The organism is Amycolatopsis ponsaeliensis (assembly GCF_030182635.1).
In the GTDB taxonomy this organism is placed as follows: Bacteria; Actinomycetota; Actinomycetes; order Mycobacteriales; family Pseudonocardiaceae; genus Amycolatopsis; species Amycolatopsis ponsaeliensis.
In genome coordinates, this window is the sequence record NZ_JAPZLD010000014.1 from 167,375 (window position 1) to 225,045 (window position 57,671).

52 protein-coding genes (2 of these 52 running past the window's edge) are annotated in these 57,671 nt (G+C 69.3%); 27 read left to right on the forward strand and 25 right to left on the reverse strand.

All coding sequences use genetic code 11. From position 1 onward, the window contains the following. Positions 1 to 432, reverse strand: partial view of a (2Fe-2S)-binding protein gene (locus QQ657_RS22205; RefSeq protein WP_284744121.1) — the 5' portion only. The gene continues 21 nt to the left of window position 1, outside the view; the window shows 432 of its 453 coding nt (coding positions 1-432); the start codon lies at positions 430 to 432; its stop codon lies beyond the left edge, outside the window. Between the two features lie 193 nt (positions 433 to 625). Here QQ657_RS22205 and QQ657_RS22210 point away from each other — a divergent pair, with 193 nt between their 5' ends. Then, positions 626 to 1,192 (forward strand): TetR/AcrR family transcriptional regulator, encoded by a 567-nt coding sequence (locus tag QQ657_RS22210; protein WP_284744122.1) that lies wholly within the window; start codon positions 626 to 628, stop codon positions 1,190 to 1,192. Here QQ657_RS22210 and QQ657_RS22215 read toward each other — a convergent pair. From QQ657_RS22215 to QQ657_RS22225, 3 genes are all read right to left on the reverse strand, one after another. After that, the gene (locus tag QQ657_RS22215; protein WP_284744123.1) at positions 1,189 to 1,560 is read right to left on the reverse strand and encodes a hypothetical protein; all 372 of its coding nucleotides are present in this window, start codon (positions 1,558 to 1,560) and stop codon (positions 1,189 to 1,191) included. The genes QQ657_RS22210 and QQ657_RS22215 overlap by 4 nt on opposite strands. 275 nt (positions 1,561 to 1,835) lie before the next feature. Next, positions 1,836 to 3,329: a CoA-acylating methylmalonate-semialdehyde dehydrogenase gene (locus QQ657_RS22220; RefSeq protein ID WP_284744124.1), complete on the reverse strand. Its 1,494-nt coding sequence runs from the start codon at positions 3,327 to 3,329 to the stop codon at positions 1,836 to 1,838. A gap of 29 nt (positions 3,330 to 3,358) precedes the next feature. Further along, a complete protein-coding gene (locus QQ657_RS22225) occupies positions 3,359 to 4,228 on the reverse strand; it encodes a Cgl0159 family (beta/alpha)8-fold protein (protein ID WP_284744125.1) in 870 nt (289 codons plus the stop codon). A gap of 86 nt (positions 4,229 to 4,314) precedes the next feature. On the opposite strand from QQ657_RS22225, the gene QQ657_RS22230 reads away from it, so the two are divergent. From QQ657_RS22230 to QQ657_RS22310, 17 genes are all read left to right on the forward strand, one after another. Further along, complete coding sequence (locus QQ657_RS22230) at positions 4,315 to 5,109, forward strand: GntR family transcriptional regulator (RefSeq protein ID WP_284744126.1); 795 nt, start codon at positions 4,315 to 4,317, stop codon at positions 5,107 to 5,109. 33 nt (positions 5,110 to 5,142) lie between these two features. Next, positions 5,143 to 6,453 carry a hypothetical protein gene (locus QQ657_RS22235; protein ID WP_284744127.1) on the forward strand — a complete coding sequence of 437 codons (1,311 nt, stop codon included), beginning with the start codon at positions 5,143 to 5,145 and terminating at the stop codon, positions 6,451 to 6,453. Continuing rightward, positions 6,450 to 7,460, forward strand: a complete 1,011-nt coding sequence (locus QQ657_RS22240; RefSeq protein WP_284744128.1) for a hypothetical protein — start codon at positions 6,450 to 6,452, stop codon at positions 7,458 to 7,460. Before QQ657_RS22235 ends, QQ657_RS22240 begins: the two co-directional genes overlap by 4 nt. Position 7,461: 1 nt before the next feature. Next, positions 7,462 to 10,437 (forward strand): hypothetical protein, encoded by a 2,976-nt coding sequence (locus QQ657_RS22245; RefSeq protein WP_284744129.1) that lies wholly within the window; start codon positions 7,462 to 7,464, stop codon positions 10,435 to 10,437. A 52-nt stretch (positions 10,438 to 10,489) separates the two neighbouring features. Further along, the gene (locus tag QQ657_RS22250; protein ID WP_284744130.1) at positions 10,490 to 11,017 is read left to right on the forward strand and encodes a hypothetical protein; all 528 of its coding nucleotides are present in this window, start codon (positions 10,490 to 10,492) and stop codon (positions 11,015 to 11,017) included. A 9-nt stretch (positions 11,018 to 11,026) separates the two neighbouring features. After that, on the forward strand, positions 11,027 to 11,836 hold the full coding sequence (locus QQ657_RS22255) for a DUF3592 domain-containing protein (protein WP_284744131.1): 810 nt from the start codon (positions 11,027 to 11,029) through the stop codon (positions 11,834 to 11,836). Positions 11,837 to 11,959: 123 nt separating this feature from the next. Then, complete coding sequence (locus QQ657_RS22260; protein ID WP_284744132.1) at positions 11,960 to 13,141, forward strand: lipid-transfer protein; 1,182 nt, start codon at positions 11,960 to 11,962, stop codon at positions 13,139 to 13,141. Between the two features lies 1 nt (position 13,142). Further along, positions 13,143 to 13,604 carry a MaoC family dehydratase N-terminal domain-containing protein gene (locus tag QQ657_RS22265; RefSeq protein WP_284744133.1) on the forward strand — a complete coding sequence of 154 codons (462 nt, stop codon included), beginning with the start codon at positions 13,143 to 13,145 and terminating at the stop codon, positions 13,602 to 13,604. After that, on the forward strand, positions 13,601 to 14,005 hold the full coding sequence (locus tag QQ657_RS22270; RefSeq protein ID WP_284744134.1) for a MaoC/PaaZ C-terminal domain-containing protein: 405 nt from the start codon (positions 13,601 to 13,603) through the stop codon (positions 14,003 to 14,005). Before QQ657_RS22265 ends, QQ657_RS22270 begins: the two co-directional genes overlap by 4 nt. A 14-nt stretch (positions 14,006 to 14,019) precedes the next feature. Continuing rightward, a complete protein-coding gene (locus QQ657_RS22275) occupies positions 14,020 to 14,847 on the forward strand; it encodes an SDR family NAD(P)-dependent oxidoreductase (RefSeq protein ID WP_284744135.1) in 828 nt (275 codons plus the stop codon). Between the two features lie 40 nt (positions 14,848 to 14,887). After that, entirely contained in the window at positions 14,888 to 16,420 is a 1,533-nt protein-coding gene (locus QQ657_RS22280; RefSeq protein WP_284744136.1) for a long-chain-fatty-acid--CoA ligase, read from the forward strand. After that, the gene (locus tag QQ657_RS22285) at positions 16,417 to 17,577 is read left to right on the forward strand and encodes a TetR/AcrR family transcriptional regulator (protein WP_284744137.1); all 1,161 of its coding nucleotides are present in this window, start codon (positions 16,417 to 16,419) and stop codon (positions 17,575 to 17,577) included. The genes QQ657_RS22280 and QQ657_RS22285 overlap by 4 nt, the downstream gene beginning before the upstream one ends. Then, a complete protein-coding gene (locus QQ657_RS22290; RefSeq protein ID WP_284744138.1) occupies positions 17,565 to 18,383 on the forward strand; it encodes an alpha/beta fold hydrolase in 819 nt (272 codons plus the stop codon). Before QQ657_RS22285 ends, QQ657_RS22290 begins: the two co-directional genes overlap by 13 nt. Before the next feature lie 9 nt (positions 18,384 to 18,392). Continuing rightward, a complete protein-coding gene (locus tag QQ657_RS22295) occupies positions 18,393 to 18,977 on the forward strand; it encodes a TetR/AcrR family transcriptional regulator (protein ID WP_284744139.1) in 585 nt (194 codons plus the stop codon). 45 nt (positions 18,978 to 19,022) lie between these two features. Then, positions 19,023 to 20,516, forward strand: a complete 1,494-nt coding sequence (locus tag QQ657_RS22300; RefSeq protein WP_284744140.1) for a carboxylesterase/lipase family protein — start codon at positions 19,023 to 19,025, stop codon at positions 20,514 to 20,516. 87 nt (positions 20,517 to 20,603) lie between these two features. Further along, the gene (locus QQ657_RS22305) at positions 20,604 to 22,976 is read left to right on the forward strand and encodes a penicillin acylase family protein (RefSeq protein WP_284744141.1); all 2,373 of its coding nucleotides are present in this window, start codon (positions 20,604 to 20,606) and stop codon (positions 22,974 to 22,976) included. A gap of 141 nt (positions 22,977 to 23,117) precedes the next feature. Then, positions 23,118 to 23,888 carry a DUF2637 domain-containing protein gene (locus tag QQ657_RS22310; protein ID WP_284744142.1) on the forward strand — a complete coding sequence of 257 codons (771 nt, stop codon included), beginning with the start codon at positions 23,118 to 23,120 and terminating at the stop codon, positions 23,886 to 23,888. 253 nt (positions 23,889 to 24,141) lie between these two features. Here the strand turns inward: QQ657_RS22310 and QQ657_RS22315 are convergent, their stop codons facing one another. Beyond that, complete coding sequence (locus QQ657_RS22315; protein ID WP_284744143.1) at positions 24,142 to 24,900, reverse strand: DUF6283 family protein; 759 nt, start codon at positions 24,898 to 24,900, stop codon at positions 24,142 to 24,144. 125 nt (positions 24,901 to 25,025) lie between these two features. Next, the gene (locus QQ657_RS22320; RefSeq protein ID WP_284744144.1) at positions 25,026 to 25,265 is read right to left on the reverse strand and encodes a hypothetical protein; all 240 of its coding nucleotides are present in this window, start codon (positions 25,263 to 25,265) and stop codon (positions 25,026 to 25,028) included. Between the two features lie 131 nt (positions 25,266 to 25,396). On the opposite strand from QQ657_RS22320, the gene QQ657_RS22325 reads away from it, so the two are divergent. After that, entirely contained in the window at positions 25,397 to 26,587 is a 1,191-nt protein-coding gene (locus QQ657_RS22325) for a pentapeptide repeat-containing protein (protein ID WP_284744145.1), read from the forward strand. 1,081 nt (positions 26,588 to 27,668) lie between these two features. Here the strand turns inward: QQ657_RS22325 and QQ657_RS22330 are convergent. The 3 genes from QQ657_RS22330 to QQ657_RS22345 all read right to left on the reverse strand — a co-directional run bounded on the left by QQ657_RS22330 (position 27,669) and on the right by QQ657_RS22345 (position 29,762). Further along, positions 27,669 to 28,088 carry a hypothetical protein gene (locus tag QQ657_RS22330; protein ID WP_284744146.1) on the reverse strand — a complete coding sequence of 140 codons (420 nt, stop codon included), beginning with the start codon at positions 28,086 to 28,088 and terminating at the stop codon, positions 27,669 to 27,671. Continuing rightward, positions 28,085 to 28,834 carry an anti-sigma factor family protein gene (locus QQ657_RS22335; protein ID WP_284744147.1) on the reverse strand — a complete coding sequence of 250 codons (750 nt, stop codon included), beginning with the start codon at positions 28,832 to 28,834 and terminating at the stop codon, positions 28,085 to 28,087. Before QQ657_RS22335 ends, QQ657_RS22330 begins: the two co-directional genes overlap by 4 nt. Before the next feature lie 685 nt (positions 28,835 to 29,519). After that, entirely contained in the window at positions 29,520 to 29,762 is a 243-nt protein-coding gene (locus tag QQ657_RS22345; protein ID WP_284744148.1) for a hypothetical protein, read from the reverse strand. A gap of 468 nt (positions 29,763 to 30,230) precedes the next feature. Between QQ657_RS22345 and QQ657_RS22350 the strand changes: the two genes are divergently transcribed. Beyond that, positions 30,231 to 30,716, forward strand: a complete 486-nt coding sequence (locus tag QQ657_RS22350) for a hypothetical protein (protein ID WP_284744149.1) — start codon at positions 30,231 to 30,233, stop codon at positions 30,714 to 30,716. 433 nt (positions 30,717 to 31,149) lie between these two features. On the opposite strand, the gene QQ657_RS57065 is transcribed toward QQ657_RS22350, so the two are convergent. The 9 genes from QQ657_RS57065 to QQ657_RS22395 all read right to left on the reverse strand — a co-directional run bounded on the left by QQ657_RS57065 (position 31,150) and on the right by QQ657_RS22395 (position 42,749). Next, on the reverse strand, positions 31,150 to 31,629 hold the full coding sequence (locus QQ657_RS57065; RefSeq protein WP_491047355.1) for a PA0049 family protein: 480 nt from the start codon (positions 31,627 to 31,629) through the stop codon (positions 31,150 to 31,152). A 116-nt stretch (positions 31,630 to 31,745) separates the two neighbouring features. Next, the gene (locus tag QQ657_RS22360; protein WP_284744151.1) at positions 31,746 to 32,591 is read right to left on the reverse strand and encodes a YncE family protein; all 846 of its coding nucleotides are present in this window, start codon (positions 32,589 to 32,591) and stop codon (positions 31,746 to 31,748) included. 584 nt (positions 32,592 to 33,175) lie between these two features. Next, positions 33,176 to 35,032 carry a UvrD-helicase domain-containing protein gene (locus tag QQ657_RS22365; RefSeq protein ID WP_284744152.1) on the reverse strand — a complete coding sequence of 619 codons (1,857 nt, stop codon included), beginning with the start codon at positions 35,030 to 35,032 and terminating at the stop codon, positions 33,176 to 33,178. Next, a complete protein-coding gene (locus QQ657_RS22370; protein WP_284744153.1) occupies positions 35,029 to 36,957 on the reverse strand; it encodes an ATP-dependent nuclease in 1,929 nt (642 codons plus the stop codon). Before QQ657_RS22370 ends, QQ657_RS22365 begins: the two co-directional genes overlap by 4 nt. Before the next feature lie 285 nt (positions 36,958 to 37,242). After that, positions 37,243 to 37,785, reverse strand: a complete 543-nt coding sequence (locus QQ657_RS22375; RefSeq protein ID WP_284744154.1) for a hypothetical protein — start codon at positions 37,783 to 37,785, stop codon at positions 37,243 to 37,245. 251 nt (positions 37,786 to 38,036) lie between these two features. Next, positions 38,037 to 40,430, reverse strand: coding sequence for a tetratricopeptide repeat protein (locus QQ657_RS22380; protein WP_284744155.1), 2,394 nt, complete (start codon positions 40,428 to 40,430; stop codon positions 38,037 to 38,039). Continuing rightward, a complete protein-coding gene (locus tag QQ657_RS22385) occupies positions 40,421 to 41,059 on the reverse strand; it encodes a hypothetical protein (RefSeq protein ID WP_284744156.1) in 639 nt (212 codons plus the stop codon). The genes QQ657_RS22380 and QQ657_RS22385 overlap by 10 nt, the downstream gene beginning before the upstream one ends. Further along, complete coding sequence (locus QQ657_RS22390; RefSeq protein WP_284744157.1) at positions 41,056 to 41,409, reverse strand: hypothetical protein; 354 nt, start codon at positions 41,407 to 41,409, stop codon at positions 41,056 to 41,058. The genes QQ657_RS22385 and QQ657_RS22390 overlap by 4 nt, the downstream gene beginning before the upstream one ends. A 38-nt stretch (positions 41,410 to 41,447) precedes the next feature. Further along, positions 41,448 to 42,749, reverse strand: a complete 1,302-nt coding sequence (locus tag QQ657_RS22395) for a CHAT domain-containing protein (protein ID WP_284744158.1) — start codon at positions 42,747 to 42,749, stop codon at positions 41,448 to 41,450. 111 nt (positions 42,750 to 42,860) lie between these two features. Between QQ657_RS22395 and QQ657_RS22400 the strand changes: the two genes are divergently transcribed. Next, the gene (locus QQ657_RS22400) at positions 42,861 to 43,148 is read left to right on the forward strand and encodes a hypothetical protein (RefSeq protein WP_284744159.1); all 288 of its coding nucleotides are present in this window, start codon (positions 42,861 to 42,863) and stop codon (positions 43,146 to 43,148) included. Positions 43,149 to 43,153: 5 nt separating this feature from the next. On the opposite strand, the gene QQ657_RS22405 is transcribed toward QQ657_RS22400, so the two are convergent. After that, entirely contained in the window at positions 43,154 to 43,948 is a 795-nt protein-coding gene (locus tag QQ657_RS22405) for a hypothetical protein (protein ID WP_284744160.1), read from the reverse strand. A gap of 460 nt (positions 43,949 to 44,408) precedes the next feature. Here QQ657_RS22405 and QQ657_RS22410 point away from each other — a divergent pair, with 460 nt between their 5' ends. Continuing rightward, the gene (locus QQ657_RS22410; RefSeq protein WP_284744161.1) at positions 44,409 to 44,606 is read left to right on the forward strand and encodes a hypothetical protein; all 198 of its coding nucleotides are present in this window, start codon (positions 44,409 to 44,411) and stop codon (positions 44,604 to 44,606) included. Positions 44,607 to 44,980: 374 nt separating this feature from the next. Continuing rightward, positions 44,981 to 45,280, forward strand: a complete 300-nt coding sequence (locus tag QQ657_RS22415; RefSeq protein WP_284744162.1) for a hypothetical protein — start codon at positions 44,981 to 44,983, stop codon at positions 45,278 to 45,280. A gap of 306 nt (positions 45,281 to 45,586) precedes the next feature. On the opposite strand, the gene QQ657_RS22420 is transcribed toward QQ657_RS22415, so the two are convergent. Further along, positions 45,587 to 45,961: a phage terminase small subunit P27 family gene (locus QQ657_RS22420; protein ID WP_284744163.1), complete on the reverse strand. Its 375-nt coding sequence runs from the start codon at positions 45,959 to 45,961 to the stop codon at positions 45,587 to 45,589. A 1,264-nt stretch (positions 45,962 to 47,225) separates the two neighbouring features. Here QQ657_RS22420 and QQ657_RS22425 point away from each other — a divergent pair. Beyond that, on the forward strand, positions 47,226 to 48,008 hold the full coding sequence (locus QQ657_RS22425; protein ID WP_284744164.1) for a hypothetical protein: 783 nt from the start codon (positions 47,226 to 47,228) through the stop codon (positions 48,006 to 48,008). Positions 48,009 to 48,433: 425 nt separating this feature from the next. Here QQ657_RS22425 and QQ657_RS22430 read toward each other — a convergent pair whose 3' ends face one another. After that, a complete protein-coding gene (locus QQ657_RS22430; RefSeq protein ID WP_284744165.1) occupies positions 48,434 to 49,360 on the reverse strand; it encodes a hypothetical protein in 927 nt (308 codons plus the stop codon). Positions 49,361 to 50,037: 677 nt separating this feature from the next. Here QQ657_RS22430 and QQ657_RS22435 point away from each other — a divergent pair. Beyond that, the gene (locus QQ657_RS22435; RefSeq protein ID WP_284744166.1) at positions 50,038 to 50,538 is read left to right on the forward strand and encodes an NUDIX domain-containing protein; all 501 of its coding nucleotides are present in this window, start codon (positions 50,038 to 50,040) and stop codon (positions 50,536 to 50,538) included. Between the two features lie 139 nt (positions 50,539 to 50,677). Here QQ657_RS22435 and QQ657_RS22440 read toward each other — a convergent pair whose 3' ends face one another. The 4 genes from QQ657_RS22440 to QQ657_RS22455 form a co-directional block, all read right to left on the reverse strand. Further along, positions 50,678 to 54,277: a WD40 repeat domain-containing protein gene (locus QQ657_RS22440; protein ID WP_284744167.1), complete on the reverse strand. Its 3,600-nt coding sequence runs from the start codon at positions 54,275 to 54,277 to the stop codon at positions 50,678 to 50,680. Further along, a complete protein-coding gene (locus QQ657_RS22445) occupies positions 54,274 to 55,221 on the reverse strand; it encodes a hypothetical protein (RefSeq protein ID WP_284744168.1) in 948 nt (315 codons plus the stop codon). The genes QQ657_RS22440 and QQ657_RS22445 overlap by 4 nt, the downstream gene beginning before the upstream one ends. Before the next feature lies 1 nt (position 55,222). Continuing rightward, positions 55,223 to 55,657 (reverse strand): hypothetical protein, encoded by a 435-nt coding sequence (locus QQ657_RS22450; protein ID WP_284744169.1) that lies wholly within the window; start codon positions 55,655 to 55,657, stop codon positions 55,223 to 55,225. 641 nt (positions 55,658 to 56,298) lie between these two features. Then, the gene (locus tag QQ657_RS22455) at positions 56,299 to 56,508 is read right to left on the reverse strand and encodes a hypothetical protein (RefSeq protein WP_284744170.1); all 210 of its coding nucleotides are present in this window, start codon (positions 56,506 to 56,508) and stop codon (positions 56,299 to 56,301) included. Between the two features lie 47 nt (positions 56,509 to 56,555). Here QQ657_RS22455 and QQ657_RS22460 point away from each other — a divergent pair, with 47 nt between their 5' ends. Both QQ657_RS22460 and QQ657_RS22465 read left to right on the forward strand, forming a co-directional pair. Then, entirely contained in the window at positions 56,556 to 56,705 is a 150-nt protein-coding gene (locus tag QQ657_RS22460) for a hypothetical protein (protein WP_284744171.1), read from the forward strand. A gap of 206 nt (positions 56,706 to 56,911) precedes the next feature. Continuing rightward, on the forward strand, positions 56,912 to 57,671 hold the 5' portion of the coding sequence (locus QQ657_RS22465; RefSeq protein ID WP_284744172.1) for a hypothetical protein. The gene runs 293 nt beyond the window's last position; the window shows 760 of its 1,053 coding nt (coding positions 1-760); its start codon is at positions 56,912 to 56,914; its stop codon lies beyond the right edge, outside the window.

The window sequence follows — 57,671 nt, forward strand, 5'->3', positions numbered from 1 at the left end:
CCTCGCCTGCTCGACGGCCTTGACGATGTTCGGGTAGGCGGCGCACCGGCAGAGGTTGCCGGACATGAACTCCCGCACGTCCTCGACGTCCTGCTCGACGGCGGCGACCGCCGACATGACCTGCCCGGCGGTGCAGAACCCGCACTGCAGGGCGTCCTGGTCGACGAACGCCTGCTGCACCGGGTGCAGCCGGTCCTCTGTGGACAGTCCTTCGACGGTGGTGACCGGCTGCTTGACGGTGGCGGCCAGGGTGAGGCACGAGAGCACGGGCCGGCCGCCGACGTGCACGGTGCAGGCGCCGCACTGCCCGCGGTCGCAGCCCTTCTTCGGGCCGGTGACGTCGAGGCGCTCGCGCAGCGCGTCGAGGAGGGTCACACCGGGATCGACGTCCAGGTGTTCGGTACTGCCGTTGACTTCGAGTGAGATGTCCACTGGTCTCTTTCCGCAGCTCGTCCGGATGGGTACCTGACGGTGGTGGTGGCGGCGAACGGGGAGCGGATACTCATCCGCTTCACCCGATCGCGAGGCTAGCGGATTACAATCCGGTTCGCAACGAACCGGACATGCTGGAGCCGCTCCAGCTCTGGGTTAGATTCGGCGGGACGGCACGAGGAGCGGGAGGACGATGACGACGGGATCGGTCAGCCCCCGGCGCGCGGACACCCGGCGCAACCACGAGCGCATCCTCGCTGTCGCCGCGGAATCGCTGGCCCGCACGGGCGAGGTCTCCTTCAACGCGATCGCGAAGCAGGCCGAGGTCGGCGTCGGCACGGTGTACCGGCACTTCCCGACGCCGGAGGCGCTGATCCTGGCGGTGTACCAGCGGGAGGTGCGGCACATCGTCGACATCGTGCCGGTGCTGCTGGAGAAGCACGCCGCGGACGAGGCGTTCCGGGTGTGGGTCACCGACCACCTGGCCCACTACATGATGACCAAGAAGGGCCTGGCCGACGCACTGCGCCGCGCGACCGCGTCCCGCGGCGAGCTGCCGGCGAGCGCGTACGAAGCGATGGTCGGCGCGGTCTCGACGTTGCTGAAGGCCAACGAGTCGGCCGGGACCGTGCGACCGGACCTCGACCCGCTGGTGGTGCTGCGCGGCCTGGCGGGGTTGCTCCTGCTCGACCCGAACGGCGACTGGCGCGGCGACGCGGCGGGTCTCGCCGAGCTGCTCTGGCACGGGATGGCCCGCTAGGCAGTTTCGGTTTCGGCTTCGTCGAGCCGGACGGTGACGGTGACGCGGCCCTTCTCGTCGCGCCGGGCGACGGCGTGGCCGGTGCGCTCGGTGTCGTCGAGTTCGAGGGACAGCGGGCCGCCGTCGCCGGTGAAGTTGCGCCACCACTTCTTCGCGTCGGGCAGCCGGACGCCGATGGTGACGACGTCACCGGCCCGCCGGTAGCCGACGGGGGTGCTGAACGAACGGCCCGACCGCCGTCCCGTGTAGGTGACCTGCGTGAGGTGCCGGCGGACCAGCCGTCCCCAGCGCGGAGACGTCCGGAGCGAGCCGACGCACGTGTTGACGCGGTCGACGGTGTTCTTCGGGAGCGGGCCTCGGTACCCCACGGTGGCCTCCTTCGTCGGTGCCGCCACCCACCGTACCGGAAACCGGAGATGGGTGTTCCGGTTACTGCGGCGGCCTTTGGGGTGTCGGGGGCCACCGGGCGACGAGCCGGCGCGGGAGGACCAGCCGCGCAGTGTGCGCACGCGCTGGGCCGGCTGGAAGCCGAACTGTTCGGCGGTCGTCAGGATCCGCCGCCCCGGGCGCCCCCGGTACGCCGGGTTCGGCTCGCACGGCCACCGAGGTGCCGGTGGCCCACGCGACCTCCCCGCACGCTTGTTCAGCTGGAGGTCGGGAAGTTGAACGCCGCGGCCGGGGTGGTCGTGTGGGGCCAGCGCGTCGTGACCACCTTCGCGCGTGTGTAGAAGTTGACGCCCGCCGGGCCGTGGATGGGGCTGTCGCCGATCAAGGAGTCCTTCCAGCCGCCGAAGGAGTAGTAGGACATCGGGACCGGGATCGGCACGTTGACGCCGATCATGCCGACCTTGACCTCGCGCTGGAACTTGCGCGCCGCCTCGCCGCTGCCGGTGAAGATCGCCGTGCCGTTGCCGTACGGGTTGGCGTTGATGATCGCGATCGCCTCGGCCACGGTCTCCGCGCGGACGATCGCCAGCACCGGGCCGAAGATCTCCTCCCGATAGGCCTGCATGTCCGTGGTGACGTCGTCCAGCAACGACGGCCCGACGAAGAAGCCTTCCTCGTACCCGTCGACCGTCAGCCCGCGGCCGTCGACCACCACCGACGCGCCCTGCTCCGCGCCCCGCGCGACGGCGTTCACCACGCGCTCGCGGGCGGCCTCGGTGACCACGGGGCCCATGTCGCTGGCCGGGTCGCCGCCGGGACCGACCTTGATCTCGCGGGCCTTGCGCTCGAGGATCTCGACCAGCTTGTCGCCGGCCGCGCCGACGGCCACGCCGACCGAGATCGCCATGCACCGCTGCCCGGCCGAGCCGAACGCGGCGGCGGTCAGCTGGTTCGCGGCGTACTCCAGATCGGCGTCCGGCAGGACGACCGCGTGGTTCTTCGCCCCGCCGAGAGCCTGGACGCGCTTGCCGGCCGCGGTCCCGCGTTCGTGCACGTACTTGGCGATCGGGGTCGAGCCGACGAACGACACCGCCGCGATGTCCGGGTGGTCCAGGATCGCGTCGACCGCGACCTTGTCGCCGTGCACCACGTTGAACACGCCGTCGGGCAGCCCGGCCTCGGCGTAGAGCTGCGCGACGAAGTTCGACGCCGACGGGTCGCGCTCGCTCGGCTTGAGGACGAACGTGTTGCCGGTCGCGATCGCCACCGGGTGCATCCACAGCGGGACCATGATCGGGAAGTTGAACGGCGTGATCCCGGCGACGACACCGAGCGGCTGCCGGAAGTCGTGCACGTCGACGTCGCGGGAGACCTGGTCGGAGAAGCTGCCTTTGAGCGCGTCGGCGATGCCGCACGCGTACTCGACGACTTCGCGGCCGCGCACGATCTCGCCGCGGGCGTCCTCGACGACCTTGCCGTGTTCGCCCGAGATGATCCGGGCAAGCTCGTCTTCGTGTTTCACGAGCAGCTCGCGGAAGGCGAACATCACCTTGGTGCGCTGGGAAAGCGAGGAGTCACCCCACGCTTCGAAAGCCTTGCTCGCGGCCGCGACCGCGGTGTCCACATCGGACGCTTCGGCGAGCAGGACCTGCGCCTGCCGCTGTCCGGTGGCCGGGTCGTAGACGGGCGCCGTGCGGGTCGAGCCGGCGGACGTGGCGGTGCCGTTGATCCAGTGTTCGATGGTGGTCACGGTGCTCCTAGGTAGTGGCGCGAGGGGGTTCACAACAGTCCCACCGCAGTGTCGACGGCCTTGGCGACGTCGCCGTCGTGCGGGTAGAGCAGCGAGCGTCCGACGACCAGGCCTTGCACGGTCGGCTGGGTGAGCGCGCGTTGCCACGCCGCGAAGGCCGCGTCCGGGTCGGTGACTTCACCGCCGAGCAGGACGGCCGGCAGGGTCGACGACGCGAGTACGCGCTCCATCTCGTCCACCACGGGGAGCTTGAGCCAGGTGTAGGCCGACGAGCGGCCGAGCCCGGCGGCGATCGTGATCGACTTGATGACGGCGTCGGGGGAGAGGTCGTTCTTGAGGCGTCCGTCGGTCCAGGCCGACAGGAACGGCTCGACCATCGCGACGAGCTTGCGGTCGGCCAGCTCGTTGACCGCCTTCGCGGTGTTCTCCAGGACGCCTGGCGTGGCCGGGTCGTCGAGGCAGATCCGGGTGAGGGTCTTGCCGCCGTCGAACCGCATCCGTTCGATCGCTTCGGCGTCGTAGCAGGCGAAGCGGTCGTCGATCTCGAAGCTCGACCCGGCCAGCCCGGTGCGGTTCATCGACCCGATGACCGTCTTGCCGTCGAGCACGCCGAGCAGCAGCAGGTCGTCGAGGACGTCCGCGGTGCCCAGCACGCCGGTGACGCCGGGTCGTTCGAGCGCGAGGCACAGCCGCTCCAGCAGTTCGCCCCGGTTCGCCATCGCCGTGGGGTCGCCGCCGACGGCGAGGGCGCCGCGGGCGGGGTGGTCCGCGGCGATGATCATCGCGCGGCCCTTGTCGTTGAACGGCGACTTGGCCCGCACGCGGCTCGCGGCCGCCTCGGCGACCGCGCCCGGGTCGTGCACTCGCTTGGCGACGATGCGCCGCACCATTTCCGTCACGCGATCGACGATGCCAGCGTCCGGCAGACTTTGTCAAGACATATGGACATAAGGTCATCCGGCCGGGTGGCGGTAGGCTTCCGGTGATGAGCACCCCGCCGCCGCCGTCCCGCGTGGACGTCACGTACCCGGCCTGGGATCCCGGCCGGGAGATCGTGCTGGACCCCGGCAGCCCGCAGCCGCTGTACCACCAGGTCTCCCAGCAGCTGCACGCCGCGATCGAGGACGGCCGCCTGCCCGCGGGCGCCCGGCTGGGCAACGAGGTGGACCTGGCGGCGAGCCTGCGGCTGTCGCGCCCGACCGTCCGCCAGGCGATCCAGACGCTGGTCAACCAGGGCCTGCTCGTGCGGCGGCGCGGTGTCGGCACCCAGGTCGTCCGGACCAAGGTGGCGCGGCCGCTGCGCCTGAGCAGCCTGTTCGACGACCTCGCCGGGCTCGGCGGCAAGCCGGAGTCGGTGGTGCTGGCCAACAGCGTGGAGGACGCCGGCGCCGAGGTGGCCGAGCTGCTGGAGGCCCCGGGCCTGACGCGGGTGCGGCGGCTGACCCGCATCCGCTCGACCGACGGCGAGCCACTCGCCCTGATGAACAACTACCTGCCCGACGGCGTCATCGACCCGACGGACGAGGAACTGCGAGACAAGGGCCTCTACCAGCTGCTGCGCTCGGCCGGGGTCCGCCTGCACGCGGCGGAGCAGCACATCGGCGCCCGGCTGGCGACCGAAGAGGACGCGGAGCCGCTGGACGAGGAGCCGGGTGCGGCCCTGCTGACCATGCAGCGCACGACGTACGACGACACCGGCCGCGTGGTCGAGTACGGCTGGCACGTCTACCGCGCGTCCCGCTACGCGTTCAACCTCTCGCTGACCAACGGCCCTCAGTAAGGCACGTAAGGTGCTTTCGGAGGAGGGGTGGCGGTGACGGGATCGGGCAAGCCCCGGCTGCGCTCGGCCGTGCTCGAGGCGGCGTGGCACCGGATCCCCGGGGTAGAGGTCCTGTCGGCCGCGGACGGCGGCCCGCTGACCCGCACCGTCAAGAAGATCATCGACCCGCTCGTGGTCCGCACCGCGGCGCGGCCGAAGCTGGGCCGGCCGCTGCTGGAACCCGCTGCGGCGAGTGAGCTCACCGGGCTGCTCCTCGCCGACGCGCCGCGGTTGCGGGCCACTGCCGCGTGGTTCGTGCACCTGAAGCGGCAGCGCCGGGTCCTGCGCATCACCGCGGGCAACGTCCAGGACGTCTGCTTCCCCTTGGCGTACGAGCTGGCGACGAGCTTCGGCATGCCGGGACCGGAAGCGCCGGAGACCGCCGCGTCCGCGTTGCGCGAGCTGCACGGCGAAGGCGACGAAGCCGGCGTCGCGCAGCTGACCGCGTATCTCGCCGATCCCCGGGCGGCCGCGGACCTGACCGCCGGGCTGCACCGCCGCTGGCACGCCGACGCCGGTCTCGCGCCGGACGACGCCGTGGTGCTGCTCGCCGCGTTCGTCGACACCCTCACCGATGCCGCGTGGCGGGCCGGATCCGCCGCGGGACACGCGCTGGGCCTCGCGCTGCGTCAGCCCGGAGGCGCCCGCGCGCTGGCCCGGGCCGCCGAAGCTGTTTCCGGCTCGCCGGCTCCGGATCTCGGTCTGCAGCGCGGGGATCGCACCGCCGTCCCGCCGCTGCGCCGGCAGGACGAAGCCGGCCCCGAACTCCTCGAACGCAGCGTCGAACGGCGGGTGCGCGCCACCCTGCGACGCCTCCCCGCCGGCGACCGGGGTGACGTCGCCGACCTCGTCGCCGACGAAGCCCGCCGCGTCGTGGCGGGGTTCGGGCTCGGCCTGCCTGCCCTGGCCACCTGCTTCGCGCTCGGGGTCGTCCTCGCACCCGCCCTCCGGCCGCTCGACGGCGTCGCGCCCGGATCCGCGCCGGCCTTCGCGCGGCAGCTCAACGCCCAGGTCGCGCGCGAGGGGTACGTGCTCCACGCGCGCCGGGCGCTGGCCGGCACCACGCCGCTCACCCCGCGGCCCGACGCCGAACTGGTGCGCGAGCTGCGGGAGTTCGGGAAGCAGTTCCTCGGCCGGCTGTGGATCCGCCTGCACGGCTTCGACGTGCGCGGTGACCTCCCCGCCGACGCCGCGGACGTGCGTGACCTCGTCACCGGCGTCGTCCGGTCGACCTCGCTGGACCTGCGGACGAAGGTGCGGCGCGCACTCGTGGCCCGCCTGCCGGACCTGGAGGCCGTCTCGTGACGCACCCGGTGCACGCCCCCGTCGTCGCGGCGGACGGCGGCCTCGTCCGCTTCGCCCTGGCCGATCTGCTCGCCGGCGTGCCCGGCTCGATGCGGGTCGAACTCACCGACGCCGCGGCCGCGGAACCGTGGCTGACCCGGCTCGTCGGCGCCGAGAACGCTCTCGACGCCCTCACGTCCGGCCACGTCGACGTCCCCGCCCGGCCCGAGCTGGCCACCCTCGCGCTGCTGCTGTGGGCCCGCCGGTGGTGGCCCGCGAGCGCGGCGCTCGGGGTTCCGGCCCTGGACCCGGCGCTGCTCGACCTCGAAGCCGCCGTCGCGACCGCGACGGTCGAGAACGTGGCCGAAGGGATGCTCGACGGTTTCGAAGCCACGCCGGGGGAACTGTTCGACGCGGCTGTCGAAGGGCTCGCCGTGACGGCGGTCGCCGACGAGGTCCGGGACCGGTGCCGGAGGCTGTCGGCCTGGTTCGACGACCAGGACGACGTCGTGCGCGCCGAAGCCGCGTCCGGGCTGGCAGCCGCCGTGATGCCAGGGCAGCGCGCGTACGCCCTGGCCGCGGGAGCCGGATCCGGCGCGTCCGAAGAGGGCGTCGTGGCCGAGGGACGGGCGAGCGTCGACTGGGCGCGGGTGCCGCCAGGGGTCCTCGACGCCGCGGAGAACACCGTGACCTGGCGGGTCGTCGCGGCGCCCACGGCCACCCGGCTCGAGGTCGAGGTCGCCGGGGCGTTCGCCGACGCGACGCTGTCCGCCTTCGCGACCCGTGACGGCGAGGTGGTCGCGGAGGTTCCCCTGCACCTGGGTGCCGGGCGGTTCGCCGGTGCCGTCGACCTGGCCACCGCGCCTTCCGTCCACTTCGGACTCATCGTCGGCGTGACGGCCGAGGACGTCAGCGGGACGACCGAGGCTGACCGGGCCGAGGTGGTTTCGCTCGTGCGGGCGCGCGAAGCGCTGCCCCCGGAGGCCCGGACGCTGGCCGAGCGCGCGGCCACCGACGGGGAGTTCTGACGTGCTCGTCGGAATGCCGCCGCCGCTGCACCCACCGGATCGGCCGGTGCCGGACGAGCTGACCGGGGCGAGTTCGCACGGCTACAACTGCCGGTGCGTCGCCGAGCACTTCGGTCTGGACCCGGCGTCCTACGGCGAACTTCCCGCGTGCTCGCTCACCGAGGCCGAGTACCAGCGGCTGCTCGGCGAAGCCGTCGAAGTCCAGCAGGAGGCCAAAAGGCTCGCCGCGGCGCGGGACATCGCCGGCGCACACCGGGCTTACAGTCGGCTGCGGCAGCTCGCGCAGCGGCTCGACCGGAGCGACTTCGAACTCGCCGCCGTCAGCGACCTGGCAGGTGTTTGCTACTCCGCAGGCGATCTGCGCAACGCCCGGCAGTGCGCCGAAGCCGTCCTGGCCGCCTTTCCGATGAGCGCGAAAGCCGCCGTCCACTTCGGACAGTACGCCGAGCTGCGGATGATCGAAGGCTCCCGCGAGGTGGCCGATCGCGTGCTGATCTCCCTGTTCACCGAGGAGGGTGACCTCGCGCGGGCCCGCGAGCTGATCGCGGGACAGCGGCACCGGGCGGCCCTGCGGAAGGCGGCCGGCCCGGAGCAGTACCCGCCCGAGCTGCTCGACCCGCACGGCACCGACGAGCTGGAGCTGCGGATCTTCGAGGTGCGTGTCCAGGTGGCCGCCGGCGACCCGGCCGGGGCGCTGACCGCGCTCGAGAAGATCCTGGGAGCGCTGGACGCCGGGGACGGCGACCGGGTGGCTTCCCTGCGGGCGATGGCCCAGGCCGAACGCGCCCGCCTTCGCCGCGCGGGCGGTCAAGACGCCGACGCGCGCGCCGACCTGGTCCGGCTCACCGCGGACCACGCCGCCAAGTACGCCATCGACCTGGCGGCGGACCGTGCGTCGGCCGGCGACTTCCCGGGTGCGGTCGCGGCGATCGTCGCCGCCCGCGACGAGCTCGCGGCGGCGGGCGCGACCGGCGACGTCGCGGAGGCGAGTCACGCGCTGGGGACGTTGCTGCTGCTCGGCGGCGACGTCCGGCAGGCGCGGGACCAGTTCGAGCACGCGGGCAAGATCCGGACCGCCCACGACGATAGGCCCGGTCTGCGCCGGCTCGACGTGGCGCTGGCCCGGTGCGCCGCGGCGGAAGGCGACTGGGCGACGGCCGAGGAGCACGCGACGCGAGCGCGGGAATCGGCGCGCGCGTCCGGCGAGTGGCTGGAGTGCCTGCACACGGACTTCGTCGCGGCCACGATCGGCTACGCGCGCGGCGACGACCTGCGCGCGTTGCTCGACTTGCTGTTGCCACTGGCGCTCGCGGCGGCGGACTACCGGTTCGAGTTCTCGTCGCCGCGGGCCCGCACGGCGTGGGCGCGCGACGTCGCGGGGCCGGCGACCGAACTGCTGATGGCGGTGCTGGCCCGGCTGCGGGAGCCGAGACTGGCGGCGGAGCTGGTCGAACGCACCTGTGCCGTCGGCGCCTACACCGGGGGCGGGGCAGCGCCCGTCGAACTGACCGGGACGGTTCCCGCGCTCGAGGTGGCGCCCGCCAGCGACCGCCTTCCGCTCGCCGCGCTGGGCACCGTCACGTCGTCGCTGCCGCTGCGCCTGGCGCCGCCGCCCGCCCTGCGGTGGTCCCCGGACTCGCCGATGGAACTCGACCGCTGGCTCGACGTCGCCGCCGAGCGGTATCGCTCGGCGCGGCCGGAAACCCCGGCGGTGTGCACCTGGCCGGTGACCGAAAGGGAGACGTTCCTCCTGCGGTACGCCGACGCCGGGCACACCTACCTCACCTGGCGGACCGCCGGCGACCTCGACACCGTCCACACCCACCCGGTCGACGCCGCCCTCGTCGCGACGGCGCGCGAGTACCTGGACGCCGCGTCCCCGACGCCGCACGAAGGTGAGAGCGTTCCCGACGCCGTCGGACGGGCTCTGGCCGCCTTCGCCGGCGAACAACGGCTGGCCCGGGTCCTCGGCCTCAACCTGCTGCCGGCCGATCTCGTCGCGCGCCTGCGGGAGGCCGCCGCCGGAGGACGGCGTCCGCTGCTGCGCGTCCAGCCGTCGCCGAGCCTCGCCGCGGTGCCGTGGGGGCTGGTCGCGCTGCCCGACCGGCGCCCGGACCGCGCGCTCGACCCGGGCGAGGAAGGCAGGTGCTTCGACAGCGACGAGCGCGTCCTCGACGTCGCCGACGTCTCGCTGCTGGCCCCCATCGGGATCCCGCGCCGTCCCCCGGCACCGCCCGGGCCGCCCGTCTACCTGCTCGACCCGCGGATCCCCGGCCAGAGCGCGTTCGGCGAGCTGGGCTCGGTGCTCGGCAAGCAGGACGCGGCGTCGCCGCTGATCCGCCACCTGGACGCGCGGCTCGCCGACGGCCCGGTCCGGCCGTCCGCCGCGCGAGGCCTCGACCTGGTCCGGCGCACCGACACCGACCGGCGGCTGCTCGCGCGGCTGCTGGCCGAGCCCTGCTCGCGACTGGTGTTCGTGGGGCACGTCAGCCGGGTCCGTGACGACCACGGCGCGCAGACCGCGCTGCACCTGTCCTGTGCGGCCGAGCTGCCCGGCACGGCCGAGCCGATCGGCGCGCACCGGCCCTTCACCGCCGCGGACCTCGCACTGTCCGAAGTGGACGCGATGCCGGCGCGGGTGGCCCTGATCGGCTGTGCCAGCGCGAGCGACTTCGGCCTGGCCGAGCCGTTCGGCGTGCTGCTCGCGGCTGTGGCGGCCGGGGCCCGGCTGGTGGCCGCGACGGTGTGGGCGCTGCCGACGTCGGCGGCGGTGCCGGGCGCGGACCCGATGGCCGAGCTGGTGATCGCCGTCGACACGGCGCTGGCCGGCGACGACCCGGTCGCCGAGATCTGCGCGTGGCAGCGGAGCCGGCTCGCGCGGTGGCGCGAACGGGCCGAGCCGGCTCGCTCGCCGGTCTTCTGGGCGGCGCTGACCTGCCTCGATGCCTCCGACGACGGGCAAACCTGGGTTCGGTAGCGGCCGGCCCGCCGGAAGCTGTGTGCACACCACACAGCGAAGGGCGGGACCGATGTTCAAGAAGATCCGCGAGAAGGTCAACGAGGCCACGCAGCAGGGCATGGCCCGCGGCGAGCAGGACTTCCGGCAGCACGCGGAGCAGTTCCGGCAGGCCGCGGCGGCGCAGGGGTACGACATCACCCCGCAGCTGCCGACGCCGCAGCTGGCCGCACAGGCGTTGCGGGGCCTGGCCGCCGACCCGGACATGGCGGCGTTCATGGCGCTCCCGCCGGAGGAGCAGCTGCGCCAGCAGCAGGAACTGCAGGCCTACGGCACCGAACTGCGGCGGCTGTACGACACGTGCGAGCCGGCCACGCTGGTGATCCGCGCCTTGGAGCCGACCGGCCGGACGATCGCCGGGCAGGCCCAGTACACGGCGACGCTGGAGGTCACCCGCGCCGGCGGCACCCCCTACCGGACGGTGACCCGGCTGATCGCGCCGCAGGCGACGATCCAGCAGTACGCGCCCGGCACCCGGCACGAGGCCCGCGTCGACCCGGCCGACCCGGCGAAGGTCGCCGTGTTCGGCCCGATCGACTAGGCGGCCGCGGTGTTCGGATTCGTTCCCGGGCTCGTGGACCCGCCTCGGCCGGACCGCCGGGCCGGGCGGCGGCTGTGGTTGCTCGGGATTCCGACGACTCTCGCGTGGGCCGCCGCGGGCTGGTCCGGGTCGCTCGGGATGCTGGACGGCTTCCGGCTGATGTCGCTGAACCGCGTCGACGCGTGGGGGGCCGACGCGGGCCCGGCGGTCTCCCTGGTGCTGTTCTTCAGCGTGGCGGTCACGGTGGCGTCGTCGCTGGGGTTCGCGATGCTGTGGGACGCGGGACTGTCGCTGAGCCGCCTCGGGATCGGCTTCCGGGCGAGCTCGCTGGCGGCCGCGCTGGGCGTGGCGCTGGGCGGCGGCGTCGCGATCCCGTCGTGGACCCCGCCGGAGTCGGTGGGGCAGCGGCTGCCGTTCCTCGACGGCCGGGCGGAGCCCTGGTCCGACGTGGACTGGGTCGTCTACTACGAGCCGTACCTGGTTCCGGCGGTGGCCGGGCTGGTCGCGCTGGTGCTGATCGTGGTGCTGCTGCGGGCGTTCCTGCGCGAGGCGGAGGCGGACGACCGCGCGGAGGCGCTGCGGCAGCGGGGGCGGCGCGTCACCGGGCACGTGGTGCACGTCGAGTTCACCAACGTCTGGCTGATGGGCAACCCGCGGTTCGTCGTCCACGTCCGGTTCGCGACGGAGACGGGGGAGCGCACGGTGGTGGCGACGATGGTGACGTCGTTGTTCCAGTCGCCGTCGCGCGGCTCGACGGTGACCGTGCGGTACGACCCGCAGGACCCGGATGCGGTGCTGGTGGAACCGGTCGCACACTAGTCAGTTCAGACTAATTTATCCACGATGAGCTGGCTGAACCGCAGCTCAAGCGCCTTCTCCCTTGACATTAAGTGAATGACAAGTAAGTCTCTGTTCACTGTCATCGGACGGAAGGGAGCGGTCGTGACCGACGTCGTCGTCGCGGGGGTGGGGATGGTTCCGTTCGCCAAGCCCCGGGAAAGTGGCAGCTACGTCGAGCTCGGGGAGGCCGCCGTGCGGGCCGCGCTGGCGGACGCGGGACTCGGCTACCACTCCATCGGCCAGGCCTACGCCGGCTATGTATACGGCGATTCAACCTGCGGCCAGGCCGTGCTGTACGGCGTCGGCCTGACCGGGATCCCGGTCGTCAACGTCAACAACAACTGCTCGACCGGCTCTTCGGCGCTGTTCCTGGCCCGGCAGGCGGTCGCGAGCGGCGTGGTCGACTGCGCGCTCGCCCTGGGCTTCGAGCAGATGACCCCGGGCGCGCTCTCGAGCGTCTACACCGACCGCGTGTCGCCGCTGGCCCGGCACGACGACGCCCAGCGGGAGATCCAGGGACAGGACGAGCAGGCGCCGCAGGCCGCGCAGCTCTTCGGCGGTGCCGGACAGGCCTATGTGGACGAATACGGGACCGACCCGGCCGTCTTCGCCCGGATCTCCGTGAAGGCACGCCGGCACGCGGCGAACAACCCGTACGCGGTCTTCCGCGACCCGATCACCCTCGACGACGTGCTGAACTCCCCGGTCGTCCACGGCCCGCTCACCCGCCTGCAGTGCTGCCCGCCCACCTGCGGCGCCGCCGCGGCGATCGTGTGCACGCCGGAGTTCGCCCGCGCGCACGGCGTGGCCGGCGGGGTGCGGATCAAGGCCCAGTCACTGGTGACCGACACGCCGAGCACGTTCGAAGCCCGCGACATGCGCCAGGTCGTCGGCTACGACATGACCGTCAAGGCCGCGAACGACGTCTACGAGGCATCCGGCGTCGGGCCCGAGGACCTCCGGGTGGTGGAGCTGCACGACTGCTTCACCACCAACGAGTTCCTGACGTACGAAGCCCTCGGTCTCACCCCGGCGGGCACTGCGGAGAAGTTCGTCCTGGCCGGCGACAACACCTACGGCGGCCGGGTGGTGACCAACCCCTCGGGCGGCCTGCTGTCCAAGGGGCACCCGCTCGGGGCCACCGGGCTCGCGCAGTGCGCCGAACTGGTCTGGCAGCTGCGCGGGCAAGCGGGAGACCGCCAGGTCGACGACGTGACCGTCGCCCTGCAGCACAACCTGGGCCTCGGCGGCGCGTGCGTGGTCACCCTGTACGAAAGGGCCTGAGATGCCGATCGACCGAGTCCACATCGGACGCGAAACCGGCACGCGGACCCTGCTCGTCTCCCGCAGCCGGCTGCGGCTGTTCGCCAAGGCGACCGGCCAGACCGATCCGGTCTACACCGACTTCGACGCCGCGAGGGCCGCCGGGCACCCGGATCTGCCCGTGCCGCCGACGTTCTTCTTCGCGGTGAGCCTCGAAACCGCCGACCCGTTCACCTGGCTGACCGACCTCGGCGTCGACCTGCGCACCGTGCTCCACGGCGAGCAGGAGTTCGTCTACCACCGCGTGGCCCACGCCGGCGACGAGCTGACCGCGACCGCGCGGATCACCGACGTCTACGCCAAGCGGGGCGGCGCGCTGGAGTTCCTGGTCACCACCACGACCATCACCGGTCGGCACGGACAGCCGGTCGCCGACGCGATCGGCACCACCGCGATCCGCCGGCCCGCCGAGGTGACCGCGTGACGACCTGGACCGCCGGCCACGAGTTCGATCCCCTGCCGATCGAGCCGATCTCGCGCACCACGCTGGCGTTGTTCGCCGGCGGCTCGGGCGACCACAACCCGATCCACCTCGACCTCGACGTCGCGAAGTCCGCGGGGCTCGACGACGTGTTCGCCCACGGGATGCTCTCGATGGCCTACCTCGCGCGGCTGCTCACCGGCATCGCGCCGCAAGAGCGGCTGCGCTCCTACGGCGTCCGGTTCGTCGCCATCACGCCCGTCGCGGCGCGGCCGGTCTGCCACGCGCGGGTCGTGTCGATCGACGACGTGGCCGGCGAACGGCGGGCCACCCTCGACCTCGCCGTCGACCTCGACGACGGCACCACCACGCTGCGCGGCCACGCCGTCGTCGCGATCGACTGAAAGGGCCGGCACCAGTGGGAAAGCTCGACGGGAAGACCGCCATCGTCACCGGCGCGGGCCGCGGCATCGGCCGGGCCATCGCGGTGAAGCTCGCGGCCGAGGGCGCCAACGTCGTGGTGAACGACCTCGACAGCGCGCCGGCGGCCGAAGTCGTCACCGAGCTCACCGGCGCCGGCGGCAACGCGGTCGCCTGCCCGGGCAGCGTCACCGCGCCGGACTTCGCCGAGCGGTTCGTGCGCACCGCCACCGACACCTTCGGCGGCCTCGACATCGTCATCAACAACGCCGGCTACACCTGGGACTCGGTGATCCAGAAGATGACCGACGAGCAGTGGGACGCGATCCACGACGTCCACGTGAAGGCACCCTTCCGGATCCTGCGCGCGGCGCAGCCGGTGATCAGCGCGGCGGCCAAGGCGGAGGCGGCCGCCGGGCTCGCGGTGCACCGCAAGGTCGTCAACATCTCTTCGGTCGCCGGGCTTTCCGGCAACCCCGGCCAGGTCAACTACTCCTCGGCGAAGTCGGCGATCATCGGCCTGACCAAGACCCTCGCCAAGGAATGGGGCCGCTACCGGGTGAACGTCAACGCGGTCGCGTTCGGCTTCATCGAAACCCGGCTCACCGCGGCGCCGGCCGACGGCACCTCGACGATCGACATCGAAGGCCAGGAGATCAAGGTGGGGGTGAGCCCGCGGATCCTCGAAGCGGCGAAGTCCCTGATCCCGCTGGGCCGGCCGGGTACGCCCGAGGAAGCGGCCGGCTCGGTCGTCATGCTGACCTACCCGGAGGCCGACTACGTGAGCGGGCAGATCATCGTCACCGGCGGAGGCTGGGAGTCGTAAGAGGTTTCGCAGGTTTCACCGACGTCGCAAAGGAGCGGCCATGTACCTGACCCAACCGCTGCACCGGGCGGTGCAGCAACGACCCGGCGAGCTGTTCACCGTCTACGGCGAGCGCCGGACGACGGTCCGCGAGACCTGCGACATCGTCTCGCGCGTCGCCGGCGGCCTGAAGGCGCTCGGCGTCGGCAAGGACGACCGGGTCGGCTTGCTGGCGCCGAACACGGACCGGTTCTGCCAGATCGTGCTGGGCATCGCCTGGGCCGACGCGGTCGTCGTGCCGGTGAACACCCGCTGGAGCGTCAAGGAAATCGCCTACTCGCTCGAGGAAGCCGACGTCTCGGTGCTGTTCGTCGACGACCCGTTCGCCGGCATCGTCGACGAGCTGCGGGCGCTCGCGCCGGCACTGCGCACGATCGTCCACTGTGGAGAAGATGAGCTTCCCGGGGCGGTCCCGTGGAGCGAGCTGCTGGCCGCCGAGCCGGTCGAGGACGCGCACCGCCGGGGTGACGCGCTGCTGGGCATCTTCTACACGGGCGGGACGACCGGGTTCCCCAAGGGCGTCATGCTGGGCCACCGCCAGATCATGACCGCGGCGATGGGCATGCTGGTGGCGCAGAGCCAGGTCCCGCACGGCGGCGCGGCCATCCTGGTCGCCCCGGCGTTCCACATGGCCGGGTTCGGCGCGTGGGTGGCCGGGATGCTGGTCGACATGACGACTGTGCCGCTCCCAGCGTTCGAGCCCGTGGGCGTGCTGCGCGCGATCGCCCGGCACGGCGCGAAGCAGATCCTGCTGGTGCCCACGATGATCCAGCTGGTCGTGGACCACCCGGAGGCGGGGGCGCACGATCTCAGCAGCCTGGAGCTGGTGATCTACGGCGCTTCCCCGATCTCGGAGGCGGTGCTCGGCCGGGCCCGCGAAGTGTTCGCCTCGGCGCGGTTCCTGCAGGCCTACGGCATGACCGAGCTGTCGCCGTCGACGACGTTCCTGGTCGACGAGGACCACGACGACCCGGTGCTGCGCCGCGCGGCCGGCCGGGCCACCCCGTACGCGCGGGTGCGGATCGTGGACCCGTTCGACGAAGAGGTGCCGCGCGGCACGGTCGGCGAGGTCGTCGTCGCCGGCGACCACGTCATGCTCGGCTACTGGAAGAAGCCGAAGGAAACCGCCGAAGCGGTGCGGGGCGGCTGGATGCACACCGGCGACGGCGGCTACATGGACGAGCGGGGGTACGTCTACATCGTCGACCGGATCAAGGACATGATCATCAGCGGGGGCGAGAACGTGTACTCCATCGAGGTGGAGAACGCCGTCGCCAAGCACCCGGCGGTCGCGCAGGTCGCGGTGATCGGCGTGCCCGACGACCGGTGGGGCGAGCGCGTGCACGCCGTCGTCGGCCTGGTCCCGGACGCGACGCTGACGCTCGAAGAGCTCCGGGAGTTCTGCAAGCGGGAGATCGCCGGGTACAAGTGCCCGCGCAGCCTGGAGGTCGTGACGCGGTTCCCGATGTCGGCCGCCGGTAAGATCCTCAAGCTGGAGCTGCGCGCGACGGCCGGAGGAGGCAGGCAGGGGTGAGTGCCGAGCCACCGCGCCGTCGGCCCAAGGACCGCAAGCGGCAGATCGTCCTGCAGGCGTGCGAGCTGATCGTCGAGCTCGGCTACCCGAACGTCACGATGACCGCGCTCGCCGAGCGGGTCGGCATCACGGCCGGGGCGCTGTACCGGCACTTCGCCACCAAGAGCGACCTGCTGGACGCGGTGCTGCGGGAGAGCTTCGCCGGCTTCGACCGGACCATCACCGAGACCGCGCTCGAACCCGCGGTCGACGAGGCGATCGACCTCGTCACGCCGCACCCCCACATCGCCGACCTGTGGGACCGCGAGGTGCGCTACGCCGAACCCGGGCTGCGGCGCAAGTACGTGGACACGATGCGAGCCTGGGCCGCACAGTTCCCGCGCGTCCTGCGGGCACACCGCGACGACCTGGACGAGGGCAACGAGGAGCTGCTCGTCTGGGCGATGCAGTCCGCGCTCGCGTGCCTGGGCACCAGCACCATCCACGCCACGCCGGCGCACCGCCGCGTCGCCGTCCGGGCCGCGCTGCTCGCCATCGCGTCGGCGCCCGTCGGCCCGACCGGCTCGGCCCGGTACGCGCCGGGCACCGGGCGGACTCCGGTGTCCCGCCGCGAACGGCTGCTGCTGGCGGCCGCGCAGCAGTTCGCGACCCAGGGCTACCAGGAGACGTCGATGGCCGGCATCGGCGCGGCCGCCGACGTCACCGGCCCGAACCTGTACGGCTACTTCAAGAGCAAGGCCGACCTGCTGCGCGCGGTCTACGAACGCGGCACGCACTACCTGTGGATCAGCCTGGACGCCGCGTTCGCCCGCGCGAGCACCCCGGACGACGCGCTGCGGCTGGTGACCCAGTCCTATGTGGAGCATTCGCGGGAGTGGGGTTCCCTGGAGGTCGGCCGCTCGGGAGAGCGTGAGGTTGAGGCGGAAACCCTGGGAGCGCAACGGGAGTACGCGGCCGAGTGGATCGCACTGGCCCAGGAGATCTCGCCCGGCATCGAGCCGGCGGCCGCCCGGCTGCGCGTGCAGATCGGCCTCAAGGTCGTCAACGACCTGCTGCGCACCCCGCACATCGCCCGGTACACCTCGGCCAACACCAACCTCGCCGCCGTCGTGCACGCGATCCTCACGGACGCCGGAGCCGAGCCATGCCGTTCGTGACCACGCCCGCGGGTGCCCGCATCGCCTGGGACTCCTTCGGCGACGCGGACCTGCCGCCGCTGGTGCTCATCCAGGGCTACAGCGCCCAGCTGCTGGGCTGGCGGCCCGGCTTCTGTGAGGCGGTAGTGCGCGAAGGTTTCCGCGTCATCCGCTTCGACAACCGCGACGTCGGGCAGTCCCAGCGCTACCCCGAAGGCGGGTACGACCTGGGTGACCTCGCGGACGACACCGCGGCGTTGCTCGACGGGCTCGGCCTCGGCTCGGCCCACGTCGCCGGGCAGTCGATGGGCGGGATGGTCGCACAGGAGCTCGCGCTGCGCCACCCGGACCGGGTGCGGTCGCTGGGGCTCGTCTACACCGCGCCGTCGCTGCGGTACTTCCGCGGCCGGGACGAGATCACCGGACGGCTGAGCGAGCCGGCTCCGGCGACCCGCGACGAGTTCATCGCCTTCTACCCGGCCGCCGAAGCGTTCTGCCGCTCGACCGCGTACCCCCAGGACGTCGCGTGGCTCACCGAGGTGGCCGGGCAGATCTGGGACCGGGGCTGGGATCCCGGCGGGCCGGCGCGGCAGCTGTCGGCGTTGCTCGCCACGGCCGACCACGACGAGGTGCTCCGCTCGCTGCGAGTACCCACGGCGATCCTGGCGGGCGACAGCGACCAGCTCGTCGACCCGGCGGCGTCCACCCGGCTGCACGAGGTCATCCCGGGCTCGACGCTCACGATCTTCCCCGGCATGGGTCACGAGCTGCCCGAGCCGCTGTGGGGCGAGATCGCCGGGCTGCTGGCCGCGAACGCCCGGTACTAGTCTTGCGGCATGGCCACTTCGCTGCCCGTGCAGAAGCGGGCCTGGGACACGCGCGAGCGCATCCTGGCCGCCGCGGTCACCTGCCTCGCCGAGGACGGCTACGCCGCGACGACGACGTCGCGCATCCAGGAACGCGCGGGCGTCTCGCGCGGCAGCCTGCTGCACCAGTTCCCCTCGCGCGACGACCTGCTGATCGCCGCGGTGCAGCACCTGGCGATCCAGCGCGTCGACGGGATCGACATCCCGCGGGCGGCCGGCACGATCGACGACGCCGTCGAGCAGATCTGGCTGACCTTCCACGGCCCGCTGTTCAAGGCCGCCCTGCAGCTGTGGGCCGCGGCGCAGCACAACCCGCAGCTCGCGGAAGCACTGCGGCCGCGGGAGCACGAGCTGGGCGGCCACATCCGCGGGCTCATCACCGATCTGTTCGGGCCGGAGCACGTCGCGCACCCCGGCTTCGCCGATCTCGTGCCCGTGCTGGTGGCGAGCATGCGCGGCGTCGCCCTGACCTACACCTTCGAGCCGCGCGACCACCGGAGCGACCCGAACCTCGCGACGTGGAAGCGGCTGGCACACCGCATCTTGGACGCGTAACTAGTACGGCTTGACTATTTCCTCCGGAGCCGGAAGGCTGCGGACATGACGAGCGTCGCTTCTCCGCGGGTCCGTACCGAGCACGGAATGGTCGAAGGCCTCGAAGCCGACGGGCTGCACTGGTTTCGTAACATCCCTTATGCCGCACCGCCGTTCGGGTCGCGACGGTTTCTGCCGCCGCAGCCGGCCGAAGACTGGGACGGCGTCCGCGACGCGACCGAGCCCGGGCCGGTCCCGCCGCAGCCGGTGGAGGAGAACCCGCTCGGCGCGATCTACGCGGCGACCGAGATCGGCGAGGACTGCCTGACCCTCGAGGTGTGGACGCCGGATCCCGGCCGCGCGGGTTTGCCCGTGATGGTGCACATCCACGGCGGCGGGTACATCTACGGCGCCGGGTCGCTGCCCGGCTACAGCGGCAAGAACTTCGCGCGTGACGGTGTCGTGCACGTCGGCATCAACTACCGGCTGGGCATCGACGGCTTCCTGTACCTCGGCGAGGGCCACGACAACCTCGGGCTGCGCGACCAGTCGGCGGCGCTCGCGTGGGTGCAGCGCAACATCGCGGCGTTCGGCGGGGATCCGTCGCGCGTGACGATCTTCGGGCAGTCCGGTGGGGGAGTCAGCGTGCTGAACCACCTCGCGCTGCCCGCTTCCCGCGGCGCGTTCGCCGGGGCGATCGCCCAGAGCGGGTGCCCGATGGCCTCGGTGGACGCCGAGGAGGCTTTCCGTGTGACACGCCAGGTCGCGCGCGACCTCGGGGTCGCGCCGACCGTGGCGGGACTGTCGGCGGTCAGCCTCGAGCGCACGGCGGCGGCGTCGTTCAAGGCGTTGAAGCGGTACGCGCTGGGCCTGGTCCGCGGCGATCGCCGGGCGCTGCTGCTCAGCCCGTTCCGCGGGGTGCACGGCACCGAGTTCCTGCCGGCCGACCCGGTCGTGAGCGCTGGCCGCGCGCCGGGCGTCCCGCTGCTCGCCGGGACGGTGGTCAACGAGGCCGGGCCGCTGATCGAGGGCATCGCGGCCGTCGCGGGGCCGGTGGCGCCGCTGATCCGCCTGGGCCTGCGCCGCACGCTCGGGCTGGACGGCCCGACGGTACGCGCCTACCGCGAAGGCCCGCGCCACGTCCGCGGGCTGGCCGCGCTGGTCGAGGCCGCCTGGTCGGACTGGGCGTTCCGGATCCCGACGATCCGCCTGCTCGAAGCGCGTCCCGAGCCGTCGTGGCTGTACGAGTTCCGGTGGCAGCGCGCGGGAATCCCGCCGTTCTCCGGCTCGTTCCACGCCGTCGACCTGCCGTTCGTGCGCGACGACCTCGAGACGGTGATGGCGCTGGGAAAGCCCGCGGCAGACCTCTTCGGCGCCACTCCGCCGAAGGAACTGGCGCGGCGGGTGCACGCCGACTTCGTCCGCTTCGCCACGACCGGAGATCCCGGCTGGCCGGGCTACGACCGTGCCGAGCGGACGACCATGGTCTACGACACGGAAAGCCGGGCCGTCCCGGACGCGGCGGGCGCCGAGCGGATGGCGTGGGAGGGCAGGCGCTAGCACCCCTAAGGGGCTCGTGGGAGCGGACCGGCGGCCGGTAGACATATCGGACGAACCCGGACCCGACTCCCGAACGAGGAGAGCACCATGGCCCGACGCCGGCCGTTCTTCCGCGGCCTGATCCTCGCTTTGGTCGTGCTCTGCCTGTCGCCGGTTCCGGGCGCCGTGGCGGCGACCGGGCCGAGATACCCGGCAGCCGGTCTGCACCGGCCGGTCGACCTGCTCGTCGACAAATGGGGTGTGCCGCACATCTACGCGGCCGACACCAGCGACCTCTTCTTCGCCCAGGGCTTCAACATCGCCCGCGACCGGCTGTTCCAGGTCGACACCTGGCGCCGCCGCGGGCTCGGCACGCTCAGCGAGGTGCTCGGTCCGTCCTATGTGGAGCAGGACCGGGCCGCCCGGCTGTTCCTCTACCGCGGTGACATGGACGCGGAGTGGGCGTCCTACGGTCCGGAGGGCAGGCTCGCCGCCACCCGGTTCGCCGAGGGCATCAACTCCTACGTCGACTGGCTGGGCCGCAACCCTTCCGCCGTTCCGCCGGAGTTCGCCAAGCTCGGCTACCAGCCCGCCCGCTGGCGCCCGCAGGACGTGGTGCGGATCCGCACGCACGCCATCGGGGAGAACCTGATGTGGGAGGTCGCCCGCGCGAAGCTGGTCTGCCTGGCCGGCCCCGGCGCGAGCCGCTACCTGCGCTCCCTGCACCCGGACCACGAGGCGGCGGTGCCCGCTGGGCTCGACCCGTGCTCGGTGCCCGACGACGTGCTCAAGGTGTACGACCTCGCGACCGCCGCGGTGAACTTCACCGGCAGCGGCTTTCAGACCGAGACCAAGGACATCGCCGACGCGACCGCCGGCAGCAACGCCTGGGCGATCGGGCCGAACCGGACGGCGTCGGGCCGGCCGATCCTGGCCAACGACCCGCACCGCGGCGCGGACGCCCTGCCGTCGGGCCGGTACGTCGCGCAGCTGTCGGCGCCCGGGCTGAACCTGGCCGGCGCGGGCGAGCCGTGGAACCCGGGGATCGCCATCGGGCACAACGAAAACATCGCGTTCGGCCTGACGAACCTGCCGATCGACCAGACCGACCTCTACGTCTACGACCTCGACCCGAACGACCCGACGCGCTACCGCTACGGCACGGGCTGGGAGCGGATGACCACGGTCACGGAGTCCGTGCCGGTGCGCGGCGGCACGCCGGTCACGAAGGAGCTGTCCTTCACCCGCCACGGCCCGGTCGTCAAGGTCGACGAGGCGGCGCACCGGGCGTTCGCGGTCCGCACGGCGTGGACGCAGCCGGGTGCCAGCGCGTACCTGGGCAGCCTGAACTACCAGCGGGCCACGAACTTCGGCGAGTTCACCTCGGGCATGCGGAACTGGGGCACGCCGGGCTCGAACCTGGCCTACGCCGACGTGCGCGGGAACATCGGCTACGTCCCGGCCGGGCTGACGCCGCGTCGCACGGGCGCCGGCTACGACGGCCTGCTGCCCGTCCCCGGCGATGGGCGCTACGACTGGAACGGTTTCTACGCGAACAGTGAGCTGCCAGGGCAGTACAACCCGGCGTCGGGGTACTTCGCCTCGGCCAACGACTTCAACATCCCGCCGGGCCACCCGGTGGTGTCCAACTACGAATGGCAGCTCCCGTACCGCAAGCAGCGCATCGACGAGCTGATCGAGTCCCACCCGGGCGCGACCGTCGCCGACTCGCTGGCGCTGCAGAAGGACGAGAAGTCGTTTGCGGCCACGCAACTCCTCGAGTTCGTGCGCGGGCTGTCCTCGACGGACCCGGATACCGCGAAGGCACTGGAGCTGCTTCGGGGCTGGGACGGCGTCGCGTCGGCGAATTCGGCGGCGGCCGCACTGTACGAGACGTGGATCATGAAGTACCTGCACTACGTGTGGGCGCACGCGGTGCTGCCCCAGGCCGCGGCGGACGCGCTGGTCCGCACGATCAACCCCGACTTCAGCCTGATCATCGCGTCCTTCCGGGACCCATCGGGATGGCTCGGCCCGGACGGCGCGGCGGTGCGCGACAAGCTGATCCTGGACTCGCTCCCGGTGGCGTTCCGCGACGTGGCGAGCCAGCTCGGCCCCGACCCGTCGACGTGGCACTGGGGGTCGCTGCACCACAACGAGTTCAAGCACCCGCTGGGCGCCCCGAACGTAGGCCCAACCCCGATCGGCGGCGACTACCACACGATCCACCCGTCGTTCTTCCACCCGCTGACGTACGCCCAGATCATCGGGGCAACGTTCAAGATGGCACTGGACGTGGGCAACTGGAACGGCTCGGCGGCGATCAACGCACCGGGGCAGTCGGGGGATCCGCGTAGTCCGCATTACAGCGATCTGAACGGCCTGTGGGCTTCGGGTGGGTCGTTCCCGCTGCTGTACAGCCGCAGCGAGGTGGAACGGAACCTGGACGTCCGAATCCGGCTGGAGCCCGCTGGAGGGTGAGGTTCGGCGGGAGCGGTTCTCGCTGGTCAGATGGGGTGCCCCCGGCGCGGTTCCGTTCAGAACCCAACGGCTCGAAAAGGCATGTGAGCTGCAGTTTTCCGGCGTAGTCGATGTTGAGCGGCGTCGCCGAGGTGGTCGGTCATGACATCCTCAGCGACTAAGAGTGTCAGCTGGTCACTGTGGGTGCAGTGCCTCTGTACCGGCGTGGTGGCGGTGCTGGCGGCGTATGCGTCGTACCGGCATGGTCGTGAGTTTGCGGTTCGGTTCGGTGCGGACGGATCGACTGCGTCGATTTGGCCCTTGATCGTTGACGGGCTGCTGACGACGGCGACGGTCGAGCTGTGGAGGCCGAGCCATGGTGGCGGTCGTTGGGCTGCGTGGGTGGCGTTTGGGTTCGGGATCTCGTTGTCGTTGTGCGCGAACATTGGATCGGCTCCGCGGCTGACGGTGTTCTCGGTGGTGATTGCGGCTTGCCCTCCGCTGGCTCTTTTGCTGGCGGTGGAGCTGTTGAACCGGGCGTTGAAGCGCCATCGCGCCGATGGTCGAGGTCCATCGCCCGAGAGGGTGGATGCCTTTAGTGAACCCGTTGTCCAAGCGATAGAAGTTCCTTGCTCCGGTGTTGCGGATGCTGAGTTCGCGCCTGCTGTCGAGGGGTCGGCTGAGCAGCAGATGTGGGCGTTCTACCTCGAAGAGCAAGCTTCGGGTAGGACTCCGACGGGAGCGGATCTTGATCGTGTTGTCGGCACGAACAACTACGGTCGCCGGGTGCTGCGGCGCTGGCGGGTGACTGGCCGGGGTCCGGACGGGGCCATGGCGCCGCCAGATCCAGGAGCGTTGGGCCGACCGCATCGGGTGTCCCCTGTCGGCGAAGGGAACACCGACGTGCTGGAATCGACGTTCACCGGCTCTTGACCCCCTCACTGCCGTGCGGGCCGACCATGGTCGCCAGTCAGCGAGTCTTGATCCTGGTGACCAGAGTGGCTCGTCGCCGGGCCCACTCTTGCCATCGGTGTCGGCAGCTGCTCAGGCTTCCCCACGTGTCCCTGATAACGGCTTTTATCGGGTGATGCGGCTGCGCATCGGCCGCTCCGACATCGCCCACCTGGGTTGTGTCCTGACTCGCGGAACCTGATGCGATGGCACCTGAGCTGATGGGCGTCGCGCGCTACCTGATGCGGGTCTCACGAAAGTGACGCCGGGACTCTGCCAGGATCGCGTCCGTTGGTCGATGGACGGAAGCGCCGGGTGGCCGGGACCGGGCTGCGTGCAGTGCGCGGCGGCCGTGCTGGCAGGGCCGGCGGATTCGCTTGCCGGAGTTCTTCTCGTGTGGTGGGACGGTCAGGTGCCCAGCGGCGGCCAGACGGCCGGCGAGCAGGGTCGCGTCGGCGGTCATCGGCTCGCCGAGGTCCATGCCGGCGCTCTCGACGATGAAGTCGCGGATGATCCGAACGGCGCGAGCGACAGTCGCCGCGGCTCGATCCCGCGCGAGGTCGGCGGCGGAGGTTGTGGCGTCGTTGTCGAGGTAGGGGCGGGCGTCGCGGCACGGAGAGAGAATGGGATCGTCGGAGGCGACGCCGTTCGCGATGGCCATCGCCCGGTAGTTGGCGTAGAGCGGACGATCGCTGGACACGTCGCTGGTGATGTCCGGCCCGTACATGCGAACTGTCAGGTTGTGGGCGGCGCCGCACAGCAGGAACCCGGCACAGGTCTTCGGCTCGTCGGCTTTGCTGGCGTGACAGCCGAACCTTCGCGTCGCCTGGTCGTAGGTGGTGTGCGCTGAGAGCCGGAACACCTCCGGCGGGAACGCGCCGACTGGCGAGTCGAGCAGCCACGGGCACCGCAGGCACGGTTCTACCTGGTAGGCGTCGCCGGGCGAGGAGATCGTGACGACGCCCCACCCGTCGGCGCCTTCGCGCACAGCCACGACTTCGACACCTCGCGCCGCGGGCGCGGTCTCCGGTGGATCAGGCACAGTCACCCTGGGCTTCCCTTCGCTCGGCGTGGACGGAGTGTAGTTTGCCCGGGCTGACCGTAGGTGCCGCCACGGTGTCAGGCCTGCGAGCCGACCCAGTTCCATCGGAGGGCGCTGTGCAAGGCATCGACAAGTGCTTCGTCGTCGGCGTAGGTGGGGGAGGCTCCCAGCAGCACCCATATTTGCTCGACCACGTCGCTGTTCTCCAGTCGCTGAACGGTGACCCCGGCGTACTGGAATTCCGCGTGGGCGTCGTCGATGGTCACCGACACCGTGCGGGTGTCCGCCCGGACCAGTACTCGCCGTTCGCCTGTCATCGACCACGCTTCCTGTCACGTTCGACGATAATGTCGCGCTCGGGCCTCAATCTGTAACAGGGCCGCCGGCGCCCCGCGGCCGCCCGTGGTGGTCTGCAACATCGTGGCCCGTCCCGGCGACTTAGCTGAACATGACCGACGACCCGACGTCACTGCCGCCGAGCGCTGGTGTCTCCGTTCCGTCACCGGCCGTGCCGGCGGCGCCGCGTGCGCGGTTACGTGAATTGTCGCCGAAGATGATGTGGCTGACCGCAGCCGTAATCGCGTTGCTCACCGCGGCCGCGGTGGTGTTGCTGTGGTGGCCGGCGACCGCCGGGCTCAACGGTGACAAACTCGTATCCACCCGCCTGGACGCTCTCAAGATCGGTCTGAGCATCGGGCTGGGCAGCGGCGGGGTCGTCGCGCTGTACCTGTCCTGGAGGCGCCAGGACTCCACCGAACGCACCCTGGCCCACCAGCAGGACGTCCACACGGCCACGATGGCCCACCAAGACCGGGTCGCCAAGGCCGCCGAGCACGACGCCGCCGAGCGGCGGCTGAGCGAGCTATACCTCAAGGCCGTCGAGCAACTCGGGTCGCCGCAGGCCGCGGTCCGCCACGGCGGCCTTTACGCCCTCGAACGGGTCGCGCAGGACAACCCGCCCCAGCGCCAGACGGTGGTCAACGTGATCTGCGCGTACCTGCGCAATCCCTACACTCCGCCACGCGAGACCAGCGAACCTCGCCCGCTCGGTATACGGCGCCCGCTGCTGAGATCAACCACCATCCCCCGCACACCGACACCGCAACCCGATGCCCAAGCTCGGGATTCCCGGTTGCAAGAACGCGAGGTACGCCTTACCGCACAAGGCATTCTGCAACGCCATCTCTACCCCGGTGAGGACCCGGCCAGCCCTCAGCCCACCTTCTGGCGGGATATCGACATTGACCTCACCGGCGCCACGCTCATCGACTTCATGCTGCCGGGCGCTCAACTACGACGTGCGCGCTTTGACGGCGCGACGTTCACCGGGTACGCCGGGTTCGGCGGCGCGACGTTCACGGGGGACGCCGGGTTCGACGGCGCGACCTTCAGCGAAGCCGCCTGGTTCGACGGCACGACCTTCACCGGGCACGCCGTGTTCGACGGCGCGACGTTCACCAGGCACGCCGTGTTCGACGGCGCGACGTTCACCACGCACGCTGGGTTCGTCGGCGCGACGTTCATCGGGTACACCGGGTTCGGCGGCGCGACCCAAGGGGAGCTGGCTTTCGACCCGACCGCGGATGACGCATCACCGCGTGACGAGGCGTCCCCCGATCCGGGAGAAGGTGCACTTTAAGGTTGCGCAATCCTGCGACTGACTGCGCGAGCCCGCCGCGGGTCACCTGGTTCCGTCACCATTTCGGCCAGCGGGGTTCGATGCTGATGGTGCCCGGCGGCTTCCTAGATGCGAGCGCGAGCTTGCCGGTACAGGTGGTGCGCCAACGCGGGCACAGAACGCGGCGACGTCCGGCTCCTCTGGCGGGTTCGCGCTCCAGCTGAACCCGCGACCACGGGTTGCAGCCGCCTTGGCGAGGACACGGCCGACCCGCGGCTGGTGCCGGGGCTCGACGTGAAGCCCCGAGCAGCGGGCCGCGCCGGTCGACTGGGCACAGCGACAGCTCGACGTGGCCGTAGACCGTGGCGCCCCACCGTAGCTAGATTTGCCCGGTTCCGGCCCTGAGGACCGGCGGGACGAGGACCAGCTGCAGGTGTCAGCGCACCAACCGGGTTCCGCTGCCGCGTTCGTGGTGGAACACCAGCGTGGAGGGAGGATTCCCAGAACGGCGCCGCCGGGATCGCCGTACTCGTGTCGCAGCCGTCGGGTAGCGGCTGCTCCCGCGGTTCGCTTGCCCCGGCTTCCAGCAGCCAGGCTGATGGTGGGTCGTACCGGAAGGCATAGAGCCGCTGGCCGCCAGGGGCCAGTTCGTACCGCTGGCCCGTCGGTACGGTGATCCGGTCTCCATCGGGGGTGTGCCAGATCGTCTTGCTGCCGTCGGCTTCGAGGGTGGCGCCCGAGTGCTGGTCCATCTGCCACGGATCGACGGTCAGCGGTTCCGGGTCGGTGCCCGGGCGCCCGCGGAATGCACGGCTGGCGGTGTTGGAGTTCTGCCGGTAGTACACGGTGCCGTCGTGGACGGCCAGGACCTGGCGGGTCAGCTCGTCGGTCCGGGGCAGGCTCGCCACGTCGCCGGTGACCACGTCCAGCAGGTGCGAAATACCGCTCCCCGCGCCCCTTCGCCAGCGACCCGCCCAGCTCAAGCCGGTCGCACCACGGTGTTTCCTCCGCCCAGGCGCACAACCGGTCGACGATGTCCCACGGTCCCCCTCATCTGGCGATCATAGGTCGAACCGATCACGTGTTCACGACGCGGAACGCGTCAAGCACCCGTTCCTTGGCGATCCTCCTTCGCATCCAGCGCGGAAAGACCTCGTCCCGCGATCGACCGGCTGACCCCGTACGTTCCCGCCGTCAGCCCGGCCCCCGCGCCCAGCACTGTCAACGTGGGCACGAAGTTGCCCGTGTCGATCGAGTGCCAGGCCAGAATGGCGATGACCACCATGTTGACGATGCTCAGGCCGAGGGTGATCAGCTGCGTGATCCAAATCCGCGTGGAGAGCACCCGCTGGTGACGGGCGTAGTCCAGTTCCAGCTGCCGCTGGTGGCAAGCCTGCTCCCGGGCGAGCGCCATGACCTCGTCGGCGATGTGCGGCGCCTTGGCGTGCCATTCGGCGGCCTTCTCCCACGGCGCCAGCGTTTCCCAGGCCGTCCCTTTCGGAGATCCCCGAGCGGCGGTCATGAAACCCCCTGCGGAATGGGAACCGGCGAGTCCACCGCTTGCGCCAACGGCTCAGGCGGTGGTCCGAGCCGGTTGAGCACGGTGTTCAAGGCATCGGTCGCGGACTCGATTCCCACGGCCTCACCGCCGGAATCCCGGCGTTCGCGCACCCCGGTGCGCTTTGCCAGCAAGGAACGCAGCCGGCGACGTGCGGGCTTCGGCGCCGTGTCCGGTGGATCCGGGCTTGCGCCTTCGACGCCGGTCGCGCCGGACACCGGCGGATGAAAGTCCGCCAGCGAAGCGAGGAATGCCCGGGAAACCCCTGGCGGAGGCGAATTCCGAACCGCCTCGCGCGCCCGGAGAATCGCCGCCAGCTCAGCCGAACACGCCGCGCAGTGCGCAATATGGGCTTCCGCCCGTTGTGTTGCCGAAGGCGAGAGCTCACCGACGACGTAAGCTTGCGTGGTTTCCCCTAACAAGTGGGACTCCGGAAGTCCCCAACCCCGGGCTAGTTTCGATCGGGCCTTACTCCCGGCATCGCCTGGCAGCGTTACGGTTTCGCCCAGCACTGCCAAGATGCCGGCCTCGACAAACGCGCGGTCGAGGTTGTTGAGCGCGGAAATCTGGTGCACCAAGTCTCCGACAGTGTGGGACCGATCGAGGACTCCCGAAGGCACGACGGAGAAGATCGAAGAGAGCGCATCGTAGAAGGTTTCCGGATTCGACCGGAGTTGCTCATTGACCCACCGCTCCTGAACCTCGTCCATGCCGGGCCCTCCTTGGCAACCAGAGCCGAGTGTAGTCGAGGTGGCCGTCGACGACCCGGGCTCCCGATTCCCGACGGCCCCGCCGTGGCAACCGTGGAGACGGTCCGCGAACGCAAGGGCGGCGACCTCGTCACCGCACGATTCGCCGCCCGGTTCAACCAAGCTTGACCCTCCCAGCCGGCGCGAGACCGCCGACGACACGGTTTACTTCCGCTCAGCTCACGGGCGCCGAGGCGTTTGAGGTCCATCGCGAGGAAGGCGACGTCGTCGAGGACGTCGACGTGCCGGAGGTGGTCGTCGATTTCGAGGCAGTCCAGTACGCGGGGGCCGTCGTTGGCGAGCAGGTCGCCGTGGCCGTCGACGACGTGTCACTCGGAGATCTGCGGTCGAAGGGCGGTTCGCGTCCCGCGAGGAAGTCCTCGGCCACTGCTTCGATCTCGATCGCCGTGGCCGGGTCCAGCAATTCGCCATGGAAGGAGTGGGCCTTCTCGAAACTCGCGCGCCTGTGGTTCCGGACCGCGTCGCGCCGGCTACCACGGTCGGCAGCGTTGTGCAGACCTAACCTCCCGCGAGGGTTCAGGGCTTTAGCCTTGGCTCGGCTGCGGCTCGATATGGTTCTGGCGCGGTCAACCGGCGGCGCCACGATAAGCCCCTTGAGGGCGGTGGAAGCCCGCAGTCGATCGGATCAGCTTCCGGAACCCGGTTGCGTGGCGCTCGAGGTGACCTGCTGCTTGAGCAGCTCTGCATCCGCGGCGTGGGACAGGTCGGCGCGGGAGGCGATCTGGCGATGGCTGCCGCCGAGTGCTTTGGCCTGCGCCACGAGGCGGTCTCGTTCGCTCAGCCAGCCGGCGGCTTGTTCGGCGGCGTGCTCGATGTCCTGCAGCATCTGCGCCAGCTGCGCTGTGTTGTCTTCGCTCGGATTCGACACCAGCCGATGGTAGCCGGCTCGCACATTGCGGCCGGGGTTGAACGGGCATGGGCCATGCAACGAGAACGGCCCGTTCCAAGGCGACCGGCGACCATGCTGCTGTTCGCGAGCCGATGCCCGGAGTTCTGTAGAGGCGTGGTTACCCCCGTCGTCGCGGGGGGTGACCAGCTAGGGAGCCGCGGTAAGAGGATTGGCTTGCACCTCTGGTCGCCCAGCGGGATCTGCTCCGGTCTGGGCTGGCCACCGCGCAGAAAGCGATCGCCGGTAAGTGGACCACCGAGTCTGGGGCACGCCGGACTGCCCGTCGGAGGACTTGCCGGTCGCGACGGTATAGCCCTCGCACCGGAGGACCTCGGCCATGCGCTCCCCGGCCGGCAGGACTGCGGGGACCTGCTGGAAGTCGAGCCACCAACGGTCTGCCGCGTCAGTACGGGACCGGTACCGGGCCGCCGCGAGTAGCGTCAGGGCGTGATCCCGACCCCGCCCCACCTCCGGGCGACAGCCGCCGAACACGACCTTGGCGGCTGTCTCCGCCGTTACCGTCGCAGGCCGGGAGCCGTCGGGACCTTCTTCGCCTTCGCGCCACTCGCGGGCGCGCTCGCGCTCGGAATCCGCGAAGGCGACATGACTGGAGGGCTGGCCATCGTGCTGTTCGTGTGGCCGCTGCTCTTCCTGTGGTGGTGCGTGTCGACGCGGAAACGCTTCGACGGCGGCATCTACGTCTTCGACGGCGGTTTCGCGGAAGTTCACGGGCGCGAGGTCCGATGCCTTGTCACCTGGTCGATGATCCGCTCGGTCAGCTACAAGACCGGCTCCCTCTGGGCGGGCCTGATACCCGTAGCGCGCACTGCGCAGTGCGTGATCGAACTGCGAAACTTCCGGAAGATCGAACTCGACGGCAGCTACCGCACACTGAGCCGACTGGCCGGGGACCTGCACGCTCGAGCGAGTTAGGGCGTGCTGACAACGGTTCCGGTGGTGGACTGGGCTGCTGATGAAGCTGTAGGGGGTCGAAATCACCCGGAATGCACGGCGCCCAGACCGCGCCGGTGTCGAGAGGCGCATCCGCCGCCGCGACCTCGGCATGCGGATCGTCAGTCGCCCGGTCTGCCCGGGCGGGCCACCGACAGCGATGTGAACGGCAATGACCATCCGCTCCCGGAGCATTGCGCGCGAACGCCCGAGGAACTGGCCGAGTGCCAGGGGTTCTTCCGCGACAATCGTCGCTACCTCCTGTGGCACGTCGCGGGGGAGTGAACCGCGCCGGGTCTGACGGAGGCTCCTCGGGCGAACGTGGAACCGGCGAGTGTGACGAATCCGCAGCTTCCGCTTGCCGACCAGCTCACTGTATAACGCCCTATTCGGCTGCGGATGAGGCGTTTTCACGTCAGCGGGTCGCCGGGGTCCACTGGCGGATCGCGCTGCTGAGCTGTAGCCGTGCCCAGTACAGTGGCCGGTCGTCGAACCGGTCGAGCGTGCCGAGGTCGGAGCGGCGGCCTTGCGCGCGGTCGACGGCCCTCCGCCACAGCCGGTCGCCGGCCTGGGTGACGACGCGTTCGGCCCGGCGCGGGGTGCGTGCCGCGCAGAGGTCGTGCTTCACCTCGGCGACGAGCGGATCGAGCCCGGCCAGCCGGACGAGTTCGGGCCCGACGGCGGGCCGAAGGCCGGCAAGGAAGTCGTCAGGCCTCGGATCGTCGACGGTCGGCGAGATGGCCCGGTCGACGCATCCGGACGCGGCCGCCGCGGGAACGGGGAATGCGAAGAGCGGGACGGCCGCGAGCGGAGGAGCAGGGCGGTCAAGCGCACGGGGTTTCCTTCCACGGGGTGGATGACGCGGCCGAGTCCTCCGGCGACCGCCGCCACCCACGCCGCGGAAGCCGGGATCAGCCCGTCGCGAGGACCTTCAGGCTCGAGATGCCACGGCCACGGTTTGCTAGGCGCGCTGCGGGCCGATGACCGAAAGGGTGTTGCTCTTGCTGCTCGTCACGTAGGCGTGGTCGGGTCGACCGCTATAGAGCTCGGGTACTGGCCGACCGGCATCGTCGCGATGATCGAGTAGTTCGTCGTGTCGACTACCGAGACCGAAGTGTCCGAGCTCCCCATGTACAGAACGTGGCGATCGGGATCGACGGCGAGCCGGCCGGGCCGGCCGGGAACAGAGAATGTCGTCGTGACGGCGTTCTTGGACCCGTCGATGACGGAAACGGTGTTGTCGTCGGAGTTGGACACGAAGACGGTGTGGGTGTCCGATGCGACGGCGATGCTGGTGGCGTTGTGCCCGACGTGAATGGTCGCCCGTACTGAGCGGCTGACTCCGTCGATCACGGTCACGCTGCCGACTTGGTTCACGCAATAGACCACGTGTGTGGTCGGATCGACGGCGATGTCCATCGGGCTTTCCCCGGCTGGGAGCACGGCCGAGACCGTGTTGCTCTGCTCGTCGATCACCGAGACCGTGTTGTCACCGTGGTTGGCGACGTAGAGCACGCGGGCGCCAGGATCGGTGTCGGTGGCGTACGGGGCGGAGCCCACGGGAACATCGGCTGTGACGGCTCCGCTTTCGCCATTGACCACGCTGACGCCGCTGCCAGCATCTGCGGGATAGTGCGGCAGGTAGAGCGTGTGCGTCAACGGATCGACCGTGACGTCGAGCACGGTGTCGGAGCCGACCTGTGCCGAAAACGACGATATCCGGGCAGCGCTGCCAGCGTCGAACGTCGTGACATTGCGAGTGGAATCCACGGCGTCGTCGGCGACGAAAGCCCGCCGCAGAGTGGGATCGATTGTCACGCCGAACGGTTGGCTTCCGGCGGCGACCGTGGCGATCACCCCATACCTGAGGGGAGCGCCAGTACCTGTGCTCGGATCGCCGGTGGCTTCGGATGCGTCGTGGGCCGGAGACGGAGCACAGGCCGTTGCGACGACGGCCAGCGCGAAGATGACCAGACATCTGGTCCTAGCAGATGTGTTGGCGCGCAAGAACCGTCGGTTTCGCATGGCGTTGGTGTCGCTGGCGAGCCTGACGGCGCTACCGGCGGCGACTCAATCGTTGCACGAACCTCGTGATTCGAGACCGAAGTGCCTGCCGGGAACACGCTCGCGGTGTGCTCCCGGTCCATAACGTAGGCCGGTCGCTACGGCTGAGGGGCGATGGTCTCCGCCGCGGACGCCGTGCACCGCCGACCTCGACCACACCGGTGCTCCGCTGCCGCTGCGGCCGATGGTGCGCCCTCGGCTATGGCCGGCCGCCAGTGGACCGGGGACGCGTGGTGGGGCTGGGATCCGTGGAAGTTCGACAGCCGCCGAGCCGGGCGCATGCGCACCGACGACCTGTGCCAGCTGTGCGGAACGCCACGGACGGACACTGTCTATGTGGTGGCTCCGGTCGATCAGGCCAGCACGATGATGGAGATTTACGGCGGTGCCGTGTGCTCGCTGCGCTGCGGCGCTATGGCGACTTGGGTGGTCATGTGAAACGGGACTGCTCGATCGTTGAGATAGGCGGCGACGCGGTCACGGTAGGCCTCGGGGAACGTCAGTGCCAAGAGCCGACGTGCTCGTGTGGAGGCTACGTAGAGGACCCTCAAGCTTTCGGCGACCACGCTCGTGTGGTCATCGGACAACCAAGCTTCGATCAGGTCGTCGGTGCGGGTGCCGGTGCGGGTGTCCTCCGGCACGACGACGAGTACGGCGTCTTCTTCCTCGCCTTTCACCTGGTGAATGATGTTGGTCCGTATCGCCTGGTCGAGGCTGGGGCCCGGGGTTCCTCCGGCCGCTCGTGTCGTCTTGTCCGCTATGCTGCCGGCTCGTAGGCTGCCGCTGGCGTCCCGTCGTGGCTTCCCCGGCTCGGGTGCTGACTGCCTGAGGCGCGCGTTGGCGGCTGCACACCAGGCGCCGAATGGGGTCCGGTCCACGTCAGGCAGATCGCTTATCAGGCGTGCGGCCAGTTGACGAAGCTGCGATGGGTCGAGACCCAGGTGTTCGCAAGCCGCCGCGACGGTTCGGTTGTCGATGTCGGACTCGGTGTACCAGTAGTGGAGGATAAGGCGCTCGAAGACCTCAAAAGCCGTCTCGCGCAGTGTCTTGCCGGCGATGCTGGCACCGAGAACAGACGCGGCCCAGGCTGCTCGGGCCGAGTGGTTGTCCGGTGGTGTTGACGGGCCAACCCGTGCTACAGACGGCAGTGTCGCGGCGGCATGCGCGAGCACCAGCCGGCGCTCCGTGGCGATACCGAGAGCGTCGGCGTGCTGGTTGAATCGAGCCAGCGTCTGTTCGTCTCGGGGATTCTTCGCGGGGATCAGGAGCACTCCCGCGCCCTCGTCGTGGTGCGGTCCCACGGGATCGTCCGTTGCTTGGGCGCCCGATGGCCGCAGCGTCGCGGCGAACGCGCAGATCGCCGGGCTGCTGCGCCAGTTGCCCACGAGGTCGACGCACGAGCCGAGGGTTGTGCCGAACGTGCGGACGTTCTCGGGTTGTGCGCCGCGGAATTCGTAGATCGCCTGATCGGGATCACAGACGAAAACCAGTGGTATGCCAGCGTTTCTCAGCTTGGTGAGGATTGCCAGATCCAGGGCGGAACAGTCTTGAGCTTCGTCGATGACGATCTCGTCGAAGCGGCTGGAAATGATGCCGATCGCGTGGCTGCGGTGGTCGCGCAGCATGCGCAGGGCCCGGATGCGTGCCTCGTGACCTGTGATGTACCCCTTCGTGGCCAGCTGGTCTCGGCGCCGGACTGCCGCTCGCCCGGCAGCGTTGAGCTGGCCTGCCTTGGCGAGCGCCAGATAAGCTTTGATGTTGCGCGTCTTGCGGACCAGTTGCGCCTGGCACTGTGTCTCGTCTGGTTCGCGCGACCACAAGAAGTCACTGAGGCGAAGCTTGTGGCAGATCTGGCCTTGCCACACCGCGACCGTGGCGCCGATCCGGTCCCAGGAGTCGATTCTGTTCCAGATTCGGTCTCCGGAGAGAAAAGGCCGGACGATGTAGCGCCAGAGGAACGTGTCGATCGTGCCGACGTAGTTGGGGAAAGCAGTGAGCTGAGGTTTGCCCGCATCGCGGCATCTCTGGACGACTTCGTCGCAGGCGACATTGGTGAAGGACACGACCGCGCGTCCACGTGCCCCGCCGGCGTGTGCGGCGGCGAGATGTCGGTTGACGATGACTCGTGTCTTTCCGGCTCCGGGACAGGCTTGAATGTAGAGCGGTGCCTGGAGCGTCGTTGCGAGTTCCTGACGTTCGCGCGCTGCTGCGCGGCGTGCTTCCAGCGTCGTCACTCTGGTGCCTGCGAGATCCAGGCGATCGCGTTTTCGAGGTAGGAGGGAACTACGAAGCTTGACGCGCTCGACGAGAGCTCGGCGATGTCCTGCGCGAAGTCGCCCTTGCGCAGACTCTGGTTGGTGAACTCGTCCATGAACATCTTCTGGACAGCGGCGGGGTCGGTCAGTTCATCGATCCGGGCCCATGCGGCGACTCCGGCCTTGGGACGTTGCCGGTTGAAGGCCCGCTCGACGACGGCACGGTTTTCCGGTGCGGCGCCGAGCAGCTCTGGTTCGAGGGTCGGTCGCGCGAGGAAGACGTCGAATTTGTCGGCGGCGCCGAGTTCGTCCGCCAGATGCAGAAGCGCGCGTCGGCGGTCGCCGGGGCTGGTGGGGTCTTCGTCGGTGATCACGGCGACGCGTTCGGCGACCCGGCCCCCCTCGCATGCGGTCAGGAGAACACGGACATACGGATCGAAGTCGACGCCGTCGATGGCGACGATGGTGGTGCCGACGAATCGGGCCCAGGTGGCTCGGTCGCGCTGTGTCTGCGCGTCGTCGCTTCCCCCGTCCGTGGCTGCGGTCTGGAACAGGGGTGTGGCGGGCGGGCGGTGCAGGACCAGGCGGGCGAACGCCGGCAGCAGCAGCGCCTCGGCGATGCCTTCGACCAGGATGACGCGTGGGCCGAACAGCACGGCGCTGCGGGTCGCGTCGAGGTAGCGCTTCAGCTTGGCGTGGTGCCCGCGGCGGAGGGACAGCTCCGCCAGCGGGATCGCTTTGGACTCGAAGAGACTCGAGTGATGAGACGGACGCGGAGTACCCGGGGCCAGCGGACCCTGCTCGGCAACCAACAGCTCGTGTTGGGGGTCGTCTGTCGTCAGTGGCTTGCGTTTGAGGACGACGAGGTCCTCCACGTCGGCAGACGAGGCGATCAGCGGTGAGTGGGTCGTGACGATGACCTGGATCCGTCCCGCGTGGTGCGGTGAGGCAGCGTTCTCGGCGGAGGCTTCCGCGGCGTCGCGAAGGTATTCGACCAGAAGGGTCTGCAGCTGGGGGTGCAGATGCGCTTCGGGTTCCTCGACCAGGAACACCGTCAGGTCTTGATCGCGGGCTGCGCGTAGTTCCGCGACGACGGTGGCGATGAACAGCAGGTTCGCGTAGCCGAGGCCGGAGCCGACGATGTCGCGCGGGGACAGGCCCTGGTCGTTCATCCTGATCCGCAGGGAGCGCGCGATCGACAGGAGCGTGGGGTCGGCGAAAGAGACATCGGCGTTCTGCGGGCTGGCGCCGGCGGAGACGTCCTCCAACGGTGTGCGTACCGCGGTCTCGACGTCGCTGAGCACCTTTCCGGCGCGCGGACTGTCCCTGACCGCGTCCAGAGTCGCTTTCATCTCGCTGACGAAGTCGGTCTCTGTGACGCCGTGCTCGGCGAGGAGGTAGTTGAGGATCACCCACAGTCGGCGTCCGGATCCTGAGTTCAGCTCGCGCTGTGCGTCGCGCAGCGGCTGCAGGTAGACGTGTCGGAGACGACCACGGGCCTCCGGCTCGGGATCGCGGTCGGTGGACCGGCCTTCGCCGGCTGTCCACTGGGTCTTGCCCCGTAGTTCCGTGCCTGCCGGCGGGGTGTAGGTGACCTGGTACCGCACGGACTTCATGCCCTCGAGCATGGCCTGGCTGTAGGTGCCCATCTGTTCCGGGGCGGTCAGCGAGTAGGTGGCCGTCAGCACTACTGTGTCGGCGTTGGGTATCCGCGCGACGTCGTCGGCGTCCCAGTATCGATCCCGCCGTCCGTCGAGCGGATCGGTCACCAGACGGATCGCGTCCAGCAGATTGGACTTGCCGCCGTTGTTCTCTCCGATGACGACGGTCAGGTGCTCTCGAATCGGCACTCGCACCCAGCGCAGTGACCGGAAGTTGCGCGCTTCGATCGAGGCCAGCCTCATGTACGCACCTTTCGTGCCCAACATCCGCCCAGACAGAAGGGCGGCATCTTTGATCAGTTGCCACACAGTCGCGCCCGATCGCTGGTCGGTTACAGCCTGTTTGGATCTTCACTCGTTCGAGTCATCTGGTTCTGGACGATGACGCCGGCACATCATCCTGCGCGCCGAGACAATGGGTCCGTCGCACGCGAACTGTGGCAGGGCGGCTCGTCGGCGACCGGATTTTCCAGGTCTGCGCACTTGGGACGGTCGGAGCTACCGAGACGGTGGCCGGACGCGGTGTGCCTATGAGGCGACGTTGCCGCCGTCGTCATCCGGGCGAGAGGTGGTGAGCTTGAACGCGTACGGCGAGGGTGAGTCGTCGCCAATCTGCCGCCGAAACTCATCGTCGACGGCGATCAAGAGGTCGTCCTCGTCTTCGGCGCCGGGAAGCTCCTGACCAGGCGCCGCAGCGGTGTAGAACAACGTCGTCCAGCGCTGCTCGGCCACCGACCAGACGACCAGGTGCACAGGCGCGAACAGCATCCAAACCGCGTCAACGTCCTCAGGTAGGTCCGTGAGCGGCTCGAGGTGGTGGGCAATAACGACGTCGAGGACCTCGACGAACATGTGGTCCAGCATGTGCGCGATGAGGAAAATGTTGCGCGCACGCTCCGGGAAAGACTTCCTGCGCAGCTGCTCGGCTGCCTTGTCGAGCATTCCGCGGCCAGCGTGCACGACGTCGTTCACCGACACGATCCGGGTCATCATCGTCGGTTCGCCCGGTTCCTCGCCGCGTGCCAGAGCACGCTCGATGGCGGCGTCGAACTGGCGAACCTGACCAGGCAACGACTTCAGTTCGAAGTCGGCGAACCGTGCGTCGCCTCCCGCACTTGACCACCGGTCGCCGCGGCTGTCGCTCGCGGGCCCAGCGGTCAGAACAGTCGGTCCTCGCCCGTCGGCGGCGACGGCCGCGGCGACGACGCTGGGTCGGATTCACTGCCGGTGTCGAGCGCGGCACGCAGGCCTGCGACGGCCTCGAGGCAGTCGGCGCGGCGACTGTACCGGGTTAAAAGTGCGCACCTGACATCCTTGTTCGCTCACTGTCGCGCGAGTTCGCGGCTGACCATGTCGAGGCGTTCGGCCAGCGCCGGGGAGATCTGCCTGACGCGCGCCAGGTCGGTGTGCAATTCCAGCAGGCGTGTCCAGATGAGCCCACGAGTCTGTTCAGTAAGCCGCAAGGCTTCGGCTGAACCCGCTGTGGTGAGCGCGATCGCGGCTACCTGGCCGCTCAGGCCGGTCAACTCGCTGAGCAAATGTTCGCTGTCGGCACGGCGCAGGCTGTGGTCCACCAGTACGGGGAGGAGCGAGACGGCGGTGAGGATGCCTTCTCGTGCGGTGGCCCAGTCGGCTCGGTCGGCGGCCGCCCCCGCCCACAACTGTGCTCCGAGTGCGCGGAGTCGCGCCGGAGTTGACGCATTCTGCGCCGCCTGTCGTGCCAACGTCATCGCCTCTGCCGTGTCGCTGTCCCGCTCAGTTAGCGTCAGCGCTCGGGCGAGGATGAGCTCGAACCTCGCCCGGTCCGGCGGCGCAATGCCCGCTATCTCGGTCGCCTCCCTGCCGGCGGCGACCGCGTCGTCGAGGTGAGCGGTGTCCTGCGTTGACCTGAACCGGTCTGTCAGCAGGGACGCGACATTGGACAGCCGACGAGCGCGCTCGGCGTGGCGGGGCTGTGTCGCGTTGAGCAACTGCCGGGCGGCATCGACCGCACGCCCGAAGTCGACGTCGGCCCCAGTGGCCAGAGCCCTGACGTGCAGCGTGTTGCACAGCGTTGATAGGCATGTCGTGTGGACCGGGCTTTTCGGTGGCGCGAGCGTGTGTGCCTGCGTTCCGGCCCGTTCGGCGCAGTCTAGGTCTGCGCGGTTGCCACCGCGTATGAACCGGGTCTGCAGCATGGCTCCGAGATTGCACAGGTAGAGCGCGCGGTCCGCGTTGTTGAGGGGGAGTTCAGCTGCCTCGCTGCCGGCCGCGATGGCATTGTCAAGGTCGGTGACGATGCCGAATTGTTCGTAACGGCGCAGCAGCATGTTACTCAGGTTTGACAGTTGCTGGGCACGGTTTAGTGGGCGCGAGCGTTCGGAGTTGACCGCCGCTCGGGCGAGTCCTATCGCCCGGTCGAGATCCTCGATCCGCCCGGTTACCTCGAAGCTCAGCTTGAGTGCTATGCCCAACGCGGGCAGTTGGTGCTCCTCGCAGATCGCGATCGCCTCGTCGAGATCGCGTCCAGCTCGGCGGGTCCGAAACCGGATCAGCAAGGCGGCGGCGAGGTTGCCTAAGAGCGCGGACCGGCCGGCCAGACCCGGCGGCAGGCTGGCGACGGCCTGCCGCCCGACGTCGACCGCCTCGTCCAGGTCTGTTTCGGCACCTCCGCGTTCGAACCGCAGCCGCAGCGCGAGGCCGAGATCGTTGAGCAAGACCGCGTCGTCACCGGTGGACGAGGCCCGCCTCAGCTCGATCAGTTCGTCCAACTCGGACGTGCCCGCCGTGGTGTGGATGCACATCCAGAGGGCGCTGACAAGGCCGTCCAGGCGCTGGGCGTGCTCGGGGTGGCCCTCGCGCGTCGTCGCCACCACCTTGCGGCGGATTTCGGCCATGGTCTTTAACGTCTCGGGACTTCCTCGCAGCGGGCCGGTGACCAGTTCTTCGGGCAGCAGGTCCGGATCGTGGCCGGCGAGGCTGCCGAATATCCGTAACGCGGTCGGCAGGTCCGGTCCGTCTGCCGGTTCGCCTAGTGCGTGGTGCCGCGCCCAGCGCAGCTCGGCCAACGCGAGGGCGATCTCGACCGGGGTCCCGCCGGTCTCCCGCTTGGCGATGTCGTATAGCGCTTGCGCCCCGCCGAGCGCTGGCTCCTCCAGTATCGCTGTGGTATCAGCGTGGATGTAGTAGCGGGTGATGCGGTCTTGCAGCGCCTCGAGACGCTGCCGCATGGTCGGCTGCTGCATCAGCTCGGCCCGCATCCGTAGATCGGCCGCCAGGTTGGACCGCAGTGCGGCGCTTCGATCGGCATCCGCTTCCGCTGATCCGTCGATCACTCGGCGGCGCAGCTCGATCGCCTCGTCGATGTCATCCAGCGAACCGGTAAGTCGGGACCTGGCGGACAGAACGCTGGCCAGACAGCTCTGGAGCACCACGTCGTTGCTCTCGTCGAGGGCGTCTTTCCCCAGGTTGATCGCCCAATCGAGCCAGCGCTGGTCATCGGTCGCCTCCGTGAGCCCACGCATGACCAGCACTGCCTGGGCGGCGATGACCCGGCGCTGGGAATGCTCCGCTGGGAGCGCGGCCAGCCACGTCCCATAGGTCTCCAGCGCAGCGTGGGCCTGTAGCACGTCGAGCGCGCCGGACGACACGTAGCGGTTGTGGAGATCCTGCGCAGCGGCGAGCGCGGCCAACGCATCGCTCGGCGTCGCGTCGTCTGGGCGGTCGCTTACGGGCATTTGGCCACGGCCGTAATGGTCGACGCAATGTTCAGGTCGGTCGTGACCTCGCCAGCGTCGGTCTTCAGCACGAGCGTCCCATGGTCCAACCGGACAACGGATCCGCAGGTAACCCCGGCGGGTGTGGTCACCCGTACCGCTAGCTTGTCACGTTCCGGGCCGTACCAGGTCGCGGCGACCGCGCTGACGAGCAACAGTGCGCAACCGAGTGTCGCGATGATGCCCCAGCGCAACGCGACGGCTGAGGCGAGTGCCTCGATGTGATCAGCGGCGCGGCTCGACGGCAACTGCCGGATTGCGGTGACGGCGGGACGCCCGTGCGCGGCGCGGATGAGCAGCAGTGCGCCGGTGGCGCCAGCGAGGATTGCGAACAGGAGGAGCAGACCGACCCAGCGCGCCCAGGCGGGGGCAAGCTGGCCGATGTCGGAGCGACCCTTGATTAGCCCGAATCCGACAAGCGCGACAAGCAGTGCTCCCAGGCCGTTGCGCCACGCAACTGCGGCTTCGCGGACTCTGGTTAGTTCCGTGCGCAGTAGGCGCTCGCGTTCCTGGGCTGCACGGAGGTCGTCAGCGGTTGCCGGCGCGGGCCCGGGCGCTAGCCGGTATCGCGGTAGGTCAGGGTCGGTCATGACGGTTCCTCTGATAGGTCGAGCGTCCAGTAGGCCCCGCAGCCGTATGCGCCTTCGGGGCGATTGGGATGCTCGTCATTGCATGTGCACATCATCGGCTCGACACGGCTCCGGGACGGGCTGTCTCGACGCATACCGAACGGGCCGCGGGACCGGAAGATGCTTTTCACAATTGGGACGTCGATGATGGTGCTGCAACGTGGACAAGGGCCTCGGAGCACGAGGGTGCCGGGCTTTGGTTCCGCGACGGTGAAGTGCTCTGCCGCCTCGCGCGCAAAGTTCCCGTCGGTGATCTCGTGATACGGCATCGGCTGCGTCGCCGAATTTTCCACCACGTGGTTGTCAGTCATCGAGGCTCCCGGTTGCGCTGGATCATGTCGCGGTCGGGTCAGGGTCCGGTGTGGGTGAACGGTGACCAGTCACTAGGTGGAAGACGTTTGACGTCGCGAAGACACCGTATGGCTTTATGGAGAGCGAACGCCGCCTGGGCTGGTTCGAAAGTGCCCGTGGACGTCAGATCGGTGTATACCGACTCGGCCACATCGGCGGCGATGTGGTCATATACCGTCCACAATGTGCCGATAACCTGCCGGTAACCCGTGTAGTGAAGCGCTGCGGCCACGGTGATGGCCTCGTCGGGAAGATCGACACCGCCGACGGCAGTCATGCATGCCGAGAGGAACGCGAACTCGCCCCTATGCTGCTTGGCGCCGATGTCGGCGATGGTGAGTGTTCGGTCGTACAGCACCAGCCCGCCCTGTGACGGGTCGCTCAGGTTCTGGCCGCCGTGACAGCTGAAGTGTGCCCAGGTATGGCGCGGTAATTGGTCTTGGACGGCTGTCGACAATGCGGCCGCGCCGTCGAGCAGGGTATGGCGGCCGCGAAAGAGCGAGGTCAGCAGGTCTCGTTCGCGGATCACGTCGATCAAGGGGACCTCGTCAGGCGTGTCGGGTAGCGAGACGATCAGAATGCGCTCGTGCTCGAGCGCTGGCTTCAGGGGCCGTCGAGCCTCCAGCAACGCCCGCAGCGTCGGGGTATAAGAGGAAACGACCCGGTCCAAGACGGTGCGTCCAGTCCCGGTTTCCCCGTGGTATCCGGCGGCATGCAATGGGAGCAGCGTCAGCGGCCCGGTCGGGCACCACCACAGCCGCGGCCACACATCATCCGACCTAGGTATCCCGCCGAATCCCAGCGCGTCCAAAACCGGCTCGGCGATCTCGTCCCACAGCCAGGGCAGCAGCGACGTAAGGAGCTCGTCGCGGGTCGCCGTGGCGTCTTGCCAGGCTAGCTTCGCGTCGGTGTATTCCCGCGTCGCCGCCAGCGTGTGGTCGCCACCCTCGACGCGTTTCAGGGCGAGGTATAGCCCGCGGGTGGCGTCGTCCACGGTGCGCAGCGCTCGAAGGTACTCGTTGGTCCTCGCGACAATCGTCTCCAGCGTCAAGCCTGGTAGCCGTTTGGCCTCGACGCCGTCCGGTCGCACCAGCAGAGCGTCACACCGCCAGCGACTCACGTTAATCATGGCGATCGGCCCGCCACACGCGGCGGGTAGGAGCGTGTCGAGACGGGGCGGCTTCAGGAAATCCTCGAGACCGTCGAGCTTGCGGACGTCCTCAACGAGCTGATCCCATTCGCGGGCTAAGGCCAGCCGTACGTCCACGGCTCGAGACATGTCAGGGTCTGCGCCGGACATTATCGCTCCTCACCGCCGAGCGCCGCGCCAACCAGGCCCCCGGATCATTGCTACCATCCTGCTCGACGAAAGCACCCTTCCCAAGAGGCGACGGGGCACGATCTGCTCGGCGTGAAATCGCCGTCGACCTCCACCAGCCCGGGCGTCGCTGCCGCGGAGGTGGACGGCGACGGCGCGGCGACCGGCGTCGTCGGCGTGGCCGAGGCCATCGGGGTCAACGCGCTCAACGCGATCGCGGTGCTGGCCATCACGCCGCCCGCCCGAACCAGCACGTCGCGCAGGGTCCGGCCATTGCAACGAATCTCGGTCCTCATAGCCAGAGTTCCTTTCGGCTTCGGCCCCCGCACCACGAGGGGTGACAACAGGGAACTCTCCAGCAGATCAAGCCGGACGCCGTGAATTGCTCACCGCGCTGAGCAGCCGCGAGCGCACTGCTCAAACTTCCTGGTCAGAGAACCGCAGCACCGAGGACACTTTGAGCAGCACCTGATTTCTGCGAATTGGTCGTCGTCGGTCGGCGGGAGCGAGCGTTCCGCTCGCTCCCGGGGGCACCGACGTGGACCGCTCGACAGATCGCCTGCCAGTACGCGGCCAGCCGGTCGCGGGGCCGGTGACGGCGGCGGCTGGGTGCCGGCCACCGAACCGAGCCCGGCGAAGAGCACGCGCCAGCCGTCCAGCCGCGGCACTTGCCCGGCGGCGGCCAGCCGCCCGGCGATGGTAGCGGGGTCGGCCGCCCACCCGACCTGCCGCAGATCGAACGCGCCGCTGGTGCTCAAGCCGCTGCTCTGGACCACAAATGTCCCCGCGGGCACGCCGCGGACGGCGTCGGCGATGCCGGCGAGCAGGTCGAGCCCGCTTTTGTGCGCCACGGTGGCGCCGATCGCGTCGACCGCGCTCGTGAAGTTCCGGTCGATCAGCGCCGGCCGGGAAAGGCCGTGCTCCAGTGACCCGTCTGCCCGCCGCGGGGTGAGCACGATCGAGCGCTGATCGCCGCCGTCGGCGGCCGACACCAGCACGACGCTGCTCTTGCCCGAGCCCTGCTGCGAGACGTTCCCGCTGTTCGCGGTGTCGCGCAGCACCGCGCGGACGGCATCGGTGACGGCCGGCCGCGGCTCGTTGGCCGTCCCGCTGATGACCACCACCACCTGGTCGCCGCCGGTGGGGAGCACGGCCCGCATCGGCAGCGCGCAGGCGCTCACCGCTGCAACCTGACCGATCACCCCGGCAGAGGTTCCATGGCGCCTCCCGAGCGGTCGACGAGCGTCTTCAGGTTGTCATTTGCCTAGTAACGAGGTCAATTGACAAAACGATGATGTCCTGAAGATTCCCGGTGGACGCACTGAATCAACCGCTCGGTCCGGCGCGATGCCTTCGAACGTCGGAGTCAAGTGGGCCAAGCGGGTTAATTTGTCAGGGGTGTACCAGTGTGATGGGTGAATAGTTGGGGCCGCCGCACGCGTCTGCCAGTGCAAGTGTCGACCGTAGAAAGGCAAATGAAAACTGAGAGGTAGGCTGAGACCAAACTGCACGACACGAGACGACATTGGAAGATGCAAGAGGGCGCCCGGGTCTCTGACCACCCGAACGCCCTCGATGTGACAACCCTCCCGGCTAGCAAACCTTCGGAGTTGATGCCACGTGTGTAACTGTACTCGACGCATGCCCGAGTGCTCGACCTCCCTCCGTCCGCCCACGACACCGTCCGAGCTGGTCGACAACATCTTGCGGTGCCCCGAACGGTTTCGGCGCGCGATGATCGTGCTTCTCACCGTCGCTGGGCTGCTTGCGCTCGCTTTCTACACGCTGGCGCATTGGGATCAGTTCAAACCATTGATCGAATTCCTGATCACGCGTTGAGGCGCCCTGCGGCCTGGTGGACTCAGTGGTCCGCCAGGCCTATCGCGCTCGGCAGGGAAGCCGCCCGTACCCCGGAAGGGCGTCCCGAGACCGGCGGACGTGAAGACCAGATTATCGAATCGGCCTCCGTGCTCGAACACGCAACTGATCCGCGCGGCCACGCTGCAGGTGCCGACGCGGCTCCGCTAACCTACGCGGCTGAGCGGCGATTGCCGCGCCCGCGGACGCAGTGCACCGCCGACTTCGACCACACCGGAGCTCCGCTGCCGCACCGCCCGGTGGCGCGCCCGCAACCGTGGCTGGCCGCCAGCGGACCGAGCACACGCGGCGGGGGCTGGGATCCGTGGAAGTTCGACAGCCACCGAGCCGGGCGCATGCGCACCGAGGACCTGTGCCAGCTCTGCGGAACGCCACGGACGGACACCGTCTACCTGCTGGCGCCGGTTGATCAGGTCAGCACCATGGTGGAGATGTACGGCGGTGCCGTGTGCTCGCTGCGGTGCGCGCGGCTGACCGCCGCGCTGTGCCCGCACTACACCACCGCCGGCTCACCGATCGCGATCTACGCCGTTCCCCGGCACGAGCGCGTGGACTTGGTCGGCTGCGACCTGGACAACGACGACGAATATGACGTCGACGGCCTTGACCCCGTATGCGTGATGATGGCCAGCTGAACCCGGCGCTACGGGCCTCCGCGCCGCGGCGGCGGTGTAGTGGTTCGATGTGCAGGTCGAGCGGCGGGCCACGTCGATCGCTCGCGCCCAGCGGCAGTTCGACCAGCCGAAAGATTGTGGGCCCCACCGCAGCTGGATCTGCTCGTGCCGGCGCGGACGTCGGGCGGGACGATCACGAGTCGCAGCCGCCGCGGCTGAACCGCTCCGCGGTGACCTGTGAGGTAGTCGACGAGCCACCGGCCACCGGCCACCGGCCGGCGCCGTCGGGCTGGTTCTCACAGGAGCGGCATAGTTGTGCGCTGCCGGTCATGACTGGTCCGTCCTGCTCCCGTCGGTCGTGTCTGCAACATCCGGGCCACGTACTGCGACCCTCTTCGGCATGACCGACGGCGTCATGCCGAAATCTCTGAGCCATGGCGTGAGCCCGAGGGTTGTTTCTATGGCGCACATTTCCTTCTCTGCGGACTCGGCGTACCGCAGCACCGGATGAATCACGGTCTGCCCGGTACTGCCGACCGTGGTAAGTCCATCGATCTCGACTTCGCGCAGCAGCGCCGCGCGGCGGTCGTGAAGCTCGCAATACCGTTCGATCACAAACCGATCGGTTGCCGGGTGGTAGGCGCCATCCCCGGCCGCCCATGCCGCACGCAAGACCTCACGGCCGACGTCGCCGAGCTTCACCGGAACCCGGGGGGCCCGTCCGGAGTGGACAACGGGCGCGGCCGAGCTTCCTGCGGCCGGGCGAGGATTCCGGATCGGTCCTCCGGTTGTTCGCGTGCGACACGCAGAGAACCTCCATCCGATGCTGTGTGTGCGCACCTCAAGCAAGCCCGCCGCCGGCCTCGGTCCCGCCCTGTGGTGTGCATCCCAACCGCGCACACAAGTCGAGGGCGCACGTCTGTCCAGACTCATTCAGAGCTGTCGCATGGGCGAGTTGCGGCGCCCGTCTCGGTTCGGTCGCAGGTACTGTTCGAGGCTTCGACTGCACAGAGGTGAGCCACTTGGATATCTGGACTTGGATTCAACACTGGGACTACGGGTCGGTACCCGCGTGGGCATCCGCACTGTCACTATTCCTTGCATTCGTTATCTTCCGTCGAGACCGGCGCGAACGAATCACCAAGCAAGTTGACCAGGTCGGTATTTGGTGCGCCAAGTTAAACTACAAACCTGACGACGACCCGGGAGATAACAAAGGTCCATTTGATATTGTGATCAACATCAAGAATGCCAGCGACCTTCCGATCGTGGTAGACGAGGTTGAATACAATGTTGAGCTTGGCCCGGCGGACGGCTTCGAATGGACATTCGCTCGCACTTTCAATCTAAGGGACGCGAAGGTCGGATTAAGTCGACGCATCAGGGATGGCGTAATTGGACCAGGTGAGAGTCATTCGAGCCCGGCTACGCTGACTAGGCGGAACTCCGGCGCACTTTACGACGAGCTAAGCAAGAGGTCGCGGCAATGGAAGTTCTCACGCCTCATCGTAACGTCTGCCCTGGTCAGGGATTCACGTGGCCGAATCTGGCAAATTTACCCAGCGGGTCCACGCAGGCCGAGGCGGATTAAGGAATGGCGGCGAGTCATTCGTGCTGTCGTGATCATACTCTTTGGAAGTGTGGTTCTCAAGCGCGCGGTCGAAGCCCTTCGGAAGTCCATCGAATCTGGTGAATCTCCGAGAAATGAAAAACGCTAGTAGTCTCGGTATACGGTGCTCATGCGGCGGCCGACGACTCCAGGCATGTTGCTTTCGGACCCGTACCGGACTCGAGCGTGCTGAACCCCGGCCAACCCGGCTGCTAAATCTAGACAGTCGGTTGGCTCAAGTCGCCGCGATGCCGGTGATCGCGCCGGAGACGATGATCGTCGACCCGCGGGAAGGCGGTCATCTCCGAGACGTTCCTGCGTGCGTGCCAGAGCCTGGAGTTTTCCGTCCTGGCCGATGTGCATCTGGATGTGCAGCAACTGGTCTTCGGTCGGCGACTCAACCATCGTGATGGCTACGAGCGGACTCGGGCAAGTCAGATGCCCACGTGTCTGAACGCCTGGTACGAGCCTCTGGTGCCCGGGCAGTTTAGGTGCGTCGCCAACGTCCTGATCGACGCCGTGCCGCCCGGAATGGGCGGAAACCCGGGACCAGTCCCGATACCGCTGTATGGACCGTGCCACAGGCTCTTCGACGAGCAGTCCGGCGCAGCAGCGGCCGTCGCGTTCACCCAGGCGCAAACGAGAGCTAATCAAGTCCGCCAAGCGCAGGCGAACGCAGCTGCCAGGTACGCCGAGGAACAAGAAGAGCTACAGCAACGTCAGATCAGGGCGCTCATGGCCCTGAAGGCAGCCGGCAATCCGGGCCTCCGGCCGCGGCGTATCCTCACCGGCGCCATCAAGCCGCCCATGCTCGGCGAGTTCCTCGGCTGGTACCTCGGACGGAGAACCGTTTCGGTTTTGCCGGTCGACGCCGAACCAGCGTGGCCGCTCGGCAAGTTCACCTGGCTGCGGAACTCACGCTACGGCGAAGTGGACTCCGCCGATTTGGACACGGGGTTCACGCCGACCGAGCGGATCGTTCCCCTGGAGTTCGGGACCAGCGGGGATGCCGTCCGGGAGCACTACCCCGCGCGGAGCATGTGGTCGAACCGCGACTCGCATATGAAGCCGGGACGAGCGCCTTCCCTGCGCGACATCGTGGTGGCCCTCGAGCGCAACCTCACCCCTGACGAGCCGTAGCAGCTTCGACCTGAGCGGGTGCCGGATATTCGACCTAGACGGCCTGGGCTCTCGGGAATGGAACAGCCCGGAGCAGATGTCCCAATGCGAGGTGGGCTCGCCCCGGCTCAGGAGTCGGCGGTGGCCGCCCTCGAAAGGCTGATTGAAGCACTAGTCGTGTTCCGGGTAGTCTCCATTTGGCTGACTGACCTGTCTTCGGCGGTTCATTCTAGCGGGTGTTGTTGGGGTGCGTGTCGCGACAGTGCTGAATGGTTCTTGACACCGTCCAGAACTTGACCGAGTAGCCGTCGCCGACCTCGCTGACGCTGACGCCTCGTCAACGATCACCCGAGGCTATCTCCGACATCTCGTTTCGGCAAGCTTCTGGCGACAACTGTGGGGTTGGAACTAATGCGCCAGCGCCGCGTTGCGAATTTGTTGGCAATCTACGAGGTACGCGTTTGCCAAGTTTTCGGCAGAAATCTTCTGCGATCATTGCCGAAGACCAGCACGAGCGTCCTATGCCGGGCGACCGCAGGCGATTTTGCCAGCTGGGCGGCGACGTACTTGTCCGTCATCACCACGTCGCAGTACGGGATCGCGGCCGACACGGCGTCGGCGTCTCGGATGTCGTTGCCGGTCCACTTCTTGTAAGAGTTCCAGAAGCCCTTGTCGGACAGCGTGATGGTGACCGCGGCGCTCGGGATGTCGTCCAGCAGCGCACACACCCAGTCCTTACCCTTGGCGAAGAAGCCGCCGACATCGAGGCCGTACGGCTGGAGGGCGGCCGGGAGCCGGGGCCCGAGTTCCCAGTAGAGGTAGCGAGCGTGCACGATGTCGCCCAACCGGTCACGGTTCGCCCGCCCGTCCGCCAGCATTGCCGCGAACTCGGCCTCCCGGCCGACCCAGGCCGCCTCGAACTTGGCGAGGTCTTCCGGGCGGTGACCGAGCGCATCCAGGGCGGGCAAGTCGGTCGGCACCGGGCCACGCAATACCAGGTACTCGCCGATGACCCGGCCGGCGGTCTCGATCTCGCGCACCAGGGCGGCCGGTAGCTGCTGTGCCCCGCCGGGTTTCCGTCTCAGCACGAAAGCCTTCTGCTCGGCGACGCCGAATGGGTTGCCGAGGCCGAACACCGGGACCGGCGCGGGTAGTGGGCCACCGAGCCGCTCGGCGAGCGCGGTCCGGAGCTGGTGCTCGATCAGGACCGGCTGCCCGGCGATGGACACGAAGCCCGAGATCTCAGCGATGACGTCGGCCAGGTTGGTGCGCTGCCGCGGCGAGGAGATCCGGCCCACCTCGAGGTAGGCGGCCGCGGTGAGCGGCACGAGCACCTCGCCGGCCGCCGCGGCCGAACGCAGGACGTCGTACACGCGGCCGTCCTCGGGGCGCTCCGGCCCAGCCTAGCCTTGGCCAGCGAAACCCAGTCCTTCAGGTCGAGGAAGACCTTGAGCCGGTCGGCCGTTCCGGCGCCGAGCCGCGTGTACTGGTCGGTCTCGGCACAGTGGCGGACCGCCAGCCGGACCACGTCCGCCGCGATGCCGAACTGCCGCAGGCAGGCGTCGAAGGGCGTCGTGGCGGAGTCAGCCGAGGCTGCGGCGGTTCCGCCCTGGTTCTGGCTCATCGCTTCCTTCGGTTGGTGGTGCGTGGAGCTGCTGCCGGCCGAGGGTAGGCCCGGCACACTCCCGTTTCATCCGGATTTCGCCCCCGGCCGCCCGGGCGGGTGACGATAGGCGGTCCCGGGCACAGCGGACCGGCCGTGGTCAGTGTCAAGGAAGGGGAGTCGTATGCATACGAGCTGCCGAACGGCAAGGCACATCGGGTCGTGGGTTCGGGGCGGTGCCGTAAGTGGACGGGCGCTGATCGGCCGGCGGGTTCGGCGTCTGCGCCGGGCGGTGCAGTCGAGGCCTACGCCTGCCCAAAGCCCCGGGTGCTGGCCGCCGCGACGTCCCGACCGACGACCGACTATGCGAGGTCGTCGATGTCGCGTATGAGCGTGAAGGGCTACCCGCTGTAGCGGTCATGCCGGGCATAGGTAGCCTCGCCCGGCATGGCCCAGGCACAACGGCTCTCTCCGGAGGAGCACTACGCGCGCCGCGGGAAGATGCTCGCCGGCGCAGGCTTGATCATCCGCGACTCGCGCGATCGTGTCCTGCTGGTGCACACCACTTACGGCGACCAGCTGTGGGAGCTGCCCGGTGGCGGCCTGGAGCCCGGCGAGCTGCCGCCCGACGGCGCGGTGCGCGAGGTCCGTGAGGAGGTCGGTGTCCAGACGACTGCGGGGAACCTGCTCGTCGCCGACCTCGTCCCCTGCACTCTCCCCGACGGCCAGCCCGCGCTGCTGACCAACTGGCTGTTCGACGGCGGTGTCATCGACCCCGCGCAGATCCGGCCTGACTACGTCGAGATCGACGAGGCACGCTTCTGCGACCGCGAGAAGCGCCATCAGCTGCTCCCCGAGCACATGGCCCGCCGCGTCGACCAATGCCTCGAAGCCCTGCGCACCGGGCGGGCCCTCTACCTGCACCAGGGCCACCTGCCCACGGCCTGACCCTGTACGAGCACCGGCGCCGCAGCGTGAAGAATCTCGCCGGAAAGAAGCGAGCTGTTCTGGGCGGCGCCCGGGCGGCTCGGTTGAGGTTCAGGTTAGCCCCTGACGCGGCCATGTTCTGGCGTGGTGATTCTTCGCCTCAGCCGCAGGGTCGTAGGGCGGCCGCGGTCGGCAAGTACCGGGTTCGTTCTTCGTCCGTCAGCGTCCGCTGGGCCAACCGGCAAGCGCGGTCCAGCCACGCTTGCCGGCTGAAGGGCCAGTCGACGACTGTGGTGCCGTTGGCGGCGGTCAGTGTTCCGCCGTCGGCTGAGGGGGCCAGCGCCCAGACGTAGCCGTCGCCGAACTGCAGCGGGCGACCGATCTGCAGGCTGCTGTCAGCGTCCCACAGACGGAGCGTGCCGTCCTGACTGCCGGAAGCCAGCGTCTTGCCGTCGGGCGTATACGCCAGCGCGAGAACCATGTCCGTATGGCCGCGCAGGGTGGTTCCCGCCGAATCGTCGGCCAGCGCCCAGACACGGATTGTCGTGTCATCGCTGCCGCTGGCGAGAAAATGCCCGTCGGGGCTGAACGCGAGACTGGTGATCGGCAGTGTGTGCCCGCTTAGCGTGCGGACATCGTGGAAGCCGTCGCTCGCTTCGGCGACCGAGATCTTCGGGGGAGCGGAGACACCGTCGCCCGACGCGACGGCGATGGTGCGTCCGTCCGCGCTCAGGGCCAGCGCCGTTACCGGAGCCGGGGCAGCCGGGAAGGTGAGGCCTGCCCCGCCGGGGAAGAGCACCTGGCCGTCGCTGAACGCGGCGGCGAGCAGCCCCCGGCTGGTCGCGAGTCCGCTGACCGCGGTTCCCGGGTGATCGAGCAGGGAGCGGACTGCGCCGGTGGCCGGATCGAGCTCGTACACCGCCCCCTGGTCGGTGCCGACGGCGATCGCTCCGGTGGCTTCCCAGGCGAGGTGGGCCACCGAGACGCCGAACGCGTGGGTTTCGGTCGTGATGCCCTCGTGGGTCACTCGGACGACGCCGTCCGCACCACCCGAGGCGATCGCGCCTTCGGGGCTGCGCGCGACCGCCTCGATCGGGCCGGACACCTCGAGGCGGGAGGTGCCGGCCGGGGATCGCCGGTTGCCGAGGTCCCAGGAAATCACCCGGCCGTTCTGGTCTGCTCCGACCAGGAAGTCTCCGCCGGTGCCGAGGGCGATGACAGGTGGGGCGAGCCCGTACCGGACCGGGTCGACGGCCAGCGGTCCGGGGGCGAGGCGCCACGCCGTGACGGCGCCGGTGGTGGTTCCGACGAAGACGGTTTCGCCGTCGGGGTTCACTGCGACCGCGGTGCCGCCTGGCGCGTCGGTCCACGTCGGCGGCTGCCCGGTGCGGAGATCCCAGATGCCGATCCGGGTGGCGTCCACCGTCAGCAGCCGGGTGCCGCCGACGATCTCCAGGCGCATGGTGGTGCCCGGGTTCACGGTTCCCGGTTCGGCGAGGTCGGGCAGTTGGGTTCCGTCAGCGAGGTTCCAGCGTTTGACCGCCCCGTCCGTGGTGATGGCGAAGACCTGGCCGGTTTCGTCGAGGACGGCGAGGGCGACGACGCCGGAGCTGTTTTCCAGGGCGGGTAACGCTGTCGCTCGATCGGTCAGCGGCCAGCGTTCGATCGTGCCGAACCGGGTGGCTGCGAGCAGCTGGTCGTGGGCGGGGCTGAGCGCGATGTCGACGGCGGTGGAGGTGGCCATCACGGAGCGGATCGGGGGCGCGGCTCCCTGCCGGTGCAGTGTCACCAGGCCGGTGGCGTCCGCGGCCGCGATGAGGTCGGCGGTGGTCGTGACCGCGGTGATGTTCGTGTGGTGGCCGCCGAAGCAGGGGCCGGTCTGTCGGCCGTCGAGGGGGGAGAGCGCGCACACGGCGCCGTCGCTGGTGCCCACGACGACGGATCCGTCCGGGGTGAACCGGGAGCTCACGGTCGTCGCGTGGCGTCCGCCCGGCAGGAGGTAGGCGAGCGGTCCGCCACGTGACGTGACGGCGTCTTGCACGGCCGCCCGGGTGACCGCGTTGTCGTCGGTCTGTTCTCCCGCGACGGCCAGCAGAGCGCCCAAGTCCCGTTCTTGCGTGCTGACCGAACGCGACTGGGCGGCGAGTGATACGGCGTCCGCGATGGTCTTCTCCTGGCTGATCTGGCGTTGCTGGCCGACGAGCACGATCGTGAGCGCGACCGCGGCGGCCAGCCCGGCCGCCAGGAGCCCGAGCAGGCGCGACCGCCACCGCTGCCGGCGCTCGAGTCGCCGGCTCAGGGCGAGGAACCGGCGTTCGACGTCGTTGGCGGTCAGGTCGCCGGAGCGGCGCGCGACGTCGACGGTGGCCAGCCGGGCGCCGCGCAGCAGGTAACCGGCGTCGCCGCCGTGGCGGTCCCATGCGGCCGCGCCGGTGCTGAGGTCGTCTTGCGCGCGCTTGGCTTCCCGGTCTTCGGTCAGCCAAGTCGTCAGCCGGGTCCATGCGCGCAGCACCGCTTCGTGGGTGATGTCCACGACCGGCGCACGGGTCGCCGGATCTTGGTCGGCGGTGATGATCCGGGCATCGGCCAGGCGGTCGACGACCGCACGGACGGCGGTTTCGTCGTCGGCGTCGGTGACCAGGTCCTCGAACCGGGCCTGGCGTCGCACGGCGATGGCGTTGTCGCCGAGATGGGACAGCCGGAGCATGACCCGGCGAACCGTCGCGCGATGCCGCTCGCTCAGCGACTCCCATACCCGTTCGGCGGCCCGGTCGATCGCACCCTCGAGGGCGCCGGCTTTCGCGTATTCGGCGAGCGTCAGCCAGCCGTTGTTCCGACGCAGCCATGTTTGCTCGAGCGCGTACGAGAGCAGAGGCAGCGCGTTGTCGGCGGCTCGAGTGTCGGCCAGCATCTGTTCGATGAGCTCGGGCTCCACTCGCAACCCGACCTGCAGAGCGGGCTTTTCGATCGCGTCGCGGATGGCCTGCGGTCCCATCGGCAGCACGCGGTGCTGAGTGTCCGCGACCGCAGCGGCGAGTGCGGGTTCCTGATCGAGATGCGGGTAGAAGTCCGAGCGCAGTGCGAGGACGATCTTGCTCCCGGTCGACGAGCGCGCACTGGCTATCGCAGCGAGGAAGACGTCCCTGGAGGCGGTGTCCACGGCCGGGTCGAACACCTCCTCCAGCTGGTCGACGACCCAGATCACGGGGCCGCCGACGGTGGCGGCGAATCCGAGGGGGTCCGCCCGGAGGGTCGCCGCGACCTCGGCCGGTTCGGCGCCGGTCACCTCGGCCAAGGCGGACGCCAGGTGCTCGACCGGCTGGCTGCCCGGCCGGATCGGTACCACTCGCCACCGCTCCGAGCCGGCGATCTTGCCCTGGGCGAGCGCGGGAAGCACCCCGGCGGACAGCAGCGACGACTTGCCACTGCCCGAGGAGCCGATCACGGCGACCAGCGACGCCTTGCGCAGCAGCGCGAGTACGGCGTCGACGTCCGCATCGCGGCCGTGGAAGTACCCGGCCGAGCGGGTGTCGAAGGCCTCGAGCCCCGGGTACGGACAGACGTCGGAAGCCCGCCCAGGGCGGGTGGCCAGGTCGCCGAAGGGTGGCCCGTCGTCGGCCAGGACGTGGACGGTGCCGTGGATGGTGAGATCCCGGCCCGCCACGAGCGCGCCGGTCATTTCGAGGTCGCCGTGCTGGACGACCGGACCGGCGTTTTCGACCGACGTCAGCTCGGCCGCCTCGTCGTCCGCTCGCTTCATTTCGTGACGGTGTAGTGGCGGCTGGCGCCTGTGACGGGGTCGACGTTGGCGACCTGATTCACCTGCACGCCCACGCGGATGTCGCAGTCGCCGCCTTGGGCAGCCAGTGCCATCGCGACGTTGACAGTGATGTCCCTGCCGCCGGCTCCGCCGACACCCCTGCTACCCGGCGGGAAGGAGCATGCTCCGGTGGCGTTCAGGTACATAGTCAGATACGGGATGTCGTGGATGGCCGTGAGGCGCACTTGGATGGTCGCGTTCGGGTTGGCTGCCGAGTAGGTCAGGGTTGTCGCCGAACCGAGCACGCCGTAGGTGACCACCAGCTTGTTCACCGCCCAGGTGACAGTGGCCGGCGCGGCCGGGGCGAAGGCAGCGTTCCCGGCCTGAGCAGCCGTGACCTGGCAGGACATCGGCACACCTTGCGAACTCACGGTGGTGGCCGCGGGATCGGACACCCAGCAGGACCCGCCCCGGCCGCCGTTCTGGAACTGATAGGTGACGGGAAGACCCGACGTCGCGCAGGCGCGCATGGTCACCTGGGAGTCCGGCCATTGGTGGCTGCCGAGCGCGGGGAAGACGATCCGCTGCTGCGCTCGCCCGTCAGGCGCACGTCCGGCGGGCGGCGTGCCGCACGCATTGGCCGGTGCCCCGGGACCGGCGGACGTCCCGGCCGGGCCGGGTCCCGAACCGGGCCGGGAAGACCCTGGTCCGCCGGTCGGTGCACCGCCGGGCTTGCCGGTCGCCGGCGATCCGGGTGTCAGTGAGGATTCTCCTGGTTCCGAGGTGGTTCCCGCCGAAGGAGCGGTCGGCGCGGCGCTGACCGACAGACCGGGAAGCGGCGTTCCGTCCGGGGGCTTGGCGGCCGGTTTGTGCCCGCAAGAGGTCACGGCGACGAGGAGGACGAGCGCGGCGGCGGCGCGTCCGAATGCTTTCGCGGTGGCCATGTCATGATCCCGGTGCGGGTTCGCCGGTGCCGATGATGACATCCCGGCCGGCGACGTGATGAGTGCCCTTGATCGACACGTTCCCGCCCACCGCGACGGCGCCCGCGTCCCGCACCTGAATGGTGCCGTAACCAGCCAGTTTCACCTGATCGACCAGCTCCGCGAGTGCGGCCGCGAAATCGGAGTCGGCGGACATGAGCTCGTCGAGATGATCCTCTACGGCGGCCTGGCGGCGTTGGTTTTCCGGCTGGTCGACGAGCCGCGTCAAGGCGCCCGACGCCTGCTCGTCGCCGGAGAATCGGCTCCGGACTTTTTCCCACAGGGCACGAAGTCCTCGTTTGACTCCTTCGTCGATGGTGTCGCTCGCGATGTCGGCCAAATGTTTACCGTAGCTCACTAGAAGTGAAGTGATCGCGGCAGCGGATACCGTGTCCATGTCCACCCTCCCAGGCCCTCGGACACATACCGGACGAAGTTCAGCGTACTCACATCGACGGGAAGGAGAAACCGGACAGGCGAGATCAATCTGGATCAGCCGGGAATTCGAGTGGACCAGTGATTCTTTTTCGGCGGCGGTCTGCGTGTGGTTGATCTACGCGCCTTTCGTGATATTCGGTGGCGTCACCTGTGTGCTCTTGCTGCTTCCCTTTGGCCGGCTGTGGCGGTGGGCGCAGCGCGAGGGCTACTGCGGTGCAGCCATGCCCGCAGTCCTCAAGGGGATTTCCCCGGTCTTGCTTGGCGGCGAACTGACCTGATTCATGGCGACAGCGTCATGGCTGTTCAGTGCAGCCTCGGCTTCGCGGGGAAGATGTTGAAGCCGCCGCTGGTGATCATGTCCTTCGTTCGGTCGACGCTGGTGAGTTGGCAGCAGACTTCGAGCTCGTCAGGCAGGGTGTTAGAGCCTGTCGGAGTGCGCATGTAGATCGGCGTGATGCATTCCGCCGCCGCCGTGCGCCGTACACACTCGGTCAGCTGGGCCCATGATCCACAGGCCGCCCGAGGCCGGCCGGAAGCCAAGGGATACCCAGGTGCGGCGCAACTTCTCGAGGGCAGGTTTGAAGATCGAGTCGTCGTCGATCAGGGTGTGGTCGAGGTCGTTGGGAAGGGAAGAACAGCAACAAGCCGCGCTTCGCCGGGCGGAAGGATGCGCAGCAGCCGATTCTCGCGCCCGGTCCGTTGGAGGTACTGCATGTAGCTGTCGGCTAGCTCGGTCTTCGCCTCTGGTGCGGGCAGATTGCGACCCGTCCAGGTGACGATTTCGCCGAGCGGTAACAGCCGGTGAAACATCCGCGACCTCAGGACAACTGTTGTCCGACGGTGAGTGGGTGGCCGGTATGGCTCATCTCGAATCGTTGCTCGCGAGCCTGCGCAAGGTGTTGGGCCGCGCCTCCGCGGGATGGCCGCTGTGGCTCGCGCTCGGGATTTTCGCCGTCCTGGGATACCTGACTGCCTGCGCTCGGGCCGTCCCGTTCAGCGTCCCGTAGATCGAGAGCCATTTCGATGGCACGGTGCTCGACGTCATGCTCCTATACAACCCGAGCGAAGGCGCCGACGCGTTGACCGTGCTTGGAGAAAGGAGACGGCGACACCACGGATATTTCCAGATCGCCGACGTCGCGTTCTTGCTGTGCTACGGAACGGTCTTGGCCGGCGCGGTGTTTGCAGTGTCCGGCGGAGCCGGCGTGGGACGGTGTCGGCACTGCTGCCGCTCGTCACCGCGGTGGTCGACCTGGTGGAGGATGGCGCGGTGTTCGTCGCGCTGGGCACCTTTCCCCGCTCTTCGCGCGGGGTGCTGATAGTGGCTGCCGTGGCCGGAACGATCAAGCTGACCGGATTTGTCTGCATGGTCGCTCTTCTGCTTTTCGGTGTGCTGTACAGGGTTTCGGATGTTCCTCAAGAGGAGGTCAACGTGAGCGTCGAAGATCGAGAAGAAAACATCCACCAAACCTATCTGGCCCTGCGTATCGCCATGATCATGCTCGTGGCGATGCTCTTCCTTGCCATCCTCTTACAGCTTTGGTTCGTCAACGGTGGGAAGTGCTGGCAGACCTCGATCAGCGCCTACTACTTCACCTCGGTCCGGCCCGTTTTTGTCGGCGTTCTGTGCGCGATCGGCGCTTGTATGATCGTCTATCGCGGAAACACTGATTACGAGAACACCGCGCTCGACTACTCGGGGTTCTTGGCGTTCATCGTCGCGTTCGTGCCGACGAAGATCGACGAAGCCTGTCTCCCGGTCAACGGCCCGGACCGGCCCGAGATCGAGGCCGCGGTCAAGACCAACGTGGGCGCGCTGCTCGTGATCGGCGTGGCCGCCACGATCGTCGGCTTGATCGCGCGGAGACTCCATCAGGGGCAGCTTGAAAGCCCCAGCCTGTACACCGTCATCTCACTGGTGGTGACGCTGGGCGTGTTGCTCTTCGGAATCTGGCTGTACTGGAACGAACGAA

Coding starts and splice junctions, on each gene's coding strand:
- QQ657_RS22210 (WP_284744122.1), top strand. CDS start 626: ATGACGACGGGATCGGTCAGCCCCCGGCGCGCGGACACCCGGCGCAAC.
- QQ657_RS22230 (WP_284744126.1), top strand. CDS start 4,315: ATGAGCACCCCGCCGCCGCCGTCCCGCGTGGACGTCACGTACCCGGCC.
- QQ657_RS22250 (WP_284744130.1), top strand. CDS start 10,490: ATGTTCAAGAAGATCCGCGAGAAGGTCAACGAGGCCACGCAGCAGGGC.
- QQ657_RS22265 (WP_284744133.1), top strand. CDS start 13,143: ATGCCGATCGACCGAGTCCACATCGGACGCGAAACCGGCACGCGGACC.
- QQ657_RS22280 (WP_284744136.1), top strand. CDS start 14,888: ATGTACCTGACCCAACCGCTGCACCGGGCGGTGCAGCAACGACCCGGC.
- QQ657_RS22290 (WP_284744138.1), top strand. CDS start 17,565: ATGCCGTTCGTGACCACGCCCGCGGGTGCCCGCATCGCCTGGGACTCC.
- QQ657_RS22295 (WP_284744139.1), top strand. CDS start 18,393: ATGGCCACTTCGCTGCCCGTGCAGAAGCGGGCCTGGGACACGCGCGAG.
- QQ657_RS22300 (WP_284744140.1), top strand. CDS start 19,023: ATGACGAGCGTCGCTTCTCCGCGGGTCCGTACCGAGCACGGAATGGTC.
- QQ657_RS22305 (WP_284744141.1), top strand. CDS start 20,604: ATGGCCCGACGCCGGCCGTTCTTCCGCGGCCTGATCCTCGCTTTGGTC.
- QQ657_RS22310 (WP_284744142.1), top strand. CDS start 23,118: ATGACATCCTCAGCGACTAAGAGTGTCAGCTGGTCACTGTGGGTGCAG.
- QQ657_RS22320 (WP_284744144.1), bottom strand. CDS start 25,265: ATGACAGGCGAACGGCGAGTACTGGTCCGGGCGGACACCCGCACGGTG.
- QQ657_RS22325 (WP_284744145.1), top strand. CDS start 25,397: ATGACCGACGACCCGACGTCACTGCCGCCGAGCGCTGGTGTCTCCGTT.
- QQ657_RS22330 (WP_284744146.1), bottom strand. CDS start 28,088: ATGACCGCCGCTCGGGGATCTCCGAAAGGGACGGCCTGGGAAACGCTG.
- QQ657_RS22335 (WP_284744147.1), bottom strand. CDS start 28,834: ATGGACGAGGTTCAGGAGCGGTGGGTCAATGAGCAACTCCGGTCGAAT.
- QQ657_RS22370 (WP_284744153.1), bottom strand. CDS start 36,957: ATGAGGCTGGCCTCGATCGAAGCGCGCAACTTCCGGTCACTGCGCTGG.
- QQ657_RS22380 (WP_284744155.1), bottom strand. CDS start 40,430: ATGCCCGTAAGCGACCGCCCAGACGACGCGACGCCGAGCGATGCGTTG.
- QQ657_RS22385 (WP_284744156.1), bottom strand. CDS start 41,059: ATGACCGACCCTGACCTACCGCGATACCGGCTAGCGCCCGGGCCCGCG.
- QQ657_RS22390 (WP_284744157.1), bottom strand. CDS start 41,409: ATGACTGACAACCACGTGGTGGAAAATTCGGCGACGCAGCCGATGCCG.
- QQ657_RS22395 (WP_284744158.1), bottom strand. CDS start 42,749: ATGTCCGGCGCAGACCCTGACATGTCTCGAGCCGTGGACGTACGGCTG.
- QQ657_RS22410 (WP_284744161.1), top strand. CDS start 44,409: ATGCCCGAGTGCTCGACCTCCCTCCGTCCGCCCACGACACCGTCCGAG.
- QQ657_RS22415 (WP_284744162.1), top strand. CDS start 44,981: ATGCGCACCGAGGACCTGTGCCAGCTCTGCGGAACGCCACGGACGGAC.
- QQ657_RS22435 (WP_284744166.1), top strand. CDS start 50,038: ATGGCCCAGGCACAACGGCTCTCTCCGGAGGAGCACTACGCGCGCCGC.
- QQ657_RS22440 (WP_284744167.1), bottom strand. CDS start 54,277: ATGAAGCGAGCGGACGACGAGGCGGCCGAGCTGACGTCGGTCGAAAAC.
- QQ657_RS22445 (WP_284744168.1), bottom strand. CDS start 55,221: ATGGCCACCGCGAAAGCATTCGGACGCGCCGCCGCCGCGCTCGTCCTC.
- QQ657_RS22450 (WP_284744169.1), bottom strand. CDS start 55,657: ATGGACACGGTATCCGCTGCCGCGATCACTTCACTTCTAGTGAGCTAC.
- QQ657_RS22455 (WP_284744170.1), bottom strand. CDS start 56,508: ATGTTTCACCGGCTGTTACCGCTCGGCGAAATCGTCACCTGGACGGGT.
- QQ657_RS22460 (WP_284744171.1), top strand. CDS start 56,556: ATGGCTCATCTCGAATCGTTGCTCGCGAGCCTGCGCAAGGTGTTGGGC.